Origin of the sequence: Microcoleus sp. AR_TQ3_B6, from assembly GCF_036702785.1 — a bacterium.
In the GTDB taxonomy this organism is placed as follows: domain Bacteria; phylum Cyanobacteriota; class Cyanobacteriia; order Cyanobacteriales; family Microcoleaceae; genus Microcoleus.
In genome coordinates, this window is sequence record NZ_JAUBVJ010000010.1 from 1 (window position 1) to 57,671 (window position 57,671).

43 protein-coding genes (1 of these 43 running past the window's edge) are annotated in these 57,671 nt (G+C 45.7%); 25 read left to right on the plus strand and 18 right to left on the minus strand.

The features are described 5' to 3' along the window. Nucleotides 1–236 (plus strand): hypothetical protein (locus tag QUB56_RS07410; protein ID WP_332954427.1); only part of this gene is annotated, 236 nt, incomplete at its 5' end. Nucleotides 237–529: 293 nt separating this feature from the next. On the opposite strand, the gene QUB56_RS07415 is transcribed toward QUB56_RS07410, so the two are convergent. Together QUB56_RS07415 and ftsH3 are read right to left on the minus strand one after the other, a co-directional pair. After that, nucleotides 530–892 (minus strand): nuclear transport factor 2 family protein, encoded by a 363-nt coding sequence (locus tag QUB56_RS07415; protein WP_332954428.1) that lies wholly within the window; start codon nt 890–892, stop codon nt 530–532. A gap of 147 nt (nt 893–1,039) precedes the next feature. Then, complete coding sequence (gene ftsH3 / locus QUB56_RS07420; RefSeq protein ID WP_332954429.1) at nt 1,040–2,878, minus strand: ATP-dependent zinc metalloprotease FtsH3; 1,839 nt, start codon at nt 2,876–2,878, stop codon at nt 1,040–1,042. A gap of 179 nt (nt 2,879–3,057) precedes the next feature. Between ftsH3 and QUB56_RS07425 the strand changes: the two genes are divergently transcribed. From QUB56_RS07425 to QUB56_RS07445, 5 genes are all read left to right on the plus strand, one after another. Then, nucleotides 3,058–3,183, plus strand: coding sequence for a hypothetical protein (locus QUB56_RS07425; RefSeq protein WP_332954430.1), 126 nt, complete (start codon nt 3,058–3,060; stop codon nt 3,181–3,183). A gap of 373 nt (nt 3,184–3,556) precedes the next feature. Further along, nucleotides 3,557–6,670, plus strand: coding sequence for a glycosyltransferase (locus tag QUB56_RS07430; RefSeq protein WP_332954432.1), 3,114 nt, complete (start codon nt 3,557–3,559; stop codon nt 6,668–6,670). Between the two features lie 129 nt (nt 6,671–6,799). Next, nucleotides 6,800–8,128 carry a glycosyltransferase family 1 protein gene (locus QUB56_RS07435; RefSeq protein WP_332954433.1) on the plus strand — a complete coding sequence of 443 codons (1,329 nt, stop codon included), beginning with the start codon at nt 6,800–6,802 and terminating at the stop codon, nt 8,126–8,128. Nucleotides 8,129–8,150: 22 nt separating this feature from the next. Further along, entirely contained in the window at nt 8,151–12,437 is a 4,287-nt protein-coding gene (locus QUB56_RS07440; RefSeq protein ID WP_332954434.1) for an O-linked N-acetylglucosamine transferase family protein, read from the plus strand. A gap of 107 nt (nt 12,438–12,544) precedes the next feature. Further along, entirely contained in the window at nt 12,545–14,404 is a 1,860-nt protein-coding gene (locus tag QUB56_RS07445) for a tetratricopeptide repeat protein (RefSeq protein ID WP_332954435.1), read from the plus strand. Between the two features lie 295 nt (nt 14,405–14,699). Here the strand turns inward: QUB56_RS07445 and QUB56_RS07450 are convergent, their stop codons facing one another. The 5 genes from QUB56_RS07450 to QUB56_RS07470 form a co-directional block, all read right to left on the minus strand. Next, a complete protein-coding gene (locus tag QUB56_RS07450; RefSeq protein ID WP_332954437.1) occupies nt 14,700–15,029 on the minus strand; it encodes a type II toxin-antitoxin system PemK/MazF family toxin in 330 nt (109 codons plus the stop codon). Next, nucleotides 15,013–15,210 carry a hypothetical protein gene (locus QUB56_RS07455; RefSeq protein ID WP_332954438.1) on the minus strand — a complete coding sequence of 66 codons (198 nt, stop codon included), beginning with the start codon at nt 15,208–15,210 and terminating at the stop codon, nt 15,013–15,015. The genes QUB56_RS07450 and QUB56_RS07455 overlap by 17 nt, the downstream gene beginning before the upstream one ends. Before the next feature lie 75 nt (nt 15,211–15,285). Beyond that, complete coding sequence (locus QUB56_RS07460) at nt 15,286–15,426, minus strand: hypothetical protein (protein WP_332954439.1); 141 nt, start codon at nt 15,424–15,426, stop codon at nt 15,286–15,288. A 55-nt stretch (nt 15,427–15,481) separates the two neighbouring features. Next, the gene (locus tag QUB56_RS07465) at nt 15,482–16,375 is read right to left on the minus strand and encodes a CNNM domain-containing protein (RefSeq protein ID WP_332954441.1); all 894 of its coding nucleotides are present in this window, start codon (nt 16,373–16,375) and stop codon (nt 15,482–15,484) included. 364 nt (nt 16,376–16,739) lie between these two features. Beyond that, entirely contained in the window at nt 16,740–17,828 is a 1,089-nt protein-coding gene (locus QUB56_RS07470; RefSeq protein ID WP_332954444.1) for a hypothetical protein, read from the minus strand. A 114-nt stretch (nt 17,829–17,942) separates the two neighbouring features. Between QUB56_RS07470 and QUB56_RS07475 the strand changes: the two genes are divergently transcribed. From QUB56_RS07475 to QUB56_RS07485, 3 genes are all read left to right on the plus strand, one after another. After that, nucleotides 17,943–18,860, plus strand: coding sequence for a YihY/virulence factor BrkB family protein (locus tag QUB56_RS07475; RefSeq protein WP_332954446.1), 918 nt, complete (start codon nt 17,943–17,945; stop codon nt 18,858–18,860). Between the two features lie 766 nt (nt 18,861–19,626). Continuing rightward, nucleotides 19,627–20,892 (plus strand): glycosyltransferase, encoded by a 1,266-nt coding sequence (locus tag QUB56_RS07480; protein WP_332954448.1) that lies wholly within the window; start codon nt 19,627–19,629, stop codon nt 20,890–20,892. Between the two features lie 102 nt (nt 20,893–20,994). Further along, nucleotides 20,995–22,050 carry a glycoside hydrolase family 104 protein gene (locus tag QUB56_RS07485; protein ID WP_332954450.1) on the plus strand — a complete coding sequence of 352 codons (1,056 nt, stop codon included), beginning with the start codon at nt 20,995–20,997 and terminating at the stop codon, nt 22,048–22,050. 250 nt (nt 22,051–22,300) lie between these two features. Here QUB56_RS07485 and QUB56_RS07490 read toward each other — a convergent pair whose 3' ends face one another. From QUB56_RS07490 to QUB56_RS07500, 3 genes are all read right to left on the minus strand, one after another. Continuing rightward, nucleotides 22,301–23,017 (minus strand): DevA family ABC transporter ATP-binding protein, encoded by a 717-nt coding sequence (locus QUB56_RS07490; RefSeq protein WP_332954452.1) that lies wholly within the window; start codon nt 23,015–23,017, stop codon nt 22,301–22,303. Nucleotides 23,018–23,264: 247 nt separating this feature from the next. Then, nucleotides 23,265–24,449, minus strand: coding sequence for an ABC transporter permease DevC (gene devC / locus QUB56_RS07495; RefSeq protein ID WP_332954454.1), 1,185 nt, complete (start codon nt 24,447–24,449; stop codon nt 23,265–23,267). Nucleotides 24,450–24,647: 198 nt separating this feature from the next. Further along, nucleotides 24,648–26,060, minus strand: coding sequence for an HlyD family efflux transporter periplasmic adaptor subunit (locus tag QUB56_RS07500; RefSeq protein ID WP_332954456.1), 1,413 nt, complete (start codon nt 26,058–26,060; stop codon nt 24,648–24,650). A gap of 113 nt (nt 26,061–26,173) precedes the next feature. Between QUB56_RS07500 and QUB56_RS07505 the strand changes: the two genes are divergently transcribed. Next, nucleotides 26,174–26,785, plus strand: a complete 612-nt coding sequence (locus QUB56_RS07505) for a TetR/AcrR family transcriptional regulator (RefSeq protein ID WP_332954457.1) — start codon at nt 26,174–26,176, stop codon at nt 26,783–26,785. Nucleotides 26,786–26,873: 88 nt separating this feature from the next. Here QUB56_RS07505 and QUB56_RS07510 read toward each other — a convergent pair whose 3' ends face one another. The 3 genes from QUB56_RS07510 to QUB56_RS07520 are packed head-to-tail and all read right to left on the minus strand — an operon-like array spanning nt 26,874 to nt 29,296. Further along, nucleotides 26,874–27,644 (minus strand): hypothetical protein, encoded by a 771-nt coding sequence (locus QUB56_RS07510; protein WP_332954458.1) that lies wholly within the window; start codon nt 27,642–27,644, stop codon nt 26,874–26,876. A 13-nt stretch (nt 27,645–27,657) separates the two neighbouring features. Beyond that, nucleotides 27,658–27,810 carry a hypothetical protein gene (locus QUB56_RS07515; RefSeq protein ID WP_332954459.1) on the minus strand — a complete coding sequence of 51 codons (153 nt, stop codon included), beginning with the start codon at nt 27,808–27,810 and terminating at the stop codon, nt 27,658–27,660. Between the two features lie 10 nt (nt 27,811–27,820). Then, nucleotides 27,821–29,296, minus strand: a complete 1,476-nt coding sequence (locus QUB56_RS07520; RefSeq protein ID WP_332954460.1) for a mechanosensitive ion channel domain-containing protein — start codon at nt 29,294–29,296, stop codon at nt 27,821–27,823. 885 nt (nt 29,297–30,181) lie between these two features. Between QUB56_RS07520 and QUB56_RS07525 the strand changes: the two genes are divergently transcribed. From QUB56_RS07525 to QUB56_RS07535, 3 genes are read left to right on the plus strand one after another with little or no spacing between them, the layout of a single operon-like run. Beyond that, entirely contained in the window at nt 30,182–35,779 is a 5,598-nt protein-coding gene (locus QUB56_RS07525) for a PAS domain S-box protein (RefSeq protein ID WP_332954461.1), read from the plus strand. A gap of 5 nt (nt 35,780–35,784) precedes the next feature. After that, nucleotides 35,785–37,113, plus strand: a complete 1,329-nt coding sequence (locus QUB56_RS07530) for a response regulator (protein ID WP_332954462.1) — start codon at nt 35,785–35,787, stop codon at nt 37,111–37,113. 25 nt (nt 37,114–37,138) lie between these two features. Continuing rightward, complete coding sequence (locus tag QUB56_RS07535; RefSeq protein ID WP_332954463.1) at nt 37,139–37,270, plus strand: hypothetical protein; 132 nt, start codon at nt 37,139–37,141, stop codon at nt 37,268–37,270. Between the two features lie 136 nt (nt 37,271–37,406). On the opposite strand, the gene hpsU is transcribed toward QUB56_RS07535, so the two are convergent. Beyond that, entirely contained in the window at nt 37,407–38,084 is a 678-nt protein-coding gene (gene hpsU, locus QUB56_RS07540) for a hormogonium polysaccharide biosynthesis acetyltransferase HpsU (protein ID WP_332954464.1), read from the minus strand. A 44-nt stretch (nt 38,085–38,128) separates the two neighbouring features. Here hpsU and QUB56_RS07545 point away from each other — a divergent pair, with 44 nt between their 5' ends. The 3 genes from QUB56_RS07545 (at nt 38,129) to QUB56_RS07555 (ending at nt 39,744) form a co-directional block, all read left to right on the plus strand. After that, nucleotides 38,129–38,926 carry a cation diffusion facilitator family transporter gene (locus tag QUB56_RS07545; protein ID WP_332954465.1) on the plus strand — a complete coding sequence of 266 codons (798 nt, stop codon included), beginning with the start codon at nt 38,129–38,131 and terminating at the stop codon, nt 38,924–38,926. A gap of 150 nt (nt 38,927–39,076) precedes the next feature. Beyond that, a complete protein-coding gene (locus QUB56_RS07550; protein WP_332954466.1) occupies nt 39,077–39,427 on the plus strand; it encodes a hypothetical protein in 351 nt (116 codons plus the stop codon). A gap of 116 nt (nt 39,428–39,543) precedes the next feature. Beyond that, nucleotides 39,544–39,744: a hypothetical protein gene (locus QUB56_RS07555; RefSeq protein ID WP_332954467.1), complete on the plus strand. Its 201-nt coding sequence runs from the start codon at nt 39,544–39,546 to the stop codon at nt 39,742–39,744. Between the two features lie 163 nt (nt 39,745–39,907). On the opposite strand, the gene QUB56_RS07560 is transcribed toward QUB56_RS07555, so the two are convergent. Next, on the minus strand, nt 39,908–40,864 hold the full coding sequence (locus tag QUB56_RS07560) for a glycosyltransferase family 2 protein (RefSeq protein WP_332954468.1): 957 nt from the start codon (nt 40,862–40,864) through the stop codon (nt 39,908–39,910). 101 nt (nt 40,865–40,965) lie between these two features. Continuing rightward, the gene (locus QUB56_RS07565) at nt 40,966–41,937 is read right to left on the minus strand and encodes a glycosyltransferase (protein ID WP_332954469.1); all 972 of its coding nucleotides are present in this window, start codon (nt 41,935–41,937) and stop codon (nt 40,966–40,968) included. Nucleotides 41,938–42,552: 615 nt separating this feature from the next. Here QUB56_RS07565 and cobU point away from each other — a divergent pair. The 3 genes from cobU to QUB56_RS07580 all read left to right on the plus strand — a co-directional run bounded on the left by cobU (nt 42,553) and on the right by QUB56_RS07580 (nt 46,124). After that, nucleotides 42,553–43,128, plus strand: a complete 576-nt coding sequence (gene cobU, locus QUB56_RS07570) for a bifunctional adenosylcobinamide kinase/adenosylcobinamide-phosphate guanylyltransferase (RefSeq protein ID WP_332954470.1) — start codon at nt 42,553–42,555, stop codon at nt 43,126–43,128. Between the two features lie 274 nt (nt 43,129–43,402). Next, a complete protein-coding gene (locus tag QUB56_RS07575) occupies nt 43,403–43,825 on the plus strand; it encodes a hypothetical protein (protein ID WP_332954471.1) in 423 nt (140 codons plus the stop codon). A 229-nt stretch (nt 43,826–44,054) separates the two neighbouring features. Next, nucleotides 44,055–46,124: an AarF/ABC1/UbiB kinase family protein gene (locus tag QUB56_RS07580; protein ID WP_332954542.1), complete on the plus strand. Its 2,070-nt coding sequence runs from the start codon at nt 44,055–44,057 to the stop codon at nt 46,122–46,124. Nucleotides 46,125–46,477: 353 nt separating this feature from the next. On the opposite strand, the gene QUB56_RS07585 is transcribed toward QUB56_RS07580, so the two are convergent. Both QUB56_RS07585 and QUB56_RS07590 read right to left on the minus strand, forming a co-directional pair. Next, a complete protein-coding gene (locus QUB56_RS07585) occupies nt 46,478–47,533 on the minus strand; it encodes a peptidoglycan DD-metalloendopeptidase family protein (protein WP_332954472.1) in 1,056 nt (351 codons plus the stop codon). Nucleotides 47,534–47,564: 31 nt separating this feature from the next. Further along, complete coding sequence (locus tag QUB56_RS07590; RefSeq protein WP_332954473.1) at nt 47,565–47,924, minus strand: hypothetical protein; 360 nt, start codon at nt 47,922–47,924, stop codon at nt 47,565–47,567. Between the two features lie 1,217 nt (nt 47,925–49,141). Between QUB56_RS07590 and QUB56_RS07595 the strand changes: the two genes are divergently transcribed. The 6 genes from QUB56_RS07595 to QUB56_RS07620 form a co-directional block, all read left to right on the plus strand. Next, complete coding sequence (locus QUB56_RS07595; RefSeq protein WP_332954474.1) at nt 49,142–49,408, plus strand: hypothetical protein; 267 nt, start codon at nt 49,142–49,144, stop codon at nt 49,406–49,408. Nucleotides 49,409–49,918: 510 nt separating this feature from the next. Then, nucleotides 49,919–50,662 carry a hypothetical protein gene (locus QUB56_RS07600; RefSeq protein WP_332954475.1) on the plus strand — a complete coding sequence of 248 codons (744 nt, stop codon included), beginning with the start codon at nt 49,919–49,921 and terminating at the stop codon, nt 50,660–50,662. Between the two features lie 18 nt (nt 50,663–50,680). Beyond that, complete coding sequence (locus QUB56_RS07605; protein WP_332954476.1) at nt 50,681–51,841, plus strand: DUF1822 family protein; 1,161 nt, start codon at nt 50,681–50,683, stop codon at nt 51,839–51,841. Between the two features lie 31 nt (nt 51,842–51,872). Next, nucleotides 51,873–53,723, plus strand: a complete 1,851-nt coding sequence (locus tag QUB56_RS07610) for a CHAT domain-containing protein (RefSeq protein WP_332954477.1) — start codon at nt 51,873–51,875, stop codon at nt 53,721–53,723. After that, a complete protein-coding gene (locus tag QUB56_RS07615; protein ID WP_332954478.1) occupies nt 53,720–54,826 on the plus strand; it encodes a hypothetical protein in 1,107 nt (368 codons plus the stop codon). Before QUB56_RS07610 ends, QUB56_RS07615 begins: the two co-directional genes overlap by 4 nt. A gap of 410 nt (nt 54,827–55,236) precedes the next feature. Beyond that, nucleotides 55,237–57,671, plus strand: the 5' portion of a protein-coding gene (locus QUB56_RS07620; RefSeq protein WP_445243318.1) for a CHAT domain-containing protein. It continues 4,405 nt past the right edge of the window; 2,435 of the gene's 6,840 nt are visible here — the first part of the coding sequence; the start codon lies at nt 55,237–55,239; its stop codon lies beyond the right edge, outside the window.

Sequence of the window (57,671 nt, forward strand, 5' to 3'; positions counted from 1 at the left end):
AGTTGGTAGGCTTTCTCAATGCGTTGGCAGATATCCTGTACAGCTTGAGAGCCGACCGTTTGCCAGAACGCTTTACGGTTTCTGTGTTTGGCAATATGCGATTGAAGTTTTGCACAATTCAAATGCTTTCCCCACATCCGGTAGTACCGTTTATGGAGGGCAATGCAATGGTTATAAATCACCCCGGCAGCATTGATACTTCGCTTAAGGTGTTTATTCCGCTTGCTTTGATATAGCTTGAACTTCAATGTTTTCATACTGATTACGATAACATAATAGGATAGCAATTGGGTAGCCAAATGACCAGAGAAAGATTAAGCGTTCATATTGCAGTGAGTCGGTTAGAGAAATTGCGGAGAATTGCCAAGCAAGAAGAAAAACAATGACTCAACTTATAGAAAACGGGATTGACAAACTCAAAGAGAAAAAGCCGTCCTAGAAGGACGGGGCTTTAAACCCAGCTTTTTGGTAAAGCCTCAGCATCGCTCGGTTGTGCCATCCATATTACCGCCCTTTGCATAACCTCGCTCTACCCGTTGTAATGAGCAACAACTTTAGTCACTTTTCCCGTTGAACTGACTTCCATAAACTCACCTGCCTTCGTGCCTTTTTGGTTGATGTAGTAAAGGACAACACTGGAAAGTCCCCACATCACATCAAGCAACTCAAACTTAAGGTCAGGATAAACTTCCAGCCCCTTTTTGAAGTAGTTTCGTAGCGCTTCTTTGCCTGTCACTGTCCCAGATGGTTCGTTTAGCAGTTGCGCTGCGACAGGCGATATCAGAATTACATCTTCTGCGTAATGGGACATGATTCGATCGAGGTTATGAGTATTCCAAGCTTCTACCCAATCAAGTGCAAGTTCACGCGCTCTATCTTCAGTGAGGATCATGGTTTGCTACTCCAATGCTTTTTTTCGCTACTTCCTGTGTGCCCACAAAAAAATCGGGGCGATTCCCGACAATTCCAGAATCACCCCAATTACCGATTTCAAACTTTAGATTAAATCTAAAATCCCAAATCTAAAATCTAAAATCGATTAGGCGATCGTCGCCATCTTGACATCGCTGTTGGCCAGCAAATTTTGCAATTCATCAGCATCCACAGTTTCCTTTTCAACTAGCATATCTGCCAAAGCATTAAGGACGTGGCGGTTGCCGACGAGTACATCTTTAGCGCGGTGGTAAGCTTGCTCTACCAACAAACGCACTTCATCATCGATCGTCGCTGCGGTTTCTTCGGAGAAATCGCGTTCGGCCATGATATCGCGACCCATGAACATATTGCCTTGTTGGCGACCGAGAGCCACAGGACCTAGCCGATCGCTCATTCCGAAGCGAGTCACCATTTGGCGCGCCACTTTTGCCACTTGCTGCAAGTCGTTGGAGGCACCGGTTGTTACTTCTTCTTCGCCGAAGACTATTTCTTCAGCAATGCGGCCGCCCAAAGCTACCGCCATTTGATTTTGCAAGTAAGAGCGAGAATACAAGCCAGAATCCATCCGATCTTCGCTGGGTGTGAACCAAGTCAAACCGCCAGCGCGGCCGCGGGGGATAATGCTAATTTTCTGCACGGGGTCATAATCGGGCATCAGGGCACCGACTAAAGCGTGGCCGGCTTCGTGGTAAGCTACCAAAGTTTTGCGCTTTTCGCTCATCACGCGGTCTTTCTTTTCCGGACCGGCGAGTACGCGGTCGATCGCATCATTGACTTCATCCATCGAGACTTCAGTCAAGTTGCGGCGGGCGGCCAAAATTGCTGCTTCGTTGAGCAGGTTTGCCAAATCCGCACCTGTGAAACCAGGTGTCCGGCGGGCAATTTTTTCCAAGTCCACGTCTTTCGACAAAGTTTTGCCGCGGGCGTGAACGTTGAGAATTTCTAGGCGGCCTCCGAAGTCGGGGCGATCGACTACAACTTGGCGATCGAAGCGACCCGGACGCAGCAGCGCCGCATCGAGCACGTCGGGGCGGTTTGTGGCAGCAATCAGAATGATGCCAGTATTGCCCTCAAAGCCGTCCATTTCTGTCAGCAACTGGTTCAGGGTTTGTTCCCGTTCGTCGTTACCACCGCCCAAACCAGCTCCCCGCTGGCGGCCTACCGCGTCAATTTCATCGATAAATACGATACAGGGAGCGTTCGATTTAGCTTGTTCAAACAAGTCGCGGACGCGGGAAGCACCGACACCCACGAACATTTCCACAAATTCTGAACCGGAAATCGAGAAGAAGGGAACGCCTGCTTCACCAGCCACTGCTTTTGCCAGCAGGGTTTTGCCAGTTCCGGGAGGGCCGACCAGCAGCACGCCTTTGGGGATTTTTGCTCCGACTGCGGTGAAGCGGTCGGCATTTTTCAGGAAGTCCACGACTTCTGCGAGCTCTAGCTTGGCTTGTTCGATGCCGGCCACGTCGCCGAAAGTCACCTGAGTTTGTGGCTCCATTTGGACTCTAGCTTTGGATTTGCCGAAGTTCATGGCTTGGTTGCCGGGCCCGTTTTGGGCGCGCCGCACCAGGAAAAACAGTCCCACCAAGAGCAGGATCGGGAAGAACAGGCTGCTGAGGGCTTTTACCCAAAAGCCTTCGTCGCTTTGGGGCAGAACGGAAATGTCTACGTTGTTTTTGGTCAGGATGTTGATCAGTTCGGGGTCGTTCGGCAGGTTAACGAGTACCTTGTTGCCGTCCTGAGCTGTAACCAGAGCTTTGCTGCGGTCAGAACTGATATTTATTTTGTCTACTCTCTTGCCTTCGACTTCCTGAATGAATTGACTGTACTTCCAAACATCCCTACTTGGGGGCTGTTTGTCAACCAATGCCGTTGCTAAGGCAATGACTACAATAGCCAGCAGTGCGTACAGGCCAGCGTTTCTCCAACGTTTATTCACCGAGGTCGATCCTCCTATTTTTTAGTCCCTGTGACTGGGGAATTTTTAATTATGTTCATCAATCTTAACGTAATTGTAACTTGTTTGCTGCCCGCAAGTATTGGGTGAAGGAATAACGGAGTTTAGTTGTCTGTCCCAGAGAGCGCTGGGCTCGGCCCGGCCACGACCGGAGGCTGAGGATGTTAGGAGGATGGACAGAACTCAAGGGCGGACGATCGCCCGACGGCTTCCCAAGAGTGCGCTTGTGCGCTAGATTTAATTGGCGATCGAACTGGCGATGGAATTTTCCAATCTCGGCTGCTTAGACCTAAAACCTTAATTTGTCAAGACACAGGTAAAAAATTTATGAATGCCAGCTAAGTCTTTCTGGTTTGGCGATCTATATAACTGAATAACTGAATATATTGCACCATTGGCGATCGGGTTTTAAAGAGCGGGCGCGGGCGGGACGCTCACCCCACAACAAGCTTGATATCTTCTCGCTTCACAGGCATCCTTGATATCTTCTCGCTTCACAGGCATCCTTGATATCTTCCTGTGGAACAGGTCCGAGGGCCTGTTAAGGGAGAATGCTGCAAAATATCAGATATAACGTATATATGCTGGTAAACTTTCTCGTGCCAAGATAGATACGGCCCAAATAAAAATCGATTTTTTTTCAAATCAATCCTTGAAAAAATGATTAACACAAAACCATCAGTCAGTATCGGAATGCCAGTTTACAACGGTGAAAGCTACATTCGGCAAGCCCTAAATTCCCTGCTGGCACAAGACTATCCCAATTTTGAACTAATTATTTCCGACAACGCCTCTACAGACAAAACTCAAGAAATATGTCAGGAATACGCAGCCAATTATCCTCAAATTCGGTATTTCCGAAATGGCGAAAACCTCGGTTCTAGCAAAAATTTTAACCGAGTTTTTGAATTGGCGATCGGCGAATACTTTATGTGGGCTGCCCATGACGATTTGTGGCATCCGAGTTACATTAGCAAATGCGTTGCCAAACTCCAAGAACACCCCCAAGCCGTCATGTGTTGCAGCGAAGTTGCATTCATCGATGAAGAAGGAAATATAAATCCCGACTGGAATCATTACAGAAATCGAGAAACCCTCGGCATGGAAGTTAGCGAGCGAGTATTTACACTCGTTAACAAGCTAACTTGGATTGAAGTGTACAGCCTGATTCGCAGCAGTGCTCTCAAACAGACAAACAAGATGAGTTCCAGCTATGGAGCCGACGTTATTTTAGAGTTAGAACTATTTATTTTAGGTGAAACAGTCAAAATTCCCGAAGTTTTATTTAGCTACCGGATTCCCCGCAAAGTAGCTAAAACTTCCTACGATTTAATGGTGAGTCTCAATCCAGATGGAGCCGACCAGCAGCGCCGAGATTATCACTTGTCCTTAGCCAAAGAATTGTTAAAAGTTGTACAGAACTCCGGCTTAGACGAGACATTGAAAAAGTCGATATGCACTGACTGTATCGCAACAGTTAGCGAAAGTCAGGAATGGTTAGAAATGATTGCTAGAGAACAGTTATTGCCGTTCCAGAACCCCGCCCTTATCCAACAAGTTAGATTATTTGTCAGAAATCAACTGCAAGAACAATTTAGACCGAGTAACTTGATGACAACCAGCCGACTGTGCATTTATCGAGACTTTTTAACCGATTATTATCGGCATTGGATTGCCAAAATGAAAGAGGAGTTTACTCCTCGACGCAAACAGTGGGAATTTGTGGCAATTGTCCAAGCTTTGCACGAACGGGGCTTGCTGGGCAGCGGTAAAAAAGGTTTAGGATTTGCTGTCGGAAATGAGCCGTTACCGTCTTTATTTGCTTCCTTTGGCTGCGAGATTGTGGCGACAGATCAAGGTTTGAATCCTGTTAGCCAAAAACAGTGGGCCGAGACAGACCAACTTTGTAAAGGTAAAGAAGCTCTCAATGAGAAGGGCATTTGTCCGCCCGAACAATTTGAGAGATTAGTTGAATTTCGGGAAGTAGATATGAACTTCATTCCTGAAGATTTGAGGCGAGGAAAGTTTGACTTTATTTGGTCATCTTGTGCTTTTGAACACATAGGCTCCATCGAGAAAGGGCTGCAATTTGTCCAAAATTCTATGGATTGTTTAAAAAGCGGCGGAGTTGCTTTTCACACGACAGAATTTAATTGTACGTCCAATGCAGGGACGCTAGATTTACCGAATTTAGTGTTTTACAGGCTTCAAGATATCGATCGACTAATTAAAGAATTAGAGAAACAAGGACACTGGGTAGAACCCGTCAGCTATGAAATTGGCAGAGATGAACCCGATTTAAAAGTAGCAAGAGCACCTTATACAGAACCGCACTTAAAATTGGAAATGGGCGGTTATGTGGCAACCTCTCTGTTGCTGATTGTCCGCAAAGACTATTATAAAAAAGGGGAAATTGGCCCCAGCGTACCAGTTGTTAGTCAGGAAAGGGAAAAACCCATAAAAATAATTTACGACATTTCTGTTCTCGGATACGGTCAGTACACATACAGCTCCCGAACAGGTGTTGCCCGAGTCATTGAAAATATTGCATTGGGTTTGCTTGCTTCCAAAGAAATAGATTTATCTTTTGGCGCGACTGATTCTTGGTACGCCGTGAAAAGTTGCCTAGATTACTTGCAGACTCAGCCAACTTTTCGGGGGATACCTTTGGCTCACTCCAGCTTTTTCAGACTTTTTGAAACCCAATTAATGGAGCTTTACAAGATGCTAGAAAACCGGGAAAAAATCTTCCCGGAACAAAGCCAAGAAGCCCAATCCAAACTTTTAACAGACCAATTAAAAAAATACCTTTCAAATTCGATCGGCATTTCCCAGCAGCACAGCCATTTAATCGACCCTTCGAGCTTGAGCGAAGCCGATATTTTCCACGCGACCTTCTATCAGATTCCCCACCAAGCACGCGAGCGCAAAAAGCTCAAAAAATTTGCGACTGTTTACGATTTGATTCCCATCATCTTGTCGCAGTTCTTTATCGGTAAAAATGATACCGACTACCAGAGAATGCAGGCCTCTTTAAACAGCTTAACGGCAGAGGATTACATTATATGCATATCTGAAGCTACCAAAAATGACCTGCTAAATCACGTCAAACTCGACCCGGAAAGAGTGTTTGTAACTCATCTAGCTGCAAATACGGCTTTATTTTACCCCTGCAATGATGGGGAAAATATGGCATCGGTCAAGCACAAATACGGCATTCCCGACGCACCGTATATCTTGGCCGTCAGTACCTTAGAACCTCGAAAAAACCTCGAACACGTCATCCGCTGCTTCGCTAAAGTCGTGCAGCAACAAGGTATCAAAGACCTCAACTTAGTTTTAGTAGGCGCTAAAGGTTGGGAGTACGAAAAAATCTTTCAAGAAATTGCTAACTTCGGCCTGTCAAAAGAGCGTATCATTATTACTGGCTATGTAGCCGATGAAGATTTAGCTGCCCTGTACGGCGGTGCGATGGTTTTTGTTTACCCGTCGCTGTATGAAGGTTTCGGTTTGCCGCCTTTAGAAGCAATGCAGTGCGGGATTCCTGTCATCACCTCGAATAATTCATCGCTTCCCGAAGTAGTCGGCGATGGGGGAATTATGGTCGATGCGGCAGATGCTGACGGACTTTGCCACAGCATTCTCAAACTGTACAGTACACCTGCTTTCCGGCAAGAAATGTCTTTAAAGTCGCTAGCGCAAGCGAAAAAATTTAGCTGGGAAAGGTGCACTCAGGAGACAATTGCTGCTTACAAAACAGCTTTGTCTGGTTGAGAAATCCCAGCAGGTTGACGGAGTAAGTCCTATCTGTCATTGGCAAGTGTTGCGAAGAATCTCAAACCCTTTCAACACCGCCCGCTTAGTGCGTAAGTCCTATCAGTCTAAGAAGCGAGTTAACCGAGTATGTCAATTGCACGGGAGCATCAAATTAAAGTTATTTACGATATCTCTGTCCTCGGACAGGGACACCTGCACCAGCGCGCTAGAACCGGCATTTTTAGAGTAGTTGAAAGTATTGCTGAAAATTTGGCAAACTCGAAAGAATGCGATTTGTTATTTTGTGTCAGTCAATATTTGCATTTGTTGGATGCGAGTTTGGATTATCTGGAAACAAATCCAAAATTAGCGGGTATTCCCCTGCTGCATTCTAGCTTCGCCAGGGTTTTTTACAGGCAGCTACTCGCTGTTTACAATATGCTGGATCTTCAAATTAAAGCAAATGATGCTGGCAATGCTGTCGCGGACAAAGCTGTTTTTGACCATTTGAAGAACAATTTACAAAATGCCGTTCAAATCATGGGCGGTTCCTTTGTTCCGGTAGATGCTCATAATTTAGAGTCCGCAGATATTTTTCACTCGCCCTACGATGAAATCCCTGTTTCGGCAAAGCAAACAAGTAAAACTCAGATTTTTTTGACTATTTATGACTTGATTCCTGTTTTGTTCCCGCAGTTTTTGCTGAGCGAGCAAATCCCTTTACTTTACAAAAAAACCTTAGCAAGCATCTCTCAAAAGGATTGGGTGATTTGCATATCGCATTCAACTAAGAACGACCTTTGCAATTATCTCAAGATAGACGCTTCGAGAGTTTTCGTTACGCATCTGGCTGCGGAACCGACTGTATTCTACCCCTGCGGCGATGCGGAAAAACTTGCTGCGACTCGCCGCAAATACGGCATTCCGGATGCTCCTTATATTTTGAGTTTGGGTACCTTGGAACCTCGAAAAAATCTCGACGGTGCTATCCGCAGTTTTGCTAAACTAATTGAGGAACAAAATATTAAAGATTTATATCTGGTGTTAGTGGGTAGTCCGGGATGGAAATACGATAAAATTATGGCAGAAGCTTCTCAGAAAAAGATTCTAAAAGATCGGATAATTTTTACAGGATACGTCCCAGAATCGGATTTGGCAGCGCTTTACAGCAGTGCTTTAGCATTTGTCTATCCGTCGTTTTATGAAGGTTTTGGTTTGCCGCCTCTGGAAGCGATGCAGTGCGGAGTACCGGTGATTACCTCAAATACATCTTCGCTTCCAGAAGTAGTTGGGGAAGCGGGAATTATGGTCGATCCAAAAGATACTGACGCGATGAGTCATAGTATGCTGGAAATCTACAACAAATCATCGCTGCGAGAAAGTATGTCTTTAAAATCTTTGGCACAAGCTAAACTTTTTAGCTGGCAAAGGTGCACTCAAGAAACTATCGCTGCTTATCGAACTGCTTTATCGTAATTTTACAGTCAACTCACCAATCATGAAAATAGTTATTGACGGCATATTTTTTCAAAGCCAGCAAAAAAGCGGGATTAGTCGCCTTTGGCAGTCTTTGATGGAAGAATGGGTAAAGTCGGGTTTTGCTGAGAATATAGTAATGCTGGACCGCGCCGGCACAGTACCGAAGATTGCTGGCATTCAATATCGCTCGATTCCGGTTTACGATTACAACAAAACTGATGCTGACAAACAAATGCTGCAGCAAGTGTGCGATCGCGAAAATGCAGATTTATTTGTTTCTACCTACTATACCACACCGATTTCGACGCGATCGGCATTTGTCGCCTACGATATGATACCCGAGGTTACCGGAGGCGACCTCAATAATCCCATGTGGCGAGAAAAACATCATGCTATCCGCCAAGCATCTTCCTACATCGCCATTTCCCAAAACACTGCCCGCGACTTAGTAAAGTTTTTCCCCGAAATATCTCCGGCATCAATTACTGTCGCTCACTGCGGCATTCAAAAACATTTTTATCCTTCTAATCTACCAGAAATAGAAGCATTTAAAACTGCACACCGGATTGATAAACCCTACTTTTTAATAGTAGGAGAACGTTTGGGATTCAACGGTTATAAAAATACGATCGCTTTTTTTCAAGCTTTATCGAGACTCAGCAGCAAGTCGGGATTTGATGTTGTTTGTACTAGCGGTCAACCTTCGCTAGAACCTACCTTACAACCGTACACTGCTGGTGTAAACGTCCACCTGCTGTATTTGGGCGACGATGAATTAAGAGCGGCTTATTCGGGTGCGATCGCCCTGATATTTCCCTCGAGGTCTGAAGGTTTCGGACTGCCCATATTGGAAGCAATGACTTGCGGTTGTCCCGTCGTCACTTGTCCCAACAGCTCGATTCCCGAAGTAGCAGGCGAAGCAGCGTTTTATGTAAGCGAAAATGATGTCAATGCACTGGGAAATGCGCTGCTTGACGTGCAGAAGCCGGATATTCGCAACTCGTTAATTGCTGCCGGACTTGGACAATCCCGCAAATTTTCTTGGTCAAAAATGGCAGGAACAGTTAGTTCAGCGTTGATGCAAGCCTGCGGCAGCCAACAGCAAGTCCCGGCGAAATCGCCGGAAGCTCCAATCTTATTGTCAAGCATTATCGAACAATACCAGAAAAATTCCTCTGATTTATCTGCACTAGCAAATGTCCGCCAAGTTAGAAAACAAATTGCAGCAATTTGGCTTAACTTACCAGCCGAACAAGTTGCAAGTGCCTTTGCAGGCGAGGCCGGCAAACAGCACCAAGCGCTGCTGGCCACCGACATTAGATATGAACCGCTAACCGATACAGAAGAGACTTTGGTGAGCGAATTAGTCGCAAATGTGGCGAAAGGATTTAACGAGCCAAAAGCCATCAATTACCTGCTCGCAGCCATGCTGTACCGGCGGGCAGACCAATTGCCGCTCCAGTACGATCGCGCTATAGTGCCTAATTGGTTGGCCAACGACTATCTCAAATTCATATTTACTTGTCCGAATCTATTCCAAACCAGAGGAGAAGCAGACAGTTACTATCAATTCATGCAAGGCTGGGTGGATTACGTCCATAGCAATATCTTCAAAAATCCCGATTCCCAACTTTGGCAAAATCTAGCTTTATTTTTCTCGCAAGTTGCGAACTTTATCCCGCTGTACTTTACCGCGGCCAACCTGCGCGATATTTACACGAAACGGGCGGAAATAATCGAGTTTTCGCTCAAAAATCGCGGCTGTTCAATTGATTGTATCTTCCCGGCGCGATCGCCAAATCGGACAAAAATCCGCCTCGGCATTCTCAGCGACCATTTCGCGCCGCAAACCGAAACCTTCGCTACTATCCCGGTTTTCGAGCATTTAAACCGCAACCAGTTCGAGATTTACCTGTACGCGCTCAACACCAGCGGCCACCCATTAGAACAATACTGTCAAAGCCGCGCCGACAAGCTGGTTGCACTCCCGAAAGACTTTGCATCGCAAGTCCAAACAATCCGCGCCGACGACTTAGATATCCTGTTTTTAGGTACTAATTTAACAGCTATTAACAAACCAGTTGCCTCCCTAGCAATCCACCGTTTGGCGAGGGTACAAACTACATCTTTCTGTTCCCCGACAACCACCGGAATCCGCCACATGGATTACTACATCGCAGGCCAATTTACCGCGCCGGATGCTAGTTATCAAGAACAATATCGGGAACAGTTGGCTGTTCTCGAAGGCAGCGGTTTTTGTTTCAAATACGCAACAGAATCGGAAGTGGCGACTGTTAAACCTACCCGCCAAAGTCTCGGAATTTCCGACACAAAAACAGTTTTTATCTCAGGCGCTAACTTCTACAAGATTTTGCCGGAGTTGAGAGAAACTTGGATCGAGATTTTAGCGGCAGTACCAGATTCTGTCTTGATTTTATATCCCTTCGGCCCCGCTTGGACTCGGACTTATCCAACCACACCTTTTGTCAACAATATGAACGCTGTCTGCGCTAAATACGGCGTGAATAACAACCGCTTGCTGTTTGTAAAACAACTGCCTACTCGCGCGGATGTGAAAGAATTTTTGCAGCTAGCAGATGTTTATCTCGATTCCTATCCTTATGCTGGGGCAACATCGTTAATCGATCCTTTGCAAGTAGGATTGCCGACGGTGGTTGTGGAAGGAAATGCTTTGCGGTTTCGCCAAGGTTCGGCGATGCTGCGGGAACTGCAAATGTCTGATTTAATCGCGTATGACGAAGCATCTTACATTCAGCTAGCAGTTACTCTCGGCACTAATCCTGAACTTCGGCAGCGCTACCGGCAGGAAATTCAGCAGAAAATGCAAGCTAATCCGGCTTGTTTTGACTGTGTGGCATACTCAGGGGCGATCGGCAAATTATTCCAAGAACTCTTTGGCAAATGGCAAACCAGCCACCAGGAAGCATCCCGCAGCTTACAGGATAGCATTCCCAAGCAGCCAGATTTGGGCGAGATTCTCTCGAATGCAGTCAACCTTTATCAAAGAAACTCTTCAAACATCTCAGCAATATCCGAACTGCGTCAAATCCGCAAACAAATCGCCGATTTTTGGCTGGACGTTCCCCCCGAAAACCTCGAAACTGCCTACAAAAGCGCTTCAGGTAACAGCTATCAAATCCTGCTCAAGAGCGGCTTTCAACATCAAGCGATGATAGAAACCGAACAAATATTTTTGCAGCAATTAACCCAGATTAGCAAAGGATTAGTGCATCCGAAAGCTGTCAACGCCTTGCTCGCGGCGATGCTGTATTTCCCGCCGGGAACCATGCGAATTCCCGACGCTCGCAACCGTTTGCCCCATTGGTTAATTGGGGATTACGAAGAAGTTTTTGAGACTGAAGCCGCCGTCAAGTCTGATTCAAGTTCTGACTTGCTAGCTCAATACATTCAATCGCCACAATTTGCGAATCAACTGTTAGGATGCGTCAATCTTTACCGCATCGATCCGTCTGACGAATCGGTGGTTTTAGAACTCCGCCAAATCAGAAAACAAATGGCTGATTTTTGGCTGACTGTTCCTTCAGAGAAACTCGAAAGTTTTTACCGAGGAGACGTTCGTAAGGGATATCAAGCAATACTTAGCTGCGGCTTGCAAGCAGAATCTATGACGGAAGCGGAACAAAAATTTTTGCAGCAATTGACCGAAATTAGCAAAGGGTTGGTGCAGCCTCAAGCTATCAATGCTCTGCTGGGTGCGATGCTGTATTTTGTACCGGGTAAAATGCGGGTTCCCGATGCTCGCACCCGCTTGCCGCAATGGTTGCTTGAAGATTACGAAAAGGTGTTTGAAAGCGCATTTGCGACAACAGAAGAAACTGTTGTCAAACAAGATTATCTGCCGGAGTTTCTCAATCAATTAACTGCTGCTGTCAATCTCTATGAAATTGACCCGACGGCTGAATTAGTAATAGCTGATTTGCGGCAAATTCGCAAGCAAATTTCTGATTTGTGGCTGAGCGTTTCCGGCGAACAAGTAGAAGTTTTGTACCGGAGCGATTTTGGTAAGGGTTACAAAGCTATGCTGGGCTGCGGGTTTATTAACGAGCCGCTGCATGAGAGCGAGCGCGAGTTTTTTAACTCGTTGGTTGTTGAGTTGAGTAAAGGGTTTGGAGCGCCTAAAGCTGTAAATAATTTGTTGGCGGCGATGCTGTATTGTCGCCCTGGACTGTTGCGGGTTCAGGATGCGAATACTTGCTTGCCTCCGTGGTTGTTGGCGGATTACGAGCAGTTTGTTGGGGGTGCGGTTAAGGTGGCTGTTGGGTGAAAAAGTGCGTTAGCGAAGCCCTCGAAGAGGATCGCCCTGCTGTTTACATCGGTACTATTCACTGGTATAATTTGTAAAATTACTACCGAAGTTTCCATTTCTTAAAGATGAACAGCACCAGCGATCGACACTCCTATTCCAAAAGCAATTCGGATGGAGGGGCGATCGCCCCCAAGGATATTTCAGCGCTCAACCGCCAAGCTGCTGTATATTTTACTCAGGGGAAGTTTGCAGAAGCGATCGCACTTTGCCATCAAGTCATCATCATCAAACCCGATTGCGCTGTAGCCTACGACATTCTGGGTGCTACTCTCCTGTCACAGAAAAAAGTAGGTGCGGCTATTCGCTCGTTTTCTCAAGCCCTAGCAATCAATCCTAACTCGGCAACAATCCTTGCCAAATTAGGCTATTGTTTGGCTGCAGAGGGGAGACTGGATGAAGCAATAACTACTTACCAAAAAGCCCTTCAGTTAAACCCGAATTGGGCTGATGTTTATTTGAAAATGGGCAACCTATTGAGTCAGCAAAACCGCTGGGAGGAAGCTTTAGATTGTTGGCTTAAGATTGCTAAAATCGCTCCTACAATGGTTAGTGCCGAGTCATTCGTAAATTTTGGGAATTTTCATTTAGCTCAAGGTAGGTTAGATCTGGCGAGCGCTTGTTACCGCGAATCTATCTCTCAGAAACCAGACTGTAAGTTGGGTGACTTAAACTTAGGATTTGCGCTCAAAAACCAAGGAAAAATCCCAGAAGCGATCGCGAATTGTATTCAACTCCTTCAAATTCGGCCGTTTGCGGATGAAGCTTACCACTATTTATTCAATTTATTGACAAATTTAGGTAGAAAAGATGAGGCGATGGCTTGTTACTACGGGGCAATTCCTCTGGACCTGATTCGTGAATTTTGTCCTTCAACCGTCGATAGTGAGTTAATTACCTCTACCTCAAAGGCGAAAATATCTGTTCTCTCCCCGCAATTTCTACCCAGCGAAAACCTTGGCTCTAATTTCAGAGAAACTGAGGGTGAAAACCCACAACCATTTGTAGCTGTTATCCCTAACGGACGTGCTTGGGGAGATAAATATACTCGGGCCGTCATTACTTCAGACGATCGGCTGTTAGAGGATATATCTACAGGTAGTCCGAGTTTGATTATCTCTTCAAATCGGTTGCCTCCCCCGGTTGCCATTGAAGGAACAGTAGCTTTTTTAGCGAAAAACTACTGTTACAATTATTATCACTGGATGTTTGAGTTTTTGCCGCAGATTGAATTGCTGGGCCGCTCGGGTATAGATATAGGTAGTATCGATAAATTTGCCGTCAATCATTGTTGCTTCCCGTTTCAGAGAGAAACAGTCAGCTTGTTGGGTATTCCGTTAGAAAAAATTGTAGAAACCGATAATAATAATAATCACATTCAAGCTCGTCAATTACTGGTGAGCAGTGTCATCAGAGAAAGTACAAAATGGGCCTGCGATTTTCTCAGAAGAGAATTCTTGAATGATTCCATCATTGCTGTGGAGAAAAAACAGCGAATTTTTATATCTCGCAAACAAAGACGGAGAGTGATTAATGAAGATGAATTAGTCGCAGTTTTAAGTAAGTTTGGCTTTAAAAGTATCGCGCCCGAATCACTGTCTGTGGCCGAACAAGTATCGCTGTTTGCTAATGCTGAAGTTGTAATCGGAGCTCACGGTGCGGCTCTGACTAACACAGTGTTTTGCAGTCCAGGTACTAAACTTATAGAAATATTTGCACCTGATTATGTAAACCCTTGTTACCGCAAACTTAGCAGTCAAGTTGGTCTCGAATACTGGGAATTTATCGGCGAAAGGGTTCCGGATCTTGACTCGGACGGCCACCAGCAGCGAGGAAAAAAAATTCACTACGTATTTGAAGATATTTTAGTCAATATTGCTGCGTTATTAAATATGATGAAATTGGCAGGTGCGATCGGGCCAGCCTAAATGATTCCTGTAGCTTCTTCCAGGCAGAGCCTGGAAGTTAAAAAAGGTTAATTCAATTCAACACGAGTTCTGGCTGCTGAGTCTCAAACAAAGGGCGAGTTACCTGACGCACTAGCACTGTTTCTAAACTGCCTTCTACTACACTTTCTGCTTCTATTTCCAACTCGCCCCACAATAGGGATTACTTTAGGACTTACGCAAGTAACACAATAGAGGTTGAGATTATCAAATAATAAGCGATCGCCCTCCTTATGTGAAAACCCACAAACAGGAAGTATTATACTGTATGGCTGCACTACAACCCTAACCAACCTCGAAGAGATTGGTCAAGTCTCTCAGCATCAGAATCTGCTAATTTGCCAAGCGTTGTTACAACCAAGCTTTCATGCACTGTATACAAACCTCGCTTGACTGCTGTAGCCACATTTAACCCTGCTGTTGACCATTCAGCAAGTACGAACTCACCCTCAAGTAAGGATGCAGTTTTGCTTGTCAATGGCACAATCATAATGTCTTGAGATACGTGCGGCGCACTCACAACAATTGCTGGTCTTACCTTAGAACTAGACAAGTCTGAAAAGGGATATCTAACTAAAACTATGTCATTTTTAGAGGAGCTGGGCATAGACATCATCCTCAGTATTGTCCCAAACTCTATCTAGTGATGCTTGACTCGCTTGAAGCCAAAACTCAGCTTCTTCATCAGGTAAGAGTGTTACTAATACTTTTGCCCCTTCGGGTAACTCTGATAACTCCAGCAGTTCAATTTTCCCTTGTCGAACAGTAGCCCAAAGTGTTTTCAGCATATCCACCTCATAAACTGTGCTTTATGCAATTTGCAGATTTTTGGTAAGTTGTCGCACTGAGCGACTAATTACAACCTAACACTGTTTTAGCCCGATCGCCTGACCGGGAGTGGCTAGCAATGTTTCGCCCAGAAGATGGACAAACTGCGACATTACGCGATCGCTCTTTGCACCGCTGCAGTCGTTGATCCGCAGGAAAGGTTTGTAGCGGCGCATTGCAATGCCATTATCACGGTTGGATCTACAATCAAATTTGCAACCCGATTTGCTATCAATTTAACACGAGTTCTGGCTGCTGAGTCTCAAACAAAGGGCGAGTTACCTGACGCACTAGCACTGTTTCTAAACTGCCTTCTACTACACTTTCTGCTTCTATTTCCAACTCGCCCCACAATAGCCGATCGCCTCGATCGGGCATTTTACCTAAATTGTGGATTACGAATCCGGCGATTGTTTGGTAAGCTTGGTTAGTCGGCAGGTTTAACCCGAGTTTTTCATTAACTGCTGTCACTTCCCAATTGCCAGAAATTAGTGCCGAATGAGCATCTTTTTGAACGAGAGTTGCCTGGGAAGGTGACACCAGCGGTTGAGGCTCTTTACTGGTAATCCAACCGGTCAGCAGTCGCACGGTACCGTTGAGAATTGCTAGCAGCGGCCACAGTAATTTTGAGCAGAGTTCGAGGGCTGGCATCAACAGCAAAGCGGTGCGTTCTGGGGCGTGGGTTGCTAATACTTTGGGGATTAGTTCTCCTAAGACTATTTCTACGTAAGTTACAAAGATAAAAGCTGCAGGAACTGCGATCGAATGAGCAGTCAGCACCGCCGACCAATGACCGATCGGCAATTTATCGATCCACGGTTCGATCCAGTGTACAGTCGCTCCCTCACCCAACCAACCCAACAGCAAACTCCCTGCTGTTGTGCCTGTTTGAGTCACAGACAGGTAATGCGGTATGTTCTTCTGAGCTTGGTGGACGAGTTCGGCGGTTTTAGCGGTTGGGCGATCGTCCAACTGGGCAAGTTGGCGGATTTGATGGCGATCGGCTGATACTAATGCTAGTTCAGACGCCACAAAAAAAGCGATTAAAAGTGTTAAGCCCAGCAACATTGCTAATCTCAGCATTGTTTGAGCGACTTCTATTTCTAAGCAGGTAATGTTGTTCAAGATAGATATCTAATAGGATAGAGGTGTGAGGTTAATTCTTTTATTTTAGCTTGCGATTCAGATAGGTTGAAAGCCCGACATTTCGGATATCCGCACTACCCTTATTCGTAGGTGCGCCGAGGCGCACCTTACCCGTATAACTTGTAAACTCTTTCTCCTCTCTTACTTCGCGCCCTTGGCGTCTTCGCGGTTCGTTTTAACTGAGATATTGCACCATTCTCAATTACTTGTTTAGGAACAGGCATCTTGCCTGTTCCACAATAAAATTCATCTCTTGTGGAACAGGCATCTTGCCTGTTCTTGACAATGATGCAAGATGTGAGTTAAAAAAATATAATTCACAAAACCGGAACTCATTGCAATATCAACTCTCCCTTACTTCCCGGAGCGAGTTAATTTCCGTAAAAGTATCCACCGGATCGGACTTCAACCCGCCTTGAATGTAATTCAACTTAACTTCTTCCAACAAATCCGACAGCAGCGACTGCAATTCCCCGAGAGTTTTCTCATCTTGCAATTCCCGCCGCAAACTTTGATTAAATTCTTGGCTGAAATTATCGAGAATTTTTCTACCTTTATCGTCTTCATAAGTAGTAGATACCACATCAACAGCAGTTTTAGCCAAATAATTCGCTAGCTGTTCCGTCATCTCCGCCGGCAAAATGTTAATCGGAGAGAAATTTTGCAGGATTTGATAAAAATCCGACTGTTTGATTGTTGTTTCCAAATTGTGGTGCAGCAATTGTTCTAAATCCGGTTGCACCTGCGGCAAAACTTTGTAAATTGTCAGATCCAAAATCCGCTTGGTAATTTGTTCGATCGTATTTTCCTGATTGACGTGAAGGTACGGCTGCTGCTGCGCCAGCAGTAGCTGCGCCGCATCGCCCTGTTTAATCGAACTTTTAGCTTGATTGATAAACCGCACCATCATGTATTCCGACATCGTATCGGCTAAATAAGCCACCGGTTCGTAGGTAACTTGAGCAACTACGCGATCGAGATTCAGCAAACCCGACTTGTGCAGCCGCACCAATACCGGCAGAATCCGCCACCCCTGCCAAATCGGGATCACCAGAAACACCTCGTACCAGCGCCTGAGCACAAAATCAAACCAAGTTACCCCCGGTTTGCGGCGGGTATGGTACAGACTTTTAATCAAGAATTCCGCCCCAAAATAACCGATAAAAAACGTATCAATTCGCCAAAAATGGTCAGCACTTTTCAAATATTCGGGATTTGGCAAACTCGAATCAATACCTTTAATCGGGTCATAAATTTTAACTAAACTCGGAAAAAAGCTCTGATAAACAGGGCGCAACTGAAGGTAACTGAAATGGAAAAGCACCAGCAAGAAATTAACCACCGCTACTAATGCGCTCAATTTTGCCCAAGACATAGCTTTTTTGGACAACTTTACATCGGTGCTGTTAACAATTGTGTTGGAATCTGACATAAAAGTAATTTTCCGAATTTTCTAATCGATAAATCTATCTTGTGGCCGACGCTAAAAAACTCCTAACCTCTTAAAATCCCTGGGTAAACGCTAAGTATAAGGAAACCCAAAGCCGTGAATTTAAAAACAGTCATATCGCTGCTCAAACAAACTTTTACTGAATGGCAAGAAGATAAAGCGCCAACCCTAGCCGCCGCCCTAGCCTATTACACAGTCTTCTCCCTCGCCCCGCTGCTAATTATCGTAATTGCGATCGCCGGTTTAGTCTTTGGTGCAGACGCAGCCCAAGGTCAAATCGTCGCCCAACTCCAAAGTTTAATCGGCAAAGATGGCGCCGAAACCGTCCAAGAACTCATCCTCAAAGCCTCCGAACCCAAATCGGGAATGATTGCTACTTTAGTCGGCATCGCTACACTTTTGTGGGGCGCTTCCAACGTGTTTACTAATCTCAAAGAAGCCCTCAATACTATTTGGAATGTTTCACCGCCCCCCGGACGAGGAATCTGGGGATTTCTGCAAGACCGCATATTGTCTTTTGCAATGATTTTAGGCATAGGCTTTCTACTGCTAGTATCTTTAGTAATTAGTGCCATTTTAGCCGCCGTCAGCTATTGGTTGAACGGCTTGCTGCAATTACCAATCAACATTTGGCAGATTGTGGACTTTGCTCTCTCCTTTGGCGTAGTTACGCTGCTTTTTGCCTTAATTTACAAACTTTTGCCCGATGTCAATCTTGCCTGGAATGATGTTTGGATCGGCGCCGCCATCACCTCAGTGCTGTTTACGATCGGCAAATCCATAATTGGAATTTACCTCGGAGGTAGCGGTATTGCCTCTACCTACGGTGCTGCGGGTTCCTTCGTGATTATCCTGCTTTGGATTAATTATTCCGCTCAAATTCTCTTCTTAGGTGCCGAGTTTACCCAAGTTTGGACTAACCGATACGGATCTAAAATGCCAGGTTCGCAACAGAATATCCTCAAGAGCGAAAACGGGGAATCCTCCCCACGCAAACAGCGGAAGAAGTCTTAACATTAGACAAAGGGGAAATTTGAGGTTAAACTCGCACTCCGGGTTTGACAGAAGAAGCCAGAAGCCAGAAGGAATAAGCCAGAAGGAAGAGGGAAAAAGGCAGAAGGCGGGAGGCGGAAGGAAAGAAAAATTTTGAATGCAATAATTTTGCTTTTTTTTTCGCTAGCCCTATAATATTCGGTCTTTGGGACGACCGACTTCTGCTTTCTCAAAAGCCCTACTTATATCAATTCCGGCCTTACTGCCGGAATGATATCAAATCCGCGCTTCAGGAGTCGGGCGTCAAGTTGAATCAACCTCGCAACAAATAATTCGCGCAATTTTCATTTTTTTGACCCGCCCGTCAACAGTCAACAGTCAACAGTCAACAACGATTCCGGTGCAACCGGAATAGATATTATTTAGCCAGAGTAGTAAAATTCTAGCTGCGGCTGACCTCGCATTTCTAGCAGCAAGCGGAAAGCAGGCTCGAGTTAGATAGTGCTAGGAGGTGCGAGTTTGACACCGGGCAGAATACGGAAAATTATTCCCTTCACCCTCGTTCATTTATATTTAGATTATCTAAAGTTTGAGCTGCTGCACGTCTCTGTCAGCAGAAGGAACTCGTCTGTAAATTTTTCCCTGCCACTTATCCCTGAAGGATGATTTATCGCTCTCGTATTTTGACTTTAATAAAAATGAGCTAGAAGATGCGAGTCCCGGCGCCGCAGCCAAAATTACACTTTAAATCTTCTTCTGAAATATTTGTAATTTTTGGTAAACAATCATGATTTCATTAACTAAAAAACGCATCGCTCTCATCTCCGTACACGGCGATCCCTCTCTGGAAATTGGCAAAGAAGAAGCGGGCGGGCAAAATGTTTACGTGCGTCAAGTAGGGGAAGCTCTGGCTAAACAGGGGTGGCAAGTTGATATGTTCACCCGCTCATCCGATCGGCAACAAGCAAGCATTGTACAGCACAGTCCCAATTGCCGGACAATTCGGCTAGTAGCAGGCCCGCAAGAATTTATTCATCGCGACGAACTTTATGGATATTTACCAATCTTTGTTCAAGAATGGCAGAAGTTTCAGTTAGAGTCAGGCTGTGAATATCCCTTAGTTCACACAAATTACTGGCTGTCTGGTTGGGTGGGAATGGAGTTGAAAAAATCGCAACCCCTGCTGCAAGTTCACACTTACCATTCTTTGGCAGCAGTTAAATACAAGTCGGTTTCGACAATTCCGAGGATTGCCAAAACCAGGCTGCAAGTAGAAAAAACACTTCTGGAAACAGCCGATCGCGTGGTGGCTACCAGTCCCCAAGAAAAAGAACACATGAGGTCTCTGGTTTCCTCAAAAGACAATATTGACATCATTTCCGGCGGGACCGACATTGAACGGTTCGGCTCGATCGCCCTCAGGACCGCCCGCCGCGAGTTGGGAATAGCCCCCGAAACCAAAGTCGTGTTGTACGCCGGCAGTTTAGACCCCGGATCGGGCATCGAAACCTTAGTCCGCGCCGTCAGTCTGTCGGCCGTACCCAAAGCCGATTTAAAACTGATAATTGGCGGCCGGTGGCGTGCTCTCGAAAGCGACGGCCTGGAGCGCGATCGTATCGGCAGCATCGTTGAAGAACTCGGCCTGAGCGATATTACCAGTTTTCCCGGCGGCTTGAGCGGAGACATTCTCCCCGCCTACTACGCCGCCGCCGATGTGTGCGTCGTTCCCAGCCACTACGAACCCCTGGGTTTAGTGGCCCTGGAAGCGATGGCCTCCGGCACGCCCGTCATCGCCTCCTCTGTGGGAGCGCTCCAATATACTGTAGTGCCCGAAGAAACAGGTTTGCTCGCGCCACCAAAAAATGAAGCAGTCTTTGCCGATGCGATCGATCGCTTGTTAGGTGACTCACTATGGCGCCAGCAACTCGGACACACAGCCCGCCAGCGCGTCGAAACCTATTTCAGTTGGGACCGTATCGCCTCCCAACTCAGTCAACTTTACACTCAACTGCTGCAACAATCGGCCACTCAACTTGACCCCGTGAGCGCTTAGTAGTATCACTGAGTATGGTTGAAGCCTGTTTCCCTTGATCCCTGCTTCACTTATCCGTTCTAAGTGGGAACCTTCAACAATAACTGATCTCAGGAGGTACTATTGTACGCACCAGAACATCGGGAAAGCCATCTGCAACCCCTTTCAGACATCGAGCTAATTCGCCTGTGGGCCGATCGCAAATCCCCCCGCAGCAAGCGCTTTAGCTGGCAGGCGGCCCACCGTTTTCGGCTGTTTGTAGAAAAACCGCTGGCAGAAGTGACTCTCACAGATGTCGAGACTTTCGCCGCAGCAATGAGGGTGAGCAAACTTGCACCCGGTTTCTACAAGCAAACCTTGCTAGCGCTGAAATCGCTGTTTGCCTTCGGCCAGCAAACGGGAATCTTGCCCGCAACCATCCCCCTGCACGGGTGGCCGGTGCGGCAGCGCAGGCAACTGTCCAAACCCCTCCGTTTTAGACTCTCTGGGATTTTGTGCATCTGTGTGTGCTTGTTTTTGGGTCGAATGACGGCGAGACTGTGGGGACAATCAGTCTGGGCAGAAAGCTCGCCCGCCTCGAAACGCTTGCCGTCCGTTGCAGCGCTCAACTCACCACACCCCAGAGAGGATAACATCGAGGGTTCACCGGAACCCGAAACTGCAACCCTGAATTCACCAGATCCCACAGAGGATAGCAGACTCGATAGCATCGGGCCCCAACGTCGAGTCAAAGCCTTTCTCGATACGATTGCCGCCGCCGAAGGCACCGCTAGCCCCGACGGCTACCGCACTCAGTACACCGGCACCACATTCGCCAGCTTTCAAGATCATCCCAGGGAAATGAGGTGCGGCCGCCGCTACGGCAAAAAACTCTGTTCCGACGCAGCGGGGCGATATCAGTTTCTCAGCACAACTTGGGACAGATTCGCCAAAAAATTTAGCGTCAGCGATTTCAGCCCAGAAAATCAAGATTTGATGGCTATAGAGTTAATCCGAGAAAAAGGTGCATTAGAAGATATAGAAGCGGGTCGGTTGGAGTCAGCAGTGAGAAAACTCGCTTACATCTGGCCTTCTTTTCGCCGTTATGGCGGTTCCGTGGAATCGTCGATGCCGAAACTAGAAGCAATGTATCAGCAAAATTTGGATCTCGATCGCCAAAAATTGATCGTTAGCAATTAGTCAACAGTCCCAGGACGAGTTGAGATTGCGGTTTGGCACTTTTGGATTAAATTTTGACATCCAAAATTGAAAATGGGGGAGTTATGGGTAATATCAAATCCGTTAGTATCGGCATAGTAAATTCGAGTTCACTGTTGACTGTTCACTGTTCACTGTCAACCGTCAACAGTCAACAGTCAACCGTCAACCGTCAACATCATGCCGGTGTAACCGTCCATGATATGATGTCTATTCTTCGGAAATTTAAAAATTAGGCTAATTTCCCATCTTCCATGTGAAAGATGCGATCGGCAATATCCAAAATTCGGTTATCGTGGGTTACTAACAAAATAGTACAACCCTGCTCTTTGGCAAGTTTCTGCATTAAATTCACCACTTCGCGACCGGATTTGCTGTCCAGGGCGGCTGTTGGTTCGTCAGCTAAAACAATTTGCGGTTGACTGACCAAAGCGCGGGCGATCGCAACTCTTTGTTTCTGTCCCCCTGACAAGTCATCTGGATAATAGTTAATCCGCTGTTCCAGTCCTACTAACTCTAGCATTTTTGCAGAGCGATCGCGCATTTGGGAACGCGACAAATTTCCGTGAACTTCCAAACCCATCTGCACGTTTTGCAGCGCCGTCAAACTGCGGTGCAAGTTGTGCGCCTGAAAAATATAGCCTATTTGGCGCCGCGCCTTTACCAATTGGTCTGAACTTGCTTTGCACATTTCTTGACCGAGAATTTTGAGACTTCCCGATTGGCCGGATCTCAATCCGCCAATCAAAGTTAAAAGCGTGGTTTTTCCCGAACCGGAAGGTCCCGTCATCAGCACGATTTCACCTGCATTAATTTCGAGATTAATGCCAAAAAGTACCTGTTTTCGCAGTTGACCTTGACCGAAGTAGTGGTCGAGTTGGTGAGCGGAAATTATAGGTTCAGGAATCTGTAGTGCGTTGGTTGTTGGGGAGAGAGTAGTATAATTCATATGTTATTGGTTTGAGGTGAGAGATTTAATTAAGAGACCAGGTTGCCTAAATCTTTGATTGAGAGGGAAACCGCAGATGAACGCAGATGAACGCCGATGGATTTTAAGATTGTTGGCAAATTTTGCAATTCAAGTCTAATAAACCGCTTTGGTCGCCGACAACGCAGAGGAAAAAGAAGAGAAGGATTACAAAAAATATGTTTTTAGTCAGGATTTTAGTCTTTAATGCTCTCTTATTCATTTTCCTTTAAAACATATCTGCTGGGTCGGCTGCTTGCAGTTTGCGAGTGGCAATCGCTCCGGAAATAGTACACATAATTACGTTCAATATTAATACTGCAACTGCTCGACCCAGCGTCATGTACAGGGGTAAATTTGTGGCTTTGCGAGTTAAAGAGTAGAGTCCGAGAGAGACTCCTACTCCCGGCAAAAAACCGAGGACGGAAAGAATTAGAGCTTCTTCAAAAACGATGCCGAGTAAATAAACATTGCGGTAGCCCATCGCTTTGAAAGTAGCGTATTCTCCCATGTGGTCGCTGACATCGGTTGAGAGAACTTGATAAACAATAATGACGCCAACTACAAAACCCATCGCTACGCCTAAATTAAATACAAAGCCGATCGCCGTATTCTTAGCCCAATAGTTTTTCTCAAAATCGATAAATTCTTCTTTGGTTAGTACCTTGACATCCGGCGGTAAGTATGCTTTCAAAACTTGTTGAACTTCCACGGGGTCAGCACCCGGTTGCAGTTGAATTAATCCGGCATTGACACTCGCGGCGTTTTGTCTGGGAAACAGGCGCAGGTAATTTTGATCGCTAGTCATCAAAATACCGTCGGCGGCAAAAGATGCTCCAACTGTGAATAAACCGCTGACGTTAATCCTGCGTCGCTCGACCTCAGCTTTAACGGCTTTTCCTCGATCGATTTGCGCGATCGTCCCTTGGTAATCTCCTCTAGAAGCTCGATCGAACAACATGGTATCCGGCAATTTAATCGCGCTCAAATTTTGGTTGACTTCTGGAAGCGCAAATGCGGGGTGGTTGGGATTGAAACCGACCACCATCAGCGATGTTTCGCGCCGAGTTTCGGGATTTTTCCAGTTAGCAATTTTTACGTAAAGCGGCTCGGCTGATTTTACGCCCGGTACGTTCATTGCTTGATACAATCTGCGTCTGGGGAAGGAAGACAAATTAATCAAGTTTCGCGCTTGGGGGTGAATCAAAACTAAGTCTGTTTGCAGGGTTTGATGCAGCCGCGTATTGCTGGTGTAAAGCGCATTTTGAAAGCCTAGCTGCATGAACATCAAAACGTCAGCAAAGGCAATTCCTGCTACTGCAACGAGCATTCGCCCTTTGTCGTGACTCAGTTGCAGCCATCCGAGGGGAGTTCTGCGTCTTAACTGTTGTAAGGGTTGGATGAGTCCAAGCATAGGATTTTAGATTTGGGATTGGGGATTGAATTGATAGGACTGATGGTTTTCTCTCTTCGTACTGCAAGAATATGTGATTATTGAACCGCTTTCGACGCGTTAGGCGAAGCCGCGCGTAAGCGCTAGGACACGAAGGAAGAGTAAGGAAGTAGTAGAGAGTTTTTTACTGGGAGGGGAGTAAGATTTTTTACTTAATCTTTAATTTCCGATCGCTACTTTGACTTGCAAATTGGTTAATCCCGCTACTTTCTGGCTGGAAGCTTTATCTAAGCGCACTTTTACTTCGACAATTCGACTATCAATATTCGCAGAAGGATCGGTGTTAACAATGTTTTGCCGCTGCACTTGCAAACCAATATGTTCGACAGTTCCCCGCAATTCGCCGGTCAAAGCATCGCTTGTAATTTTGGCGGTTTGTCCGAGGCGTACTTTGTCCACATCGCTTTCGTAGATTTCCGCAACAGCCACCATCTGGCGAGTTTGTCCGAGTTCGACAATGCCGTCGTTTCCTACCCTTTCCCCCGGATGCGTGTGAATTTTTAGGACTTGCGCGTCTCTGGGAGCACGGATGTAAGCTAGATCCAGATTGGCTTTGGCTTGTTTGGCGGCTGTTGCTGCCTCCCTGACTTTGGCGGCGGCTTCTGCTATGTCAACGGGACGCACTTCGGCGATGCGATCGAGATTTGCTTTGGCTTCGTCGATTTGCTGTTGTCGAGATTGCTCAACTTGGCTGAGTTTGGCTTGGGCTTCGTTAATCTGCTGTTGGCCCGATTGCTGAATTTGATTTAGTTTGGCTTGCGCTTCGTTAATTTGTTGTTGGCGCGATTGGCGAATTTGATTCAGTTTTGCCTTTCCTTGGTTGAGTTGCTGTTGGGCTGTTTCGGCGGCGAGGCTTTTGCTGTCGCTAGTTGAAGCGGAAATTGCTCCCTGTTCGTACAGTTGGGAGTAGCGCCGATCTTCGCTTATGGCGTTGCGGAGTTCGGCTTGTAGGCGGGCAATTGTGGCTTGTTGGGTTTGAATTTCTCCTTGCTGTTCGGCCCTGATGCGGGCAATTGTGGCTTGTTGCGCTGCAATGGAGGTGCTGCGATCGACTTCTAGACGGGCAACGATCGCCTGTTGCGCTGCGATCTCGTTGCTGCGATCGGCCCTGATGCGCGCAATGGTGGCTTTCTGGGCTTGAATTTCGCCGTTTTTGGCTCCAGCTTTGACTTTTGCTAGGTTTGCTTCGGCGACGCGCACTTGTTCTTGAGCTTGGTCGAAGGCGGCTTGCTGGCGATCGCGGCTGTCCAAAATTGCGATCGTCTGACCTGTTTTCACCATGTCTCCTTCTTTTACCAGGAGTCGATCGATCCGGTTTCCTTCCGCCGCACCGGAGGCGGAGACTTTAATTACTTCTCCTCTGGGTTCGAGTCGCCCCAAGGCTGTAACTCCGGTTAATTGGGATGCTGCGACGGCTGCTGCTGCTGCTGCGTTGGGATCGGGTATGCGCGATCGCCAGATCCTGTAGCCTGTTCCCCCTGCCACCAGGGTTGCTACTGCTGCCACAACTAGGAGTTGTTTAACTAGGGATGGATTTGAGGATAAGCCGTCCCCTGTTGCCCGGTGTACCATGACACACCTCATTTTTTAGGTTGATAAAACTAAACCGTTTAGTTCTTTCTTAAGACTAAACCGTTCAGTATAATCATGTCAAGACCCGAAGCAAAAAATTACAAAGACAAGCGATGGCCAGGACAAAACCCAGCGAACCAGACAGCGCCTCCGCAAGTGACAAAACCGAGCAAATCCTGCAAGGTGCGATGCAAGAATTTTTAACCCACGGCTACGCGGGGACGAGTATGGACAAGGTAGCGAAGACGGGCGGAGTTTCCAAAGCCACCGTTTACAGCTATTTTGCAGATAAAGAAGGATTATTCGTGGCGTTGGTACAGCGGCTGGCGCGAGAAAAAGTCAATTTTACACTTCTGGATGAAGAACCGGCCGTAGCGCTGCGATTCGTTGCCACCACTCTATTAGACCAGGTGACGCAGGAACCTGAATTTCTCAATTTTGTGAGGTTAGTGATTGCCGAATCAGGGCGTTTTCCCCAGTTAGCGCAGACTTTTGTGAAAAACTTAGCTAAACCGGGAATCGATCGCCTTACTCAATATTTGGCATCGCATCCAGAGTTAAAATTGCCCGATCCGGAGGCAACGGCGCGGATTTTTATTGGATCGCTGGTATATTTCCAGTTAACGCAGCATATGATGCACGGCAAAGATATTATCCCAATGGAGCGCGATCGACTGATCGACGGTCTGCTGCACTTGATTTTATCGCCGCAGTCGAATTCCTAAGTGCGATCGACAGAATCTAGGAATTTTATTTGATAATTATTTAAATGCCATAAAGAGCGAGATCCCTTTATGGCTGCGATCGCAGGTTTTAGTCAGGTGTTTTTCCTAACCTTTCCCTCAATTCCTCAGCCGATAACTGCGGCAGTTGTTCTACAAACAATGTCAATTCGGCCACAGGCAATGCCAATAAATTAGTAACTGCTGCAGGCAGAAGATCGCCCAATTCAGGCGATCGCATTTGCAAGACGCTTTCAGCTAACAATTTAACCGCTGCTGCCCGCCCTGTTTCATCGACTGTCAGCATCGATATTGCCAGCAACAGCACTGTAAATTCCGCCGCCTGCAACTTGGATATTGGAGATAGAAAAACAGTCATTTTGGGGCTTAATTCTCCAAATCTGACTTGCAGAAAGTTTTCTAAGATTAAGCGCTGTTGTTCTTGTCTGCCTTGTTCTAGTCCTTCTTCTAGTCCTTCTTCTCTAGCTTGTTGCTGTGCTGCTTGTATTTCTTGTTGAAAAAGTGGTGCAATGGTCATAATTAACTCCCTCTCTTCTGGCTCTAATTCTTGTGGCGCATCCGTTACTAAATTTGACTGTAACCGATACAGCAATTCTAGCGCGATAATCCGCAACGGATCGTCCGCAGCTAAAGCGCTTAATTGGGAAATAGCCCTTTGCTGCACTCCCCCTTTGCCCAAAATCCTCAACCACAGGGTTTCTGGAGTTTCTGGCAACTGGTGAATCGCCACAATTGCAGTCCGCAAAGATTCCCCGAAAAAATAGATTCCCTGCATCCAATTCTCTGTGTCTGGTATCGCATTAAAGCTATCTACCAATACTTTTGATGCTGTGGACAACAATCGATTTTAGATTTTAGATTTTAGATTTTAGATTGAAGAAAGTGAAGTAAACATCGATTTCTCGGACTTCGGAAGTCACATCTCGGCCGACATTGACCGTTCCCATCGGCGAAAGCAATTCCTCCAGGTATTCTTTGGCAAAGCGATCGTGAATAAATCGCGTCATAGAAATTATTTCACACACTAAATAGAGTTTTCACCCTTTTTCTCACCCATTCTACAGGATTTTCCTCGTCTTCCGCTGCATCTACCAATTCCATTTCTCGCAATAATTGCTGTCTCTCGCGGAGTTCTTCTTTGTGTTTGACTATTTCTTTAATAATCTGTTCAGATAAATCCGGTCGTTCAGTTAAAACTTTCTGGAAACCTTCTTTATTGATGGCGAACAAAATTGTTTCTTCCAAAGCTCTTACCGAAGCAGTTCTGGGGATTCCCAACATCAAAGAAAGTTCCCCGAAAAACTGACCAGAACCGAGGTTATTCAGATGTTTGTCAATAGCTTCGACAAAAACTTCGACTGAACCTGAAAGAATTATGTAAAAAGCATCTCCGGGGTCGTTTTCGCGAAATAAAAATTCTTGCGATCGCAGCCGTTTGCGGTATCCAACTTCAATCAATTGCCGCAATTCAATATCCGTCAGATTTTCAAAGTATTCCACCTCTCGCAGCAAACAGCTAAGGGACGATGGCTTTTTCAGTTTCTCTGGAAAAATTGGCAGTTTTTGCTCATTTTCAGAGTAACTTTTCGGGAGGTCAATTGCAGTTTCTTTTTTGTTGAACATTGACAACAGAACTTCGGGATTTTGCAAATAAATTTCTCGGTCATTGAAGGGAAATTCGATTTTATTGTGGCGAAAACTGTACTCGATCGCAAAATTCAAAGAACTTTTAATTACTTCTCTTTCAGTCGGCCTGTCCGTCCAAACTAAAAGTTCAAATTTAAAACTATCATCGCCAAACTCGACAAAAAATACTTTCGGATTCGGTTCGTACAAAACTCCCGCTTCCGCGTAAGCAATATTTAACAGAGTTTCTGTCACTAACAGCGGGTTACTATTTTCGGCTACTTCTACGGGAACTCGCAGACAGAGGAGCGAGTTTTCGTAACTCCAGTTAACAATTTTGTTGCTAATCATTTTGCTGTTGGGAACTATGACGCTGGAGTCGTCATTGGTTTGGATGATGGTCGATCGAATCGAGATTTTTTTGACGATTCCCATTAATCCTTCTAATTCCACAAAGTCTCCAACTTTCACAGGTCTGTCTAAAAGCAGGGTTAAGCCGCTGACAAAATTAGTTGTTAAATCCTGTATTCCAAAGCCGAGTCCGACTCCCAATCCCCCCGCAACTACTGCAAAAGAAGCGAGGTTGAAGCCGATGCTTTGGATGGCGACGATGGCTCCCAAAGCTACTATTAAATAGCCAATAATTACTGCGATCGCTTCTCGATTTCCCTCGTCAATTCCCAGTCTTACGAGCAAGCGTTCCTTAAGAAAGCCAGTAAAATAACGCGAGATAACGAGGATAGCTATGAACAATACAATCAGTTCCACAAGTGACTGCAGCGATACAGGATTCTCACCTATTTTAAATAAGGTCGCTGTAAAAATGTGGAAAATTTCTGTCAATAATTCTTCGGGTATTGTATTCAATTTCGTTGTCAATAAAATAAGTTTTGTGTTACCAAAATTTCAGCTCTTGGCACTAAAGACGTTAGTCCTTAGTGCCAAGTAAAAAAATAAAGGACTGAAGTCGTTACCACGAACTCTTGACCTGTTTTTAGGGTAATAAAAAACAGAAGTCATTACATAGATGTGTGGTTACTCAGACTGCGCCGTTATCCGTATTGCCAATTTATCAGATATATTGTCTTCCCATGCCTGCGGTTAGTGTGCCGCTTTTTCGTAATACCAGAATCATCTATTATTCCAGGGACCCCTCTACTAACTTGAGTCAAAGTTAACTCTATGCAATTTTATCATAGTTGCCAGTGATTTTTTCTTGAAGTTCGGTTATAAACTTAAGTAGGGATTAAGGAGACGAATATTTAATGGAAATGTCAACATATCCAAGTATGACAATGACTTTAACTGGTGGCAGAGATAGTGCTACCCCTGTGCCAGTGCGTAATTCCTGTCTGTATAGGAAAATATATCACTAAAATTTTCCTGAATATAACTGAAATTGAGAACATTCCCAGAATAGATAGTTAGCCTCCTACCAATATAATTGATGAGTAATATAAATGGTTGGCGATATATCCGAAGAATAAACGCAAATAGTGTAGCACAGGTATCAGATCAAATCCGTTAGCATCGGAATAGTAAATTCGAGTCAACAGTCAACAGTCAACAGTCAACAGTCAACAGTCAACATCACGGACGGTGTAACCGGAAATGATATCAATATCGCCTTGAAAGCCTAAGGGTCGCGCTACTGAATGTTTTCTTGATTACCAAAATTGGATGCAAGGTTTTTCTTGCGATCGCCCAATTGGACAGAAATTCTAAAATAAAAGCTGAAAAGCACGAGCCAACATGACCAAATTCCCCTCAGAGAAAACCCAACCGCCACAGCAAGAGAGTACAACAGCACAGCTATTGCGACAGGCCCAGTTCGAGGCTTTTTTTGCTGCAGCGAATGCCGGAATGATGATTTTAGACCGCGAACTCCGGTACGTCCAAATTAACGAAGCTATGGCCGAGCTCAATGGCATTTGTGTGGCAGACCATATTGGTAGGTTGTTGCGTGAAGTGCTGCCCGAATTGGCTGCGACTCTGGAACCAATGCTGCAAGAAATTCTGGATACGGGCAAGCCAATTCTCGACTATGAAGTAGCGGGTGAAACGCCGAAACAACCAGGCCTCCTGCGCTACTGGCAAGCATCTTACTATCCTTTGCGGGATGAAAATGGGCTGGTTTTTGGTGTGGGTGCCATTGTGGTTGAAATTACCGATCGCAAGCGGGCAGAGAAAGAGCAGGCACGACTGACGGCAATTGTAGAAGCAACTTCCGATTTAGTAGGAGTTGCAGATGCGAGCGGGCATAACATCTACCTGAACAAAGCCGGACAGAAAATGCTGGGGATATCCCCAGACGAAGCAGGATATCAGTTTAGTATAAATTCTGTGTTAGCTCCCTCGGCAAGGGCAAAATTCCGCGACGAAGTTTTTCCAACCGCCTTACGAGAGGGTACCTGGGCTGGTGAAATCCTATTTTTGTCGCGCGATGGGCAAGAAGTTCCAGTCTCCCAGGTTTTGATCGTCCACAAAACGGCAGCGGGCGAAGTCGAGTTTATTTCCACTATTGCGCGGGATATTCGCGATCGCAAAAAAGCAGAGGAAGAACGGCAATTGCTTGTGACAACAATCGAAAATAGCCGTGACTTTATTGGCGTTGCCTCAATGGAGGGTCGCGCTTTACTCCTGAATCAGGCTGGTTTGGATTTAGTTGGACTCAGTAGTTTGGAGGAAGTCAGAACCAAACATATTACCGACTTCTTCATGGCAGAAGATCTGGACTTTGTACAGCAGTCTATTTATCCTGCGGTGATGAAAGAGGGAAGTTGGCGGGGTGATTACCGCTTCAGACATTTCGTGACAGGTCAACCTATCGCGGTAGATTACACCCAATTTCTGATTAAACATCCAGAGACTAATGAACCTATAGCGATTGCCAGTATTACGCGGGATATTCGCGATCGCAAAACCGCAGAAGATGTCCTCAAACAAAGTGAAGAACGATTTCGATCTTTGACAGAAGCCACCGCTCAAATTATTTGGATCGCCAATGCAGACGGTGAAATGGCCATCGAGCAACCTACTTGGAATGCATTTACAGGACAGACCTTTGATAATTACAAGGGATGGGGCTGGCTAGAAACGGTCCACTCAGACGATCGCGATCGCGTTGCTAGCTCGTGGTCGGCGGCTATTGGCAATCGAGTCCCCTATGAAGGTGAATTTCGTATGCGCCGCTGGGACGGGGAATATCGCTACATGAGTTGTCGTGCTGTACCAATTCTGAACGCGGACGGTTCAATTCGGGAATGGGTTGGGGCTAATACAGATATTACCGATCGCTTCCAAGCTCAAGAAGCTCTGCGCCAACAGCAAGCTGCGCTGCGCGATCGCAACGTCTTGTTGACCTCTATTTTGGAAAGTACGCCAGACATAATTGTTGTTAAAGACCGGGAAGGTCGATATGTTGCCCTTAATTCCAATGTGGCAAAATCCTTTTACGGTAAAACCATTGAGGAAATTATCGGTAAAGATGATTCGGAACTCCTTCCCCCTGCTGCCGCCGTTTCAATAATGGCAAAAGACCGCCAGATCATGGAAACAGGCACTACTGAAACCTACGAAGAAGATGTTTCTAATGGTAAGGGCAGCACTTCTTTTTTAACCACAAAAGCCCCTTGGCGGGACGCTCAAGGCAACATTATCGGCCTGATCGCCATAGCACGAAACATAAACGATCGCAAACAAGTCGAAGCGGATCTGCGCGAACGCAACGCACTGCTAAATTCTATTTTGGAAAGTACACCCGACTTCATTGTGGTTAAAGATCGGGAAGGGCGTCTTGTTGCCCTTAACTCCAATCTGGCAAACTTCTTTGGCAAGCCAATTGAGGAAATCATCGGCAAAGATGATTCGGAATTACTGCCGCCTGATGTTGCCCGTAAGATTATGGCAAACGATCGCCAAATTATGGCAACAGGAATCGCTGAGACTTACGAGGAAGATGTCTCTACTGGTGAAACCAGCACCACCTTTTTCACTACCAAGGTTCCTTGGCGGGATAATCAGGGCAATATCGTCGGCATCATCGCCACAACACGAGATATTAGCGATCGCAAACAAGCCGAGCAAAAACTCCGCCAAACGCTAGAAATGCTCGACTTAGCTAGCGATGCTATCATTATTCGGGATATGGATGACCGCATCATCTACTGGAACCAAGGTGCAGAAAAGCTCTATGGTTGGACAAAAGCCGAAGTAGTAGGGCAGTACATTCACACATTCTTGGAAACCTTCTTTCCTACACCGTTAGAAACCTTATTGGCAGAGTTTTTCCAGCAGGGAAGTTGGGAAGGAGAACTTCACCACACCACCTGCGATCGTCGGCATATTATTGTCGGAAGTCGCTGGACATTACAGCGCGACGGGGAAGGAAAGCCTTGTGCCCAACTCGAAATTAATAATGACATTAGCGATCGCAAACAAGCCCAAGATGCGATCGAACAAAGCGAAGAACGCTATCGTTCGCTAATCGCTGCTACGTCCCAAATGGTCTGGACAGCGGATGCTGAAGGAAGAAGCCCCGATCTACCGAGTTGGAGAGCTTACACCGGACAAACCCAAGCCCAGATGGCAGGTTTGGGCTGGTTAGATGCAATTCACCCCGACGATCGGGAACGAACGAATCAGGTCTGGATGGAAGCAGCGCAAACGAACAGCCTGTTTGAGATAGAATATCGACTCCGGGGAGCGGATGGAAACTATCGTTATTTTCAAGCTAGAGGGGTGCCAATTCAGAATGAAGATGGCAGCGTCCGGGAGTGGGTTGGCACTTGTACCGATATCCACGATCGCAAACAAGCCCAAGATGCGATCGAACAAAGCGAAGAACGCTATCGTTCGCTAATCGCTGCTACGTCCCAAATTGTCTGGACAGCGGATGCTGAAGGAAGATGCCCAGATATACCGACTCTGAGAGCTTACACCGGACAAACCGAAGCCCAGGTGGTTGGTTTTGGCTGGTTAGACGCATTTCATCCGGACGATCGCGAACGAACGGATCGGGCCTGGATGGAAGCAGTGCAAACGAAAACCATGTATGACGTACAATATCGAATCCGCGGAGCGGATGGAAACTATCGTTATTTTCAAGGTAGGGCGGTGCCAATTCTGAATGAAGATGGCAGCATCCGGGAGTGGGTTGGCACTTGCACCGATATCCACGATCGCAAACAAGCCGAAGATGCTATCAAACAAAGCGAAGAACGCTATCGTTCGCTAATCCTTGCCACCTCCCAAATTGTCTGGATAACGGATCCTGAAGGAAGATGCGAGGATACACCGAGTATGAGAGCTTACACCGGACAAACGGAAGCTGAGGTGGTTGGTTATGGCTGGTTAGATACAATCCACCCGGACGATCGCGAAGGAACACTTCAGGTGTGGATGGAAGCAGTGCAAAGGAAAAGCCTGTATGAGATGGAATATCGACTCCGGGGAGCAGATGGAAACTATCGTTATTTTCAAGCTAGAGCGGTGCCAATTCTGAATGAAGAGGGCAACATCCGGGAGTGGGTGGGCACTTCCATCGATATCCACGATCGCAAACAAGCCCAAGATGCGATCGAACAAAGCGAAGAACGCTATCGTTCGCTAATCGCTGCTACGTCCCAAATGGTCTGGACAGCGGATGCTGAAGGAAGATGCCCATATCTACCGAGTTGGAGTGCTTACACCGGACAAACCGAAGCCGAGATGGTTGGTTTGGGCTGGTTAGATGCAATTCACCCGGACGATCGCGAACGAGCCAATCAGGCGTGGATGGAAGCAGTGCAAACGAAAAGCCTGTATGAGATAGAATATCAACTCCGCTCTGGGGATGGAAACTATCGTTATTTTCAAGTTAGAGGGGTACCGCTTCTGAATGAAGATGGCAGCATCCGGGAGTGGGTTGGTACTTGTACGGATATCCACGATCGCAAACAAACAGAAATCGTACAAGCACAAGCCAGGGAAGCCGCAGAAGCAGCAAGTCGAGCTAAAAGTGAATTCCTTGCTAACATGAGCCACGAGTTGCGGACTCCCCTTAATGGCATCATGGGATACGCGCAGATTCTTCAGCGTTCCAAATTTTTGAATGAAGAAGAGCGATCGCGCATTAATGTGATTTATCAGTGCGGTTCCCATTTACTGACTTTAATCAATGATATTCTCGATTTGGCGAAAATTGAAGCCCAGAAAGTGGAACTCATGCCTACTGATTTTCATTTCCCGGCGTTCCTGCAAGGTGTAGCAGAGATGTGTCGCATCCGAGCAGAACTTAAGGGAATTCACTTCCATTTTCCATCAAGCCCCGAACTCCCGATCGGTATTCATGCGGATGAAAAACGCTTGCGACAAGTGTTAATTAATCTTTTAAGCAACGCTATTAAATTTACCGATCAGGGCAGTGTCACTTTTATAGTCAGTTTTGCAACAGAAGGAAAACTTCGCTTTGAAATACGCGATACAGGTAGCGGCATTGCACAAGACCAACTCCCAGCTATCTTTCAGCCCTTCGAGCAGGTAGGAGATCGCAGACGGCACACGGAAGGCACCGGATTGGGACTCGCAATTAGCCAAAGGATTGTAGAATTAATGGGCAGTACCATTCAGGTTCAAAGTGAGATAAATGTTGGCAGTATTTTTTGGTTTGATGTTAATATATCTCAAGCCGATGAATGGGTGAAAACATCTCAAATCGACCATCAGGGGCAGATTATCGGCATCAAAGACCGCCAACCTAAGATTGTGGTTGTCGATGACAAATGGGCTAACCGTTCGGTAATTAGCAATTTGCTCAGTCCGATAGGCTTTGAGGTGTCGGAAGCCAACGATGGACAGGAAGGGTGGGAAAAAATTCTAGAGGTGCAGCCCGATTTAATCGTTACCGACCTATTAATGCCCGAAGTAGATGGCTTCGAGCTAATTAAGCGGGTGCGAGAATCGGAAAACTTCAAAGACCTGATGATTATTGTCTCTTCTGCCAGCGTATTTGAAACCGATCAGTACAGAAGCTTAGAGGCAGGAGCCAACGCCTTTATTGCCAAACCTATTCAAGCAACGGAACTCCTGCAAAAATTGCAAGAGTATCTAGAGTTGGAATGGGTTTACGAAGCTAATGAAGCTCCACTGGCGATCGGCTCAGACACCAATGAGCTAATTTCCCCCCCTGCTACGTCCATGGAAATACTATACGAGCTGGCCATGAAAGGAAATTTCCGAGAAATAGTTCAGCAGGCGGTATTACTTGAACAACTCGATCCCAAATACATTCCCTTTGCTAAAAGATTGCATCAGATGGCAAAGGACTTCCAAGACGAAGAGATTTTAGCGTTTATTCAATCCTACAAGTAAGGTTTATGAAGTCGGAAATTCAACCTAATGGTACGATTCTGATAGTTGATGACAATTCAGCCAACTTGGGTGTCTTATCGGATGCCTTAAGTCAGGCAGGATTTGAAGTTCGGGTCGCAAAATCTGGAAAGACGGCACTAGAGCGAGTCAAATATGCTCTACCAGATCTAATCTTGCTAGACGTCATGATGCCAGAGATTGATGGATTTGAAACCTGTCGTCGGTTACAGGCTAATCCAGAAACTAGACAGATTCCCGTTATATTTATGACGGCTCTCTCGGATACTGCCAATAAAGTTGAGGGGTTTCAGCTTGGGGCTGTAGATTATATTACCAAACCCTTCCAACAGGAGGAAGTATTAGCTCGCGTCAAGCTGCATTTAAAGCTTCATGTTCTAGCGGAGAAATTAGAGGAAAAAAATATGTTATTGGAGCAAAAAGTTGTAGAAGTCAGCAAAGCCTATGAGGATTTGCAACAAATGCAAATTAAGTTAATCCAAAGCGAGAAAATGTCCGGATTAGGGCAACTGGCGGCTGGCATTGCTCATGAAATTAATAACCCTATAAATTTTATAGCGGGCAATCTGGGTTATGCCCAAGAGTACGCTCATAAATTACTAAAAATTATACACCTATATCAAGAAGATTATGTAAAGCCCACCCCTCGGATTCAAGCAGCAATAGATGAAATAGAACTGGATTTTCTGGAGGAAGATTTTATAAAAATTCTGAAGTCAATGAACTTAGGAACGCAGCGCATCCAAGAGATTGTCAAGTCTATGCGAGTTTTTTCTCGCGTGGATGAGGCAGAAGTGAAAACAGTAAATATCCATGAAGGAATTGATAGTACACTCACCCTCCTGCATCATCGTTTAAAAGCAAAACCAGACCATCCTGAAATAGAACTAATAAAAGAGTACGGTCAGATTCCACAAGTAGAATGCCATGCCGGACAACTAAATCAAGTGTTTATGAATATTCTTTCTAATGCCATTGATGCTTTGGATGAATCTAATCAGCAGCGTTCCTTTGTAGAAATCCAACAACACCCGAACCGCATTCAGATTTGTACAAAAGTAATTGACGATAATTGGGTTGCTATCCATATTAGTGACAACGGTCGGGGAGTTTGCGAAACCGTAGGCCCGAAGCTATTTGACCCCTTTTTTACCACCAAACCTATCGGTAAAGGAACTGGCTTGGGGTTATCTATCAGTTACCAAATTATCGTTGAAAAGCATGGGGGCAGGTTATACTGCCAGCCTGTATTAGGAAAGGGCATAGAATTCGTCATTGAAATTCCAATTCGGCAACAAGCTAGTCAAGCTGCTTAGTTTCGGGGTGCAATTCTGTTTGGCGATGATAGCTATCGTTATGAAGGCTGCGACTTTTTCGGCTGAAACAGAAGTTGATTATTTGGTGACTAATGCTGTCACCGATCAAGCAACTGCACAATGGATAGTAATATCATGTCCGCTCGATCGCCCATAATACATAGGGGCCCGTTTGTGAGATTGTCCGTTTTTGGCAAATATTATTGGCTCACGGGCCCCTACAGGAATCAGGGTAATCGACAGGATTTGATATCAGTCCTGACTGCAAACTTTTGATAGGATTGAATTCCTGACTACAAACTTTTGTTAATTTCTCGCCGATCGCGCGGACGACAGGGATTACCCGTACAAACAAAGCCGGCAGGCATATTTTTAAAGACGCTGCTGCGAGCTCCAATTAAAGCGTTGGCACCGATTTCGACACCAGGGCCAATGAAGCAGTCGGCGGCAATCCAAACGCCGTTATTAACGATCACAGAAGCTGTTATTAAGCCAAAGGCGGAGTCTTGGGGGTCGTGAGTACCGGTGCAGAGGTAGCTTTTTTGAGAAATGACGCAGTGTTTGCCGATCGCAATTCGATCGAGACTGTAGAATACAACATCATCTCCGATCCAACTGTAATCGCCGATTTCAATTTTCCAAGGATAGGTAAAACGAGCCGTAGGGCGGATAATCACACCGGGACCTATTTTCGCTCCAAATAACCGCAGCAACGCGCTTCTGATGCCATTAAAAGGGTGTGGAGTGAGGGGAAATGCGATCGCCTGCACCAACCACCACAGCAAAATTAGCCAACCAGGCTTTCCCCGATCGAAATTTGATTGGTTGTACAGCCGCAAATCAACCAAAGATTCCCCTGTCAAAGTATTTGACCCATTATCGCTAAATGGATGAGCATTTATTTCAGGATTTGGGGAATTTGCGATCGGCTTTTGCGGTTCCGGGTCGGGAGTTGGCGTATAATAAGTCATCTAATGTTTAATTGAAAATCGAGTTTAGCTTTAAGGACTGCTGCATGACATTTCCAGTTAGGGACAATTTTAACTCTGAAAACGCCAAGGATATCGCACATTGCGAGAATACAAATCCCAAAATTGCCAAAGTGCAGCTTTTACAAACAGCATTGGTACTGCTTAGCAGCTTTTTTATAGCAGAGTTAATCGCTGCAATGACTTCTCATAGTTTGTCCCTATTAGCAGATGCGGGTCACGTTTTTTCAGATGTAGCAGCTTTAGCAATAACTTTGACAGCCACTTGGTACTCCTCAGTCAAAAGTAAAAGCAAATCCGTAGATTGTACGATCGCACAATCGCCAACCCCAGAACGAGGAGAAATCATTGCTGCTTTAATTAATAGCATCAGTTTAGTAGCGATCGCCCTGTGGATAGCCGCCGAGTCGATCGCCCGCTTGCAGTCCCCAACCCCCGAAGTAGAAGGACTCCCCATGTTAATTACCGCCATAGTCGGTTTAAGCATCAACTCAATCAATGCTTGTTGCTTGCATTCCTGCTGTCACGGCGACTTAAACCTCAAAAGCGCCTTTGTGCACTCCATCGCCGACATATTTTCCTCAGTTGGAGTAATTCTAGCTGCGATCGCCGTAGCGTGGCTGCACTGGAATTGGGCCGACGGCTTAATTAGCTTGCTAGTATCAGCCTCAATAATATTATTAACCCTACCCCTGCTAATCGAAAGCATCCAAATGCTGCTAGGCAAAGTATCAGCAATAGCCGCAACTCAACAACCTTGCGATTGCCAAAAAATCAGCGCCGAAAAATTGCTTTTTCCATCCCTAGAACAACTCATCAAATAACAACTCTTCATCCGCGTTCATCCGCGTATATCCGCCACCATCTGCGGTTAAAATCAAAGTTTTGTAAAGTTAGGTAATATTTACAGTGACTTAGGATTGTGGGAACGGGTATTTGAGCCCTATCAGCAGTCTTTAGAAATTGCTAGGAATTTGAAAGATAGCCTACCAGAGGCGGCTGCTTTGGGGCGACTGGGGAATCTTTACCAACAATATCGTCAAGGCGATCGTGCGAGTAACTTGGAAGAGGCGATCGCATCTTACACTGCTGCATTATCCGTCTACACCCGCGAGGCTTTTCCAGAAAAAGGGGCTCTGACGCAAAATAATCTGGGAGTTGCCTACTCTAACAGAATTAGGGGAGAGAAAGCAGAAAATATCGAAATGGCGATCGCATCTTTCACTGCTGCATTAACCGTCTACACCCGCGAAGTCTTTCCCAAAAAAGGGGTTCAGACGCAAAATAATCTAGCCACAGCCTACTCTGACAGAATTAGGGGATAGAAAGCAGAGAATAAGGATTAAACGGCAGTTGTGATTTTATCATCAGTCAATCACCTGAACTTTTATTTGTTAGTGCGCCAGTTATTACCGTCGTCGAAGCTAAAAAAGAAAATATTTTGGCTGGCTTGGGACAATGCGTAGCGTTCATGTTGGCCGCGCCAATTTTTAATGAAAATGAAGGCAACGAAATTCCTGTGATTTACGGTACCGTTACCACTGCCACTAACTGGAAATTTATGAAATTAACAAAACAGACGATCGAAATTGATTTAGTCGAATATTTTATCAACGATGTAGGTAAAATTTTAGGGATCTGAGCTAGTGGCATTCACTTAAGTATTAATTAGCTCAAGCAACCCGGCGGTTGAAATCGCATCTTGTCAAACTTTCGTCCCTCTCGCTTGACACTAAGAGGGACTCGGCGGTTGAAACCTCGTCTTGTCAAACTTTCGCCCACTCCAAGCTGACTAACAGATATTCTCACGGCAATTTCACTTCAGTCTCCTGACTGATAACTACTGATGGCGACAAAGGCGGCTGAGGTTCTGCCACATTCAACTGACCGCCACAAGAACGCAACTCGTAAAGTTTTGCATTAATTTGATACTCGTACTGACTCAATAGCCTTGCATAAATATAGCCAGCTTTCCCATCCAAAAAGCCTAACTGAATGAAGTAAAATAAAATAAATCTGAGCATTGGTTTACAAGGCAGCCACACCCAAACTTTTTTGAGAAATCGTTTCCGCTGGACTGCATCTCCAAATAGGTTAGCGCCAATAGTGCCGCTGTCATCGCGACCCGTAAGAATGTTGTAATAAACGCGAGCGTCCCAATTAGAATAGCGGTTGTGCCGTTCTATCCAGTGAAATAAATCGCGGTAATCCTCGTGGATCATGTCATTTTTTAAGTAGCCGACTTGACCGGCTAAAATGACGTGTTCGTGAACTTCGTTGTCGCCAGTATTAGGGACGGATTCAGTGCCGAGATTTTCGTAACGGCCTTTTTGATGCTTGAACAAACGCAAATTCCAGTCGGGATATCGGCCGCCGTAACGCAGCCACTGACCTAAAAATAAGACTTTGCGGTTGAGGTAGTAGCCGTCAAAATTGGGGTCTTCGATCGCCCGCGCGATTTCGTCCCAAAGTTCCGGCGGAATGCGCTCGTCGCAATCGACAATTAATACCCATTCGTTGCGAAAGGGCAGATTGTCCAAAGACCAATTTTTCTTTTTCGGCCAGCGGTTGTCGAAGTAGAACTGCACTACTTTTGCGCCGGTGCTGATGGCAATTTCTACCGTGCGATCGCTGCTTTGGGAATCAACCATGAAAACTTCATCGGCCCTGGCAATGCTGGCCAGACACGCAGGTAGATTAAGTTCTTCGTCTTTTGCCGGAATGAGAACTGAAACCGGAATCTTGGATGAACTAGATGTCATAATCGAGTGCTTGAACCTGAATGCGGTCGAGTTTTTGTAGATGAAGTGCGATCTGCACAGCCGCGCCCACAACTTGAGCAGCGAGGGATATTGCCTATAGCCTAATACCTGCTGGTCGATTTCGGTGCAAAAATCAGCCCGCGGATTGCTGCACTCAAATAACCGATTTGGCCCCAGGCAAAAACGAAATTTTCAAAGCGCAGCCCCGGATCTCTAATATATTTTAAAGACTTCCACACACCTCTCAATATTCTTTCACCCCCTCGCCCAAGCTGAGCAATACCGGCTCGATCGGACAATTGTTCGCGATAACACTCGCTGATCCCTTGCCACCACCCGCGCTCTAGGAACCAAGCTTTGTTGAGCCTTTCTGTGGCGACATTGTGAAGCACCAGGGCCTCGGGTAGATAAACTACTTGCCAACCTAACTCTAAAGCTAATTCTGTCGCCCGCAACTCTTCATTTGACAACAATTTGGTGCCGACTCTACCGAGTTTGACATCGAAGCCGCCAATTTGTTCGAGAAAAGTGCGCCGGATTGAGTAGTTTACACCCCTGGGAGTCAAACCGGCAGCAGTGACGTAAACGCAACTTTCCCCCAAATCGTAAACTCCCAAGTTCTGGGCCAATCCCGGTGAGAGCCATGCGGGCGGGCTGACTCCAATCGGCCAGAGCAAATTGACTTTGCCACCAGCTACGGCGAGTTTTTGATTGCTTTGATAAGCGCTGTGCAGCACCGTGAGCCAATTCGGGTCAGCAACAGCGTCGTCGTCGAGATAAGCTAATATTTCGCTGCTAGCTTCCTTGGCGCCGGTGTTCCGGGCTACTGACAGACCGATTTCGGGTTCCCAGACGTACTTGAGGCGCCGATCGCCCAGTCTTGCCTCTACCACCTCGCGGGTGCGCGAAGTGGTACTTTCCGGGCTGGCATAATCGCTAGAAGCGTTATCCACTACTACTACTTCAAAGTTGTCGGGAAAATTCTGTATCAGCAAGCTGTCGATCGCAGCACCTAGATAGGCGTGACGATTGTGGGTGCAAATTATCGCTGATATCTGAGGATGTTGTGGCATAAATAACAGCTAGGCAAATGCTGGGAGCTCGATCGACTTACTCTGATATTGTGTCATCAATGCTATTATCGCTTAAAAAGCATTTGGTCGTTGGCAGTTTAAATCATAATTGGCAATTGGTAATTGGCAATTGCCAATTGCCAATTGTGTTTAATCCCTAGTATGTGACCCCGCCTAAAAACGGATACAAGCTTCTGACAGGATTCGCGATCGCCCAAATTTTTCTACCCAACTTCAAGCTCCCAGATCGATCTGTGGAGTAAATGTCAAATCTCAAATCGACTGACTGCTAACTGCTGACTAATGACTAAGTAATTGGGTAGAAATAAACATTACATGGAAGGGTGGGTTTTGTACTCATCAACTCTCTCTTAGTATAGATCCTAGGCTAAACGGATCCCTACTTGACCGAAAGCATCCAGGATACAAGCCCCCGGATTCATTCCGAAAGCAGACTCAGGACCGGTGAAATAAAAAACCTGTATCCGATGAAACTTGCCTAACGTATTTATCCGTGGGTCAATGCTTCAATTCTTTAATCTAAAATCTCAAATCTAAAATCGATTGACCCTACAAGATATTATGGTTTTTTTGCCCTTACCTACTTAATTACTAATGACTAACTCAGAACCAACTGCATCGAGACAATTAATCTTAGTAACTGGGCCGGCCCGATCGGGCAAAAGTGAATGGGCCGAAACTCTGGCTGCGGGTTCGGGAAAACAAGTAATCTATGTGGCTACCGGCCGGGTAGATGAAGCCGATTTCGAGTGGCTGCGTCGCCTCGAACAGCACCAAAAGCGCCGTCCAATCAACTGGACAACTCTAGAAGTGCCGATCGAATTATCGGCCGTTGTGCTCTCAGGCAAGCCGTCGGATTGCTTTTTGATTGATTCGCTGGGAACTTGGACGGCGAATCTTTTGGAACAAGAAGCGGCTGTTTGGGCTACGCAGCAGCAAGATTTGCTCGCTAGTTTGAAGTCGGCGGCGGCCGATGTAATTTTGGTAGGGGAAGAAACCGGATGGGGCGTTGTGCCTGCTTATCCGGCGGGGCGGCTGTTTCGCGATCGCCTCGGTACTCTCGTGCGCACGATCGGGGCGATCGCCGATACTGTTTATCTCGCTACCGGCGGTTACGCCTTGAATCTGAGCTCTCTGGGTACGCCGCTGCCGCCTGCTGGGAAAAATTAACAGCCGAAGTCGCACTTGAGAAAGAAGATAAAATCTCGGTTTCCTGATGGACAATTTTAACTGAAAATCAGGTATAATTTTAACTAAGATTGAAAACTCAAAACTTACATAAATTACTCAAAAAGCCTACTCCCTCGGACAACTAGCACAACAATTTGACACGAGGAATAGCCAAGTTTTGAAAAAATGTAAAATAGAAAATGTCTCTTGAGAAAGAGCGCACATTTCCAATAGAAAGTCTAAAATTACCAATTTGAAGGGTTGACTAGAAATTATGGCATCAGAGAGTGAAGTGAGAAAATACATTGCTTACTGGTTTCAGTTAGGCAAAAAAGTATTAATTCGCAATGGTTCCGAAGCGCTGCTGCCCAAATCGGTAATTGCGGGCGATCGCTACAGCAACGAATTTGAAGAATGCTGGCAAAAAATCCTCTCGCCCGACAGCGGAGACTGCTACCTGCAAGGCACAAACGAAACAATTGCCCAACTGCTGACACCAGCATGGGAAATCAGTGCCTGCGCGCGCTGCGCTATGCCCGTAGTATTCCGCGATTCCGGAATGCCCCCGGAGTGCTGTCCCTGTTACGATTTACCGAACTGGCCAGATACCGAAATGCCCCAACCTCGATCGCCCGTGTGCACCCAATCGCAATTGTCAGGCATTCGCGATCGACTCCTCAAAGCCGACGGCGAATAAAGATGGGGAGAGTGGGAGAGTGGGAGAGGGGGAGAGTGGGAGAGTGGGAGAGTGGGAGAGTGGGAGAGTGGGAGAGTGGGGAGATTAGGACTTCATCCTTTATCCTCCTAATTAATGACTAACTACTAACCACTAATAACTTCTGTCTTCGGTTTTATACCTCAAAGCAGTGGTGAGAAGGCAACAAATTGTTACAATGTCTTTACAATGCTTCACAGGTCTGAGTTTTATGGATGTCAAGACGGTATCGCCAGCCACCCCCCTAAGTTACTCAAATTCAGGGACTCACCCTGCACTCGGCAATCTCCAAGAGGTAAAAACAGTTCCCCTGCAAGCAGTACAAGTAGAACTAGAGAGTGCGACAGCAACTCCCGAACCGCTCAAATCAGCCAGAGACATAGCTTACGAGTTAGCAGGAGATGCTGTGCGCTACGATCCTGTGGCGATCGCCGCCCTGTACCGAAAGCGCCCCCTGCAAGTGTGGGGACGGCTGTCGAGCGTTGTTTGGACATTTTTTAGCTTTGCCTTCAGTGTGTGGTTGGACGGCAAAACAGGCAAAACGGCCACCAACCAAAAGCGTCGCGCCGTCAGACTGCGAGAAATTCTCAGCCAACTCGGCCCGGCTTTCATCAAAATAGGACAAGCACTCTCAACACGGCCCGACTTAGTACCGCCGGCATATTTAGAAGAACTAACAACGCTGCAAGACCAATTGCCAGCGTTTCCTAACTCCGTAGCATATCAATTCATCCAAGAAGAATTGGGCGCCCACCCGAAGGAAATTTACGCCGAAATCACACCAGATCCGATCGCGGCAGCTTCCCTCGGACAAGTCTACAAAGGCAAACTCAAAACCGGGGAAACAGTCGCCATCAAAGTGCAGCGACCGGGTTTAGCCGAGAACATCGGTTTAGATATCTACATCCTGCGGCGGCTTGCAGTTTGGGCACAAAAAAACTTCAAAATAATTCGCAGCGACCTCGCAGGCATTATGGACGAGTTGGGCGAGCGAATTTACGAAGAAATGGACTACACCCACGAAGGTCAAAATGCCGAACGGTTTGCCCAACTATACGGTCACATCAAAGACATTTACGTTCCCAGCATCTACTGGGAATATACCGGCCGCCGCGTCTTAACAATGGAGTGGATCACCGGGGTCAAACTCACTAATTTAGAAGCAGTCAAGGCTCAAGGAATTGACGCTCCTTACTTAATTGAAGTGGGGGTGCAGTGTTCTCTCAGACAACTTCTAGAACACGGTTTCTTTCACGCAGACCCGCATCCAGGCAATCTTTTGGCAACTCCTGACGGTCAGTTGGCTTATCTCGATTTCGGGATGATGAGCGAAGTGAAACCTTATCAGCGGTACGGCCTGTTAGAAGCTGTGGTGCATTTGGTGAACCGCGACTTTGAAGGGTTGGCAAAAGATTACGTTAAGTTGGAGTTTTTAACGCCAGACACGGATTTGACGCCCATTATTCCAGCTTTGGCCGGCGTGTTTAACAATGCTTTGGGTGCTAGCGTTGCCGAACTAAATTTCAAAAGCATTACTGACGAGCTTTCGGCGGTGATGTACGAATATCCTTTCCGGGTTCCAGCTTACTATGCTTTGATTATTCGATCGCTCGTTACGTTAGAAGGGATTGCTATTAATGTCGATCCAGAATTCAAAGTGCTGAGCAAAGCTTATCCTTACGTCGCAAAACGGCTGTTGAGCGACCCCGCACCGGAATTGAGAGCATCCCTGCAAGACTTGCTGTTCAAACAAGGCGAATTCCGCTGGAACCGCTTAGAAAATTTGCTCAACAATGCCCGCGAGAGCGAGGATTACGATATCAGCCAAATCTTGAACCAAGCTTTAGAATATTTATTCTCCGAAAGAGGAGATTTTATTCGCGATCGTATTGTCCTGGAATTAGTCAAAAGTCTCGACACACTTTCGAGCAATGCTTTTGCTAATGCCAAAGCAGTCGTGGGCGAATGGTTTGGAGTCAAGGCAAATCAACCTGTGGTTTCACAAACGGAAAAAAACAATCTAGAACACATTAAACGGATTTGGGATATTTTGCAATCAACTCGGGGTTTTGACGGGACGAAGGTATTGCAGCTACTTCCGCAGTTGTTGGTGAAACCAGAAGTGCAGAATATGGGGCAGAAAGTAGTCGGCGGTTTAGCTCAAAGAGCAGTTGCTAGGCTAATTCGCGAGTTTTTGGTGTCGCAGGAACCGGCTGTGATTTCTGAGAATGGAAGCTATCCTAAAACTTCGCCTCAGTTGTCTTTACCTGCGGCTAAGTAGTTGGATTGGGCGTTTTTTTGACCGCAGATATTAGCAGATAAACACAGATGAACGCAGATGGAATTCCGTCTGCGTTCATCTGTTTACGTAGGGTGCGTCCGCTAGGATTATTTTCGATTTAAACTAACAATCTGATCGCTGAGGCACCGAACCCAACCTTATCTTTTTCGTTGCAGATACTAAGGGGCATGATTAGGATATTCGGGAATATTCCAAGCATTACCATATTTTTCGAGCGTCAGAGTTGTTTGGACTGTCTTACCGTAGCCACCATTCTCTTCATAGGCGACCTTTACAACCCTGACACGATGTAGAGAGGATCACCCTCGGTTAGATAGGCTTACTGGATAATCCTATTTGTTATAGTCATAGGGAGGATTCCAAACGTAGGGAACAGTTTGACGATTTCTTAGGATATCTGAACCAGTTGGATAGTTAACCTCAACGTGTAGGTGTGGCGCACTACTAGCACCATTGTGTCCTGTGGCAGCGATCAGTTGTCCAGCTTGTACTCGCTGGCCGACTATAACTCGAGCCGAATTATGCTGGATGTGCATATAGAGGGAGCGATAGTACTTACCAGAGTTATGGCGTACATCTTGATCGTGTTCAATCACAATGTAGTTAACAATAAATGGGGTGGAAGTGTACTGATTATTCTGCTGTGGCAGTAGGTCTTGTACATCCTGCTTGATTGCAATTACTTTCCCACTCCGCATAGCGTAGATAGATGTACCAATTCCTGCACCTATGTCATCTGCAAATGCCTGAATAGGACTATCACCAGGCCGTCTAAAGTGACTAGAGTAAGCCTCTTTTCTACCTGCCCCATTTAATGGATTCTGGAAACCACGTAAGGGGTTAGTAGATATAGGATTAGCAAACAAGGCTGGTTGGTTGTTGGTAGGAGTGCCAGTGCTTTTCCAACGCTGGTTCGCATTATTAGCATCGCAGGTAATTAGATGAATCCTGCCAGTATTAGTACGAGTTGGAGAGTCAACACAGAAATTAGTTCCATTGCGGCGGATTAAAAACTCTCCACTAGGAAGATTCACTAAATTCCAGTTTTGATCGGGGTCGGAAGCGTTGCAATTCCACACATTCATTTCCGCATTATTGGAAAGATAATGAGCATTTAAGCACTTGCCTGTTGAACCGTGACGCAACAGTATACTATTCCTACTGCTACCAGACAAACGGTCAAATTGCTGGTCAGGGTCGTTGATGTTATGTTGATAAAGAGACATCCGAGGAGTCCCGTCAATCAACCGAAAAGAGTTGTTTGTATTCAGTGCATATCCGCCATTTACCTGAAAAGTTTCCGCTGCTCGAGCTGCTTGTGCCGTAAAAGCTATAGAAACACTAGCAATGGCGCTCGCAGTAATTTTTTGAATTTTCTGGAAATTCACGATCCGACTCCTTTAATGATGAGTGATTTAATCAATTGCGGGCTGGAATATTCCAGCCCATTTTTCTTGCAGTATCAGAGCTAAAACAGGCAAAATCGCCACTTTTTTCCCGACAAACTTGGGTGTTCAACCAATAAGGCTGACTCCATTTATCCCATTTAATGTTGGCAGTAGCATTGATGGTTTTTGGTCTAGTCTCTGAGTCTAAATTAACTGGATCTCCACCTCCAGCTTGTGCTTTTTCACCTAAAAACAAAAGAGCTAATTGCAGAGTAATTAGAAGTGTCAATCGCCACCAAATATTTTTTGCTGGTGTTGACATTTTGTGGGAGCGATTGACTTTTTGATTTACGAGGAACACAGCATCTAATTCAACGTCAGGAATAGCCATGATTGTTGTCCTCTAATAGTAGAGACAAAGTGTACTGAAAATTGACTACAAAACTCCGCCGACACGCCGCATATACGTGTCGCAATTAGTGAGTTTGTTCAAGTGAAAATTAGGCGCGATCGCACTTCTATTCAGCCAAAACTCATTCAAAATCCATGCGACTCGTCACCACAGCTAAAGCGCGATCCTCTTCGAGGGCTTCGCTAACGCACTTCACCCGCGTTGTCGCTGCCAACTACTTATCAGCCGGAACTCGCTAGATTTATGCAAAACATCCCGACTGTTTTTGCAAAAATTTGTAAAAAATCCAGATTAACCAGAATCATAGTAGATGAACTCCCCAGCAATTAATTAATGCAACCGTGGAAATAGACTAAACCAACATCGGAATAAGGCTTTTCCAATATCCGTTGGGATGTTGGTTCGGATTTCGATCGAGAAGTTACGGGCGATCGCACTTTTGAATCACTCTCAACAAGTTCGATCGAACTTCGCAATTTCCCTTCTGTTTATCTATCAGGGTGAACTCAGTGGTTTTATGCAAAACTCTAGGAATTTTTTGGTAAGGTTTTGTAAAGACTGGTGAAAGTACGAAGGGGTGTTTTGGGGATTTAAGGGCGATCGGCCTTACGCGGGGGCCAGAAACCGGGTTTTTTACGAAAATTCTTCGCTATTACCAGAAGATTAGGCCAAAAACCCGGTTTCTTGAGCTTGGTGCGTAAGTCCTCATTTACTTATCAGCCTTAACTCAGTGGTTTTTTGGTAAAGCTTTCTAAAGACTGCATGAAAGCACTGGAAAAACCTGGTTTCGGGATTTGAAGCGCGATCGAATTACCAGTTAAAAATCCGGCAGGGAATTAATCATAGCTGTATCTGGCAACAGATCGATCCGTGCGATCGACTATCCAATCTCAAATCCAAAATCCAAAATCTAAAATCTAAAATAGGTTGACGGCGGGTACCTTATGCGGCTACGCTGTGAATTGAGAGGTTGCTTTGCTTGCATAGAAGGCAACCCGCGTCACCCAAAAATTTAGTTGCACTGCCCAAAGCTGCTGGTAACAGCAATGGACAGCATAACCGCCAAACTGAAGCAACCAGTCTGGAGGCTAACGGAGTATTGTAACATTCTCTGTCGCCGCCCTGCTGTGTGTTGAAATGCGGGGCGGCTGGATTTTTGGGTTTCCTTAGAAAACCAAAAGTCAGGAGAACATAATATGTCACAGAAATTCGTGCCCGACGAAAACGAATCCGATTGTCAAAATTCCGACTCAGCAGCCATATCGGAACAGGATGTGCTGCTGGTAACGGTTGTGGGTTCGCCCCAGGGTGTCCGGGAAACCATTCTTACTTTGTACCGATTGGGATTTGCACAAGTTGGTGATTGGAGTCCCCTACAGCGCGCGGCAACTGCTGGGCGCGTGATGAGTGTGCTGATTCGCCGTAAAGTGCGATCGGGCCGCACTACGCCGCCGGGAAAATAAGTTAAGCCACCGCCAAAGGACACAACAATGTTGTGTCCCTAGGAATGATATCTTCACTGGTTCCCAGGCTCAGGCTTGGGAACCGATATCACTCTTGACCGAAAGCATCCAGGATACAAGCCCCCGGATTCATTCCGAAAGCAGACTCAGGACCGGGGAAATAAAAAACCTGTATCCGATGAAACTTGCCTAACGTATTTATCCGTGGGGTCAATGTTTCAATTCTTTAATCTAAAATCTAAAATCTAAAATCGATTGACCTGGTTTGGGAAGATGGAGGCACAGCCTCCGGATCTGCGTTACCAGGCTGGAGCCTGGTAACGAGTAAAACCGGGTTTATGCAGGTTTTGATGGGTCTTAACAAAAATTCACATCTAATTGAACGGCCCAATCCACCGCACAGCAAGATTTTCAACCATCCGCTGAAAAAAACTTTCAGAATTTCGCATAAATTCCCCCAACTCAGGCTGATAAGTAAATGTAGGAACAAAGTTGCGGCCGCACTGAACTATGAATGATGAGTACATCCCCTCTGAGGGGGAAGACCACCCATCCGAGAACGAAACCGATGCTGTTGAGGGTGAGGGAGAATCGAATTTATCCTGCAGAAAACTTCTATATCAAGAACTCGATCGCCTTGTTAGCGAAATTTGCCAGCATCCTCCCGGTTTGAAGCGCAGCCGTTTGTTGAACCAGCTTCTGACTAAGATGAAAAACTCCGGCCTGATCTGGAAGGAAAATCTACCTTACTATGAAGATGCTTTGCAAGAACAGTGGGAGTTTTTCTCTAGCAATTTGTGCGAATCCTGCACTGGAACTCAGTACGATCGCACTCGCGGCAATGTCCTGACTTGGTTCAAGTATTATTTCAAGCGACGGCTGCAAAATTGGGCTTCGAGGGTAGATAGAGAAAATAACAGGAGATGCGATCGAGAACAAATTTTAGAAGACGGAACGCCGATCGATCGAATCGAAAATTTGCCTGATCGCGATCGAACTCACCTTCTCGAAACAGCTCAGCTTTTTACAGAACTTCAAGCCTGGATTGAAACCGATCCCGATCGGGTGTTGAGCAAACACGTTAGAGGGCGACCCGATATAACTTGTCAAGTTATATTAAAAGGCTTATCATCGGGCAAAAGTTTCACCGTATTAGCAGCAGAACTTTCCAGCTCGTATTCTACCCTGTATGCCTTTCACAAAGTTCAATGTCGCCCTCACTTGCAAACATTTCGCAACAATTACGAATCTTAATCATTAAAGGAGTTAACAATGGCACAAAGTAACAGTATCGGAAACGAATCCTTGCCAATGCCTATTACCCAAAAGGCAATTCATTCAGCACGGCAATTTGCTTCCGAACAGCGCCACCCCCACAAAAAAGAACAAGTTTATTTTAACACTTTGGCTGTGTTGGCGGTCCGCGATTACTTGACGCTTTTAGATATTGAAACTGATTTAACTAACTGCGATAGCTGGAATCCTGTTGTTCGCTTGTTGGAAAATGTGGCCGATCTATATATCAAAAATTTAGGAAAAATTGAATGCCGTCCGTTGATAAATTTGCCGATAAACGCAGAAACTAATCGCATCAATTCGCCGCAAAACCTCTCGCATACTTGTCACGTTCCCCCGGAAGCAAGGGAGGAACGCATCGGTTATCTGGTAGTAGATATTGATGAAGATGAAAAGGAAGCAAGATTGCTGGGATTTTCCCCAACTGCGGGGACGGGCGAATTAGTATTGAGCGAGTTGCATTCCTTGGATGACTTCTTGCTTCACCTGGAACATATATCTGAATCTCAAGTCAATCTGCGTCTGTGGTTAAAGAATGTATTTACATCAAATTGGGAGTCGGTTGAATCAATCTTCAATCCGCAGCCTTCGACTTCCCCTGTTGAAATTGAAAACCCGGTTAAATCTAATTTAGGCAATTGGTTGAAAAATGTTGCAGAAACAGGTTGGCAGAAAATTGAGCAAGGTAAAGAAAATTTAGAAAACCTGATTTTTCCTGAAGAAACCCCCAATTTTGCATTGCGAGGAGGTGCAAATTTGAGAACAGAATCTGCCTCGCCGGGCCGTCAAAGCAGCATCAACAGGTTTCCCGAAGCTGATGTGACGCGGGCTAAGTTGATTGACTTGGGTATGCGTTTGGGAAGGACGAGTGTTGCTTTGTTGGTTGCTATTGCCGAAGAGGACGATCGCACTCTCAGAGTTCACGTCCAACTGCATCCGGCGATCGGAGAACTTTACCTGCCACTCAATATTAAACTGTCCTTAATATCCGACACCGGAGACAATCTACACGAGGTAGAAGCAACAGTTCAGAACTTGTGCATTTTGCTGAACGATTTTCACGTAGAACCAGACGAGAGCTTTAGTATTCGAGTAAGTTTAGATGATTTAAGCATAACAGAAACTTTTGTGGTATGATACTTTGATTAACTGCAATCGCCTACAATTTATGAGCTGGACTGTCATCTTGGCTTTGGGGTATGGGGATTTAAAAAATGGTTTTTCTCATGTGACTGCAGAGTTAAAAAAACAAGGAGAAACTGTCGCTCAACGTTTCGCCAGCTTGCCACCAGCACCTATAGTTCAGGAGTTGCATAAAAGGTGGAACGCTAGTTGTGTCGCATCCCAATATAACAGAAGCGGTTCTCGGATAAAAATCAACTCTGCAGGCATAACAAATATTTCTGAAGACAAGCCTTATGCTATCTATCAAGCTTTGAAGCAAGAGATGAACAAGTGGCTGAGTGCTGACGAGTTTTACAGAAAAATAGAGGTAGAACTCAGAACGGAAATCAGCAATCGAGCCGAGTGCGTTGAAATATTTCTAGAGTGCAATAACTCTCTGATTTGGCAGTTGCCTTGGGATGCGTGGCAATTTCGCACAGACTACCGCAACTCGGAAATCATCGGCAGTTCCCCAGAATATGGAAAAGTTCTTCAACAGGCAACTGTAGGGGGAATGCCTCTACCTTCGCGAGGCAGAATTTTAGGTGTTGTCGGCAACAGCAAGGGAATTGATGTTGGAAAAGATACAAAAGAGCTTAAAAAATATTTGGGCGATCGCTGCGAATTAAAGTTTCTTAAAGAACCGACACCTCAACAGTTCTGCGAGCAGTTGTTTGATGAAAAAGGCTGGCAAGTTTTATTTTATGCCGGACACAGCGAAAGCGATACTAATGCTGCTAACGGACTACTATATATTAATCAAGAAGTTCAAAATAATACTGTTAGTTTAGAGGATTTCAAAGACGGTCTGAAGAAAGCTATTTTTAAAGGGTTGCAGTTACTAATTTTCAATTCCTGTTCGAGCCTGGGAATAGCAGCCGATTTGGTTAGTGAGGGCATTTCTTTACCGTCAGTAATTGTGATGCGGGCGCCAATCCCGGATTTCATTGCTCAGGAATTTGTGAAGTCTTTGTTTAGATATTTGGCTCTCAAAGAACCTCTGTTTTTGGCGGTGCGAAAAGCTAAGGATGATTTGCTGCGCTGGGAACCTCAATTTCCGGGCGCGAGCGGAATACCGGTGCTGTGTCAGCATCCCACATTTGAGGGATTAAAATTTCTAGAGTTGGGAAGCAGTCGCTCTGTTCCCGCAGGTGATGTGGCGGGCGACCGCCCAAATAACCAATGGTTAATTCTTCCAATTGATTGGATGCAGCGGGCGGCAAAAAGTTTAGGTATTACGGCTATCAGTTATGTGTTGATGGGCCCGATACTTAGCAGCGTTGTGAATGAAATAGGAAAGACCAGCCACCGTCAGGGTCAACTATTAATCGCTGAAAGATGCTACCAATTAGCAACTTTACTAAATTTAAATTATGCGACGCCTCATTATAACTTAGCTGTGTTGTATGAGGATTTGAATGAAAAAGAGTACGCGCAAAAATTAATGAAGGATGCAGCGCGGCGGGGTTCTGCTGAGGCGAATTCTCAAGTATCTCGATCGCTGATTCTCAACAATCAACCTCAAGAAGCTTTAAAATTTATCGCTCGCTGTTTAGAGCACACTGAATACGACGGAGTAAAAGCCGCTTGTTTTAAAAATCGCGGCTGGGCGCGGTTTAAACAAAAGCAATATGACGCTGCTGAAGCAGATTTAAGAATAGCAATAGGATTCAGAGAGGATAGCCCTGAGGCTCAATGCCTTTTAGCACAGGTTCTGGAAATTAAAGGTAAGCCGCAAGCAGCCTTGGAAGCCTGGAATCAGGCGGTTAAATATTCTGATTACCGCGTACCAGAACAAGATCGATGTATCCAAAATGCCCAGCAACGTTTACAAGCAAAAGGAAATATCAAGTGAAAATCAGGATTGCAGTTTTTATAGCTTTAAGCTCGATCGCAACTAGCGCACTAGCAGCCAGTAACAGAATATCGAACGGACTGATTATCCACAGTAGCGGGGAAGTTGCGATCGAGCGCCAAAACGGCCGAATTGTTCGCCCTACCGGGGGTACACCGATTTATCCGGGAGACACACTGCGAACAGCACAAAACGCACAACTGACGATCCAATGTGCAGATTTGGGAATTAAGTCGATCGCATCGGGTGAAAATCAATTGAATAGCTGTTTGTTAGCCAAAGAAGAGTCTAAATCTGATTGTAGCGCCGACTTGGTTAAATGTCCCGATCGCGGCGATGAGAAAATTACTTGGAATAGCGCGCCAATTCCTTATATTATCAGTCCGCGGCGCACGAAATTGCTCGACAGCAAGCCTATTTTGCGGTGGAATCCGGTTGCTGGTGCGACTAGCTATAAGTTGAGCCTCCGCGAAAATGGAGCGAAATTAAACTGGGAAATGACTGTTAGCGGTACTGAGGCTGTGTATCCGGGGGAACCACCGCTGAAACCGGGTGTTAGGTACCGATTGATTGTTGAGGCGAATACGGGTGCTTCTTCTGAAACTCCGGTGGTGGAAGGAGATACAGCGTTTAGGTTGCTGGATGAGGGGGAGGTGGAAAGGGTGAAAAGTGAGGTTGGGGCGATCGGCAAACAAGTACCTAACGAAAACGCCCAAAAATTAGCAATAGCCAACCTTTATCTTAACACAAACTTGATTGCAGAAGCAATAGAAATTTTAGAAAATCTACAAAAAGCCGGAGTGGAAACACCGCCAATTAATCGAGCCTTGGGCGATATGTATCTGGAAAAGCTACAACTGGTTCCGCAGGCTGAAGTCTACTATTCCAAGGCGATTAATACGGCGAACCCTGACGATATTGAGGAGTTGACAGCGGCTCGATACGGATTGGGACAAGTTCATTCAGCGATGAGAAATAATCTGGAAGCTATGAAATATTTGCGAATGGCAAAAGATGGATATACAACTTTGGGAGATTTGCCAATGGTGGAGAAAGTTGAGAAGCAATTGCGAGATTTGCAAAGGAGGGAAGAGAGGAAATAGTAACGGGTGGTGACGTTAATTCTGGCAGGATTTGTAACGTTAATTCCGGCAGGGAATGAATTCCCTGCCTCAAAGCAAAAGTCCACTGAAGTGGACTGATCTCATAGTCCTGGACACACTGCAGCGTAATTCTGTCATTCTGAGTGAAACGAAGAATCTCAGGCCTTTGCCACACCATTACCATGCGTCCAAGACTGTATCAAACTTTTTTTTCTACAGTCCTCTTCAGAGGACTTTCGCTATCAGCCAGGGAATGAATTCCCTGGCGGGCTTTGGGACTGTCAGAGGGCGCTGGTGGGCTTTCGCAATTATCAGAGTGAACTAGATATCATCTACTAAGAAAAACCATGAAATCAACACACAAAAAAACCCGCTTTTTCCTAACCTTGCTCTCATTTACCGCCTTAGCAATGTGGGAAATAGGACTTTTCCCCCCATCTCAAACAGCCACAGCCCAAATTACCCCCGCAACCGACGGCACGAATACTCAAATTACTCCCAGCGGCAACCAATTCAACATCCAAGGCGGACAACAATCTGGCGACGGTGCGAATCTCTTTCACAGTTTCCAACAATTCGGTTTAACTCAAGGGCAAACTGCCAATTTTATATCAAATCCCAATATCCGCAATATTTTAGGGCGAGTTGTCGGCGGCGATGCTTCGCTGATTAACGGATTAATTCAAATAACGGGCGGCAATTCCAATTTATTTTTAATGAATCCGGCGGGGATTGTTTTCGGAACAAATGCCAGTTTGAACGTCCCTGCTGCTTTCACCTCGACTACTGCGACGGGCATCGGTTTTGGCAATAACTGGTTTAGTGCGGCTGGTACTAATAATTATGCTCAATTAGTCGGAAATCCTAATACTTTTGCTTTCACCAATCTACAGCCGGGAGGAATTGTCAATTTCGGCAATTTGGCAGTGGGACAAGGGCAAAATTTAACTTTATTGGGCGGCACGGTTTTGAGTACGGGACAACTTTCTGCAGCGGGAGGTAATATTACTGTTGCGGCTGTACCGGGCGAGAGTTTACTCAGAATTAGCCAAGCGGGAAATTTATTAAATTTAGAGATTCAGCCGATTACTGATGCTTCGTTACCAATTGCAAATTATCAATTATCAGTCTTATCGCTTCCTCAATTGCTGACAGGAAAAGCAGAGAGTCATGCAACGGGAGTGACAGTCAATAATGATGGAACTGTACAGTTGAATGGTACGGAAGCAATAGTGCCAACTCAGCCAGGAACTGCAATTGTTGCTGGTAATCTTAATGTCTCTGGGGATAAGGGAGGTAGTGTAAATGTGTTGGGTTCGCGCGTCGGTTTGATGAATGCGAATATCAACGCTTCGGGGATTAATGGCGGTGGGAATGTGCGCGTTGGCGGTGATTACAAGGGTCAAGGTACTGTGCCAAATGCGCTGCGGACATTTGTGAGTAATGATTCCACAATTAATGCTGATGCTATTATAAACGGTGATGGTGGCCGCGTCATCGTTTGGGCGGATGAAGTGACAGGTTTTTTGGGTAATATTAGTGCTCGCGGCGGCAGTAATTCTGCCAACGGTGGCTTTGTAGAAGTCTCTGGCAAGGAAAATTTAATCTTTCGAGGAGATGTCAACGTTAGTGCAAATAACGGAATAAATGGCACGATTCTGATAGATCCAAGAGATATTATTATTCAGGTAGGAGGCACAGGAGCAAATGATACTGAACTCGACCCAAATGTTCCTTCAAGTGATGTCGCAGGCACGATTTTATCATCACATGGTGGTATCGCAACTGATTTCACGATTAGCGATACAAAGCTAACTTCTTTAACTGGCAATATTATCATTCAAGCAAACCGAGATATTGTTGCTCAGACAGGGACAAATTTGAAATTTGTCAATCAAACATCTGGCGAAAATATTACTTTCCAAGCTAATAGAGATATTCAGCTAAATACCAATATTGAAACAGCAGGTGGGTCTGTCAATTTTTCTGCGGGTCAAAACCTGACAGCACAAAATGTTAAGACAAATGCTGGTAACTTGAATTTTTCTGCTGGTAATCAGTTGACAGTTGGTGCAATTAATTCAGGTAGCGGTAATATCACTCTAACAGGCAACGAAATTGACTTGACAGGAGGTTTTTTTTCTGTGCGAGGGACTGGCAATTTAGTCATCCAGCCTGCAACGCCCAGCCAAGATATTATTATTGCTGGCAGCGATAACAGCACAGCAGCCTTAGATTTTACAATAAATGAGTTAGGTAGCCTCTATTTGGGGTCTGGGTTTGCCTCCCTGACAATTGGGCGTCCTGATGGGAGTGGCACTATTACAATTAACGAAATAAATGACAATTGGAGACCATTCAGGGAGCCAGTAACGATTCAAGCACCGATAGGTAATGGACGAATAATTGCAACTGGGGACATTAGACTAAGGAGCGGATCGCAAGCTCCATCTATTACCTTAATAGCAAATCAGGATATTTCTATTAAAAGCATCTATCCAGATTCTGATAGTCCAGGCTCAAACATTACCATCCAGGCTGGGGGTAACATTACTGCAAGTAGTCTCGGTATCGGCTCATCTTATAAAAGTGGAGGTAATATTAGCCTGACTAGCAATAACGGCGGAATTACTGTGTATTCTCTAAGTTCGCAAGCTGGAATGATTTACCATATTGGAGATGCTAACGCTGGCAACATTACTTTGAAAGCTGCTAACAATATCGCTATCAGTTCAGGTATTAGCTCGTTTTCTGGTCACCCTAATACTACTCTTGGTTTAACTGGTATGTGTGTAGCATCTGTTGGTCAAACCTGCACACCTTCTCCTGGGCCTACTGCTGTTAA

Coding starts and splice junctions, on each gene's coding strand:
- QUB56_RS07415 (WP_332954428.1), bottom strand. CDS start 892: ATGATCCTCACTGAAGATAGAGCGCGTGAACTTGCACTTGATTGGGTA.
- QUB56_RS07425 (WP_332954430.1), top strand. CDS start 3,058: ATGTTAGGAGGATGGACAGAACTCAAGGGCGGACGATCGCCCGACGGC.
- QUB56_RS07430 (WP_332954432.1), top strand. CDS start 3,557: ATGATTAACACAAAACCATCAGTCAGTATCGGAATGCCAGTTTACAAC.
- QUB56_RS07435 (WP_332954433.1), top strand. CDS start 6,800: ATGTCAATTGCACGGGAGCATCAAATTAAAGTTATTTACGATATCTCT.
- QUB56_RS07440 (WP_332954434.1), top strand. CDS start 8,151: ATGAAAATAGTTATTGACGGCATATTTTTTCAAAGCCAGCAAAAAAGC.
- QUB56_RS07445 (WP_332954435.1), top strand. CDS start 12,545: ATGAACAGCACCAGCGATCGACACTCCTATTCCAAAAGCAATTCGGAT.
- QUB56_RS07450 (WP_332954437.1), bottom strand. CDS start 15,029: ATGCCCAGCTCCTCTAAAAATGACATAGTTTTAGTTAGATATCCCTTT.
- QUB56_RS07455 (WP_332954438.1), bottom strand. CDS start 15,210: ATGCTGAAAACACTTTGGGCTACTGTTCGACAAGGGAAAATTGAACTG.
- QUB56_RS07460 (WP_332954439.1), bottom strand. CDS start 15,426: ATGCGCCGCTACAAACCTTTCCTGCGGATCAACGACTGCAGCGGTGCA.
- QUB56_RS07470 (WP_332954444.1), bottom strand. CDS start 17,828: ATGTCAGATTCCAACACAATTGTTAACAGCACCGATGTAAAGTTGTCC.
- QUB56_RS07480 (WP_332954448.1), top strand. CDS start 19,627: ATGATTTCATTAACTAAAAAACGCATCGCTCTCATCTCCGTACACGGC.
- QUB56_RS07490 (WP_332954452.1), bottom strand. CDS start 23,017: ATGAATTATACTACTCTCTCCCCAACAACCAACGCACTACAGATTCCT.
- devC (WP_332954454.1), bottom strand. CDS start 24,449: ATGCTTGGACTCATCCAACCCTTACAACAGTTAAGACGCAGAACTCCC.
- QUB56_RS07500 (WP_332954456.1), bottom strand. CDS start 26,060: ATGGTACACCGGGCAACAGGGGACGGCTTATCCTCAAATCCATCCCTA.
- QUB56_RS07505 (WP_332954457.1), top strand. CDS start 26,174: ATGGCCAGGACAAAACCCAGCGAACCAGACAGCGCCTCCGCAAGTGAC.
- QUB56_RS07515 (WP_332954459.1), bottom strand. CDS start 27,810: ATGACGCGATTTATTCACGATCGCTTTGCCAAAGAATACCTGGAGGAA.
- QUB56_RS07525 (WP_332954461.1), top strand. CDS start 30,182: ATGACCAAATTCCCCTCAGAGAAAACCCAACCGCCACAGCAAGAGAGT.
- QUB56_RS07530 (WP_332954462.1), top strand. CDS start 35,785: ATGAAGTCGGAAATTCAACCTAATGGTACGATTCTGATAGTTGATGAC.
- QUB56_RS07535 (WP_332954463.1), top strand. CDS start 37,139: ATGATAGCTATCGTTATGAAGGCTGCGACTTTTTCGGCTGAAACAGAA.
- hpsU (WP_332954464.1), bottom strand. CDS start 38,084: ATGACTTATTATACGCCAACTCCCGACCCGGAACCGCAAAAGCCGATC.
- QUB56_RS07545 (WP_332954465.1), top strand. CDS start 38,129: ATGACATTTCCAGTTAGGGACAATTTTAACTCTGAAAACGCCAAGGAT.
- QUB56_RS07560 (WP_332954468.1), bottom strand. CDS start 40,864: ATGACATCTAGTTCATCCAAGATTCCGGTTTCAGTTCTCATTCCGGCA.
- QUB56_RS07565 (WP_332954469.1), bottom strand. CDS start 41,937: ATGCCACAACATCCTCAGATATCAGCGATAATTTGCACCCACAATCGT.
- cobU (WP_332954470.1), top strand. CDS start 42,553: ATGACTAACTCAGAACCAACTGCATCGAGACAATTAATCTTAGTAACT.
- QUB56_RS07575 (WP_332954471.1), top strand. CDS start 43,403: ATGGCATCAGAGAGTGAAGTGAGAAAATACATTGCTTACTGGTTTCAG.
- QUB56_RS07580 (WP_332954542.1), top strand. CDS start 44,055: ATGGATGTCAAGACGGTATCGCCAGCCACCCCCCTAAGTTACTCAAAT.
- QUB56_RS07590 (WP_332954473.1), bottom strand. CDS start 47,924: ATGGCTATTCCTGACGTTGAATTAGATGCTGTGTTCCTCGTAAATCAA.
- QUB56_RS07595 (WP_332954474.1), top strand. CDS start 49,142: ATGTCACAGAAATTCGTGCCCGACGAAAACGAATCCGATTGTCAAAAT.
- QUB56_RS07600 (WP_332954475.1), top strand. CDS start 49,919: ATGAATGATGAGTACATCCCCTCTGAGGGGGAAGACCACCCATCCGAG.
- QUB56_RS07605 (WP_332954476.1), top strand. CDS start 50,681: ATGGCACAAAGTAACAGTATCGGAAACGAATCCTTGCCAATGCCTATT.
- QUB56_RS07610 (WP_332954477.1), top strand. CDS start 51,873: ATGAGCTGGACTGTCATCTTGGCTTTGGGGTATGGGGATTTAAAAAAT.